General features: G+C 68.4%; 54 protein-coding genes and 2 riboswitches (2 of these 56 only partly in view). Of the genes, 19 read left to right on the plus strand and 35 right to left on the minus strand.

The window, feature by feature from the left end:
• The 3 genes in view from rpe to KO490_RS00765 are tightly spaced (at most 58 nt apart) and all read right to left on the minus strand, a layout consistent with a single transcriptional unit that may run on beyond the window.
• On the minus strand, positions 1 to 583 hold the 5' portion of the coding sequence (gene rpe / locus KO490_RS00755; protein ID WP_368500150.1) for a ribulose-phosphate 3-epimerase. 95 nt of this gene lie to the left of the window's left edge; the window shows 583 of its 678 coding nt (coding positions 1–583); its start codon is at positions 581 to 583; the stop codon falls past the left edge of the window.
• Between the two features lie 58 nt (positions 584 to 641).
• Positions 642 to 1,304 carry a flagellar hook capping FlgD N-terminal domain-containing protein gene (locus tag KO490_RS00760; protein ID WP_216017495.1) on the minus strand — a complete coding sequence of 221 codons (663 nt, stop codon included), beginning with the start codon at positions 1,302 to 1,304 and terminating at the stop codon, positions 642 to 644.
• A 10-nt stretch (positions 1,305 to 1,314) separates the two neighbouring features.
• On the minus strand, positions 1,315 to 2,625 hold the full coding sequence (locus KO490_RS00765) for a flagellar hook-length control protein FliK (protein WP_216017496.1): 1,311 nt from the start codon (positions 2,623 to 2,625) through the stop codon (positions 1,315 to 1,317).
• A gap of 99 nt (positions 2,626 to 2,724) precedes the next feature.
• On the opposite strand from KO490_RS00765, the gene KO490_RS00770 reads away from it, so the two are divergent.
• The 7 genes from KO490_RS00770 (at position 2,725) to carB (ending at position 9,361) form a co-directional block, all read left to right on the plus strand.
• Complete coding sequence (locus KO490_RS00770) at positions 2,725 to 2,967, plus strand: hypothetical protein (RefSeq protein WP_252726926.1); 243 nt, start codon at positions 2,725 to 2,727, stop codon at positions 2,965 to 2,967.
• Positions 2,968 to 2,987: 20 nt separating this feature from the next.
• On the plus strand, positions 2,988 to 3,281 hold the full coding sequence (locus tag KO490_RS00775; protein ID WP_216017497.1) for a hypothetical protein: 294 nt from the start codon (positions 2,988 to 2,990) through the stop codon (positions 3,279 to 3,281).
• Positions 3,282 to 3,452: 171 nt separating this feature from the next.
• Entirely contained in the window at positions 3,453 to 4,295 is an 843-nt protein-coding gene (locus KO490_RS00780) for a flagellin (RefSeq protein ID WP_216017498.1), read from the plus strand.
• A 114-nt stretch (positions 4,296 to 4,409) separates the two neighbouring features.
• A complete protein-coding gene (flaF, locus tag KO490_RS00785; protein ID WP_216017499.1) occupies positions 4,410 to 4,727 on the plus strand; it encodes a flagellar biosynthesis regulator FlaF in 318 nt (105 codons plus the stop codon).
• Positions 4,724 to 5,140 (plus strand): flagellar biosynthesis repressor FlbT, encoded by a 417-nt coding sequence (gene flbT, locus KO490_RS00790; RefSeq protein ID WP_216017500.1) that lies wholly within the window; start codon positions 4,724 to 4,726, stop codon positions 5,138 to 5,140. Before flaF ends, flbT begins: the two co-directional genes overlap by 4 nt.
• Complete coding sequence (locus KO490_RS00795; protein ID WP_216017501.1) at positions 5,137 to 5,916, plus strand: DUF1217 domain-containing protein; 780 nt, start codon at positions 5,137 to 5,139, stop codon at positions 5,914 to 5,916. Before flbT ends, KO490_RS00795 begins: the two co-directional genes overlap by 4 nt.
• Positions 5,917 to 6,022: 106 nt before the next feature.
• Positions 6,023 to 9,361: a carbamoyl-phosphate synthase large subunit gene (gene carB / locus KO490_RS00800; protein WP_216017793.1), complete on the plus strand. Its 3,339-nt coding sequence runs from the start codon at positions 6,023 to 6,025 to the stop codon at positions 9,359 to 9,361.
• Between the two features lie 51 nt (positions 9,362 to 9,412).
• On the opposite strand, the gene cobF is transcribed toward carB, so the two are convergent.
• From cobF to cbiE, 6 genes are all read right to left on the minus strand, one after another.
• Complete coding sequence (gene cobF / locus KO490_RS00805) at positions 9,413 to 10,153, minus strand: precorrin-6A synthase (deacetylating) (protein WP_216017502.1); 741 nt, start codon at positions 10,151 to 10,153, stop codon at positions 9,413 to 9,415.
• The gene (locus KO490_RS00810; RefSeq protein WP_216017503.1) at positions 10,150 to 10,815 is read right to left on the minus strand and encodes an energy-coupling factor ABC transporter permease; all 666 of its coding nucleotides are present in this window, start codon (positions 10,813 to 10,815) and stop codon (positions 10,150 to 10,152) included. The genes cobF and KO490_RS00810 overlap by 4 nt, the downstream gene beginning before the upstream one ends.
• Positions 10,816 to 10,851: 36 nt before the next feature.
• Positions 10,852 to 11,071: riboswitch (cobalamin riboswitch) on the minus strand.
• A gap of 18 nt (positions 11,072 to 11,089) precedes the next feature.
• Positions 11,090 to 12,415, minus strand: coding sequence for a cobyrinate a,c-diamide synthase (locus tag KO490_RS00815; protein ID WP_252726927.1), 1,326 nt, complete (start codon positions 12,413 to 12,415; stop codon positions 11,090 to 11,092).
• The gene (cobM, locus tag KO490_RS00820) at positions 12,412 to 13,185 is read right to left on the minus strand and encodes a precorrin-4 C(11)-methyltransferase (RefSeq protein WP_216017504.1); all 774 of its coding nucleotides are present in this window, start codon (positions 13,183 to 13,185) and stop codon (positions 12,412 to 12,414) included. Before cobM ends, KO490_RS00815 begins: the two co-directional genes overlap by 4 nt.
• Complete coding sequence (locus KO490_RS00825; RefSeq protein ID WP_216017505.1) at positions 13,182 to 13,505, minus strand: cobalamin biosynthesis protein; 324 nt, start codon at positions 13,503 to 13,505, stop codon at positions 13,182 to 13,184. The genes cobM and KO490_RS00825 overlap by 4 nt, the downstream gene beginning before the upstream one ends.
• Complete coding sequence (cbiE, locus tag KO490_RS00830; RefSeq protein ID WP_216017506.1) at positions 13,502 to 14,665, minus strand: precorrin-6y C5,15-methyltransferase (decarboxylating) subunit CbiE; 1,164 nt, start codon at positions 14,663 to 14,665, stop codon at positions 13,502 to 13,504. The genes KO490_RS00825 and cbiE overlap by 4 nt, the downstream gene beginning before the upstream one ends.
• Here cbiE and KO490_RS00835 point away from each other — a divergent pair.
• Positions 14,664 to 15,395, plus strand: coding sequence for a cobalt-precorrin-6A reductase (locus KO490_RS00835; RefSeq protein WP_216017507.1), 732 nt, complete (start codon positions 14,664 to 14,666; stop codon positions 15,393 to 15,395). The two genes, cbiE and KO490_RS00835, sit on opposite strands and share 2 nt — an antisense overlap.
• On the opposite strand, the gene cobJ is transcribed toward KO490_RS00835, so the two are convergent.
• From cobJ to KO490_RS00870, 7 genes are read right to left on the minus strand one after another with little or no spacing between them, the layout of a single operon-like run.
• Entirely contained in the window at positions 15,368 to 16,099 is a 732-nt protein-coding gene (cobJ, locus tag KO490_RS00840) for a precorrin-3B C(17)-methyltransferase (RefSeq protein WP_216017508.1), read from the minus strand. The two genes, KO490_RS00835 and cobJ, sit on opposite strands and share 28 nt — an antisense overlap.
• Positions 16,096 to 16,833 (minus strand): precorrin-2 C(20)-methyltransferase, encoded by a 738-nt coding sequence (locus tag KO490_RS00845; RefSeq protein WP_216017509.1) that lies wholly within the window; start codon positions 16,831 to 16,833, stop codon positions 16,096 to 16,098. The genes cobJ and KO490_RS00845 overlap by 4 nt, the downstream gene beginning before the upstream one ends.
• A gap of 4 nt (positions 16,834 to 16,837) precedes the next feature.
• Positions 16,838 to 17,467 (minus strand): precorrin-8X methylmutase, encoded by a 630-nt coding sequence (locus KO490_RS00850; RefSeq protein WP_216017510.1) that lies wholly within the window; start codon positions 17,465 to 17,467, stop codon positions 16,838 to 16,840.
• Positions 17,467 to 18,555 (minus strand): precorrin-3B synthase, encoded by a 1,089-nt coding sequence (locus KO490_RS00855; protein ID WP_216017511.1) that lies wholly within the window; start codon positions 18,553 to 18,555, stop codon positions 17,467 to 17,469. Before KO490_RS00855 ends, KO490_RS00850 begins: the two co-directional genes overlap by 1 nt.
• Positions 18,552 to 21,734, minus strand: a complete 3,183-nt coding sequence (gene cobN, locus KO490_RS00860) for a cobaltochelatase subunit CobN (RefSeq protein WP_216017512.1) — start codon at positions 21,732 to 21,734, stop codon at positions 18,552 to 18,554. The genes KO490_RS00855 and cobN overlap by 4 nt, the downstream gene beginning before the upstream one ends.
• On the minus strand, positions 21,734 to 22,777 hold the full coding sequence (gene cobW / locus KO490_RS00865; protein WP_216017513.1) for a cobalamin biosynthesis protein CobW: 1,044 nt from the start codon (positions 22,775 to 22,777) through the stop codon (positions 21,734 to 21,736). The genes cobN and cobW overlap by 1 nt, the downstream gene beginning before the upstream one ends.
• A gap of 3 nt (positions 22,778 to 22,780) precedes the next feature.
• The gene (locus KO490_RS00870; protein WP_216017514.1) at positions 22,781 to 23,134 is read right to left on the minus strand and encodes a DUF1636 domain-containing protein; all 354 of its coding nucleotides are present in this window, start codon (positions 23,132 to 23,134) and stop codon (positions 22,781 to 22,783) included.
• Between the two features lie 94 nt (positions 23,135 to 23,228).
• Positions 23,229 to 23,420: riboswitch (cobalamin riboswitch) on the minus strand.
• 40 nt (positions 23,421 to 23,460) lie between these two features.
• Between KO490_RS00870 and cobO the strand changes: the two genes are divergently transcribed.
• From cobO to KO490_RS00885, 3 genes are all read left to right on the plus strand, one after another.
• On the plus strand, positions 23,461 to 24,081 hold the full coding sequence (gene cobO, locus KO490_RS00875) for a cob(I)yrinic acid a,c-diamide adenosyltransferase (RefSeq protein WP_371822253.1): 621 nt from the start codon (positions 23,461 to 23,463) through the stop codon (positions 24,079 to 24,081).
• Positions 24,082 to 24,195: 114 nt separating this feature from the next.
• Complete coding sequence (otsB, locus tag KO490_RS00880; RefSeq protein WP_216017516.1) at positions 24,196 to 24,921, plus strand: trehalose-phosphatase; 726 nt, start codon at positions 24,196 to 24,198, stop codon at positions 24,919 to 24,921.
• A 9-nt stretch (positions 24,922 to 24,930) separates the two neighbouring features.
• Complete coding sequence (locus tag KO490_RS00885) at positions 24,931 to 26,304, plus strand: trehalose-6-phosphate synthase (protein ID WP_216017517.1); 1,374 nt, start codon at positions 24,931 to 24,933, stop codon at positions 26,302 to 26,304.
• Between the two features lie 235 nt (positions 26,305 to 26,539).
• On the opposite strand, the gene KO490_RS00890 is transcribed toward KO490_RS00885, so the two are convergent.
• The 5 genes from KO490_RS00890 to KO490_RS00910 form a co-directional block, all read right to left on the minus strand.
• Positions 26,540 to 26,968: a type II 3-dehydroquinate dehydratase gene (locus KO490_RS00890; protein WP_216017518.1), complete on the minus strand. Its 429-nt coding sequence runs from the start codon at positions 26,966 to 26,968 to the stop codon at positions 26,540 to 26,542.
• Between the two features lie 48 nt (positions 26,969 to 27,016).
• Positions 27,017 to 28,453, minus strand: a complete 1,437-nt coding sequence (locus KO490_RS00895; protein ID WP_216017519.1) for an asparaginase domain-containing protein — start codon at positions 28,451 to 28,453, stop codon at positions 27,017 to 27,019.
• A 28-nt stretch (positions 28,454 to 28,481) separates the two neighbouring features.
• A complete protein-coding gene (locus tag KO490_RS00900; RefSeq protein ID WP_252726928.1) occupies positions 28,482 to 29,525 on the minus strand; it encodes a histone deacetylase family protein in 1,044 nt (347 codons plus the stop codon).
• Positions 29,526 to 29,562: 37 nt separating this feature from the next.
• A complete protein-coding gene (locus KO490_RS00905) occupies positions 29,563 to 30,105 on the minus strand; it encodes a DUF924 family protein (protein WP_216017520.1) in 543 nt (180 codons plus the stop codon).
• Positions 30,106 to 30,268: 163 nt separating this feature from the next.
• Positions 30,269 to 31,192, minus strand: a complete 924-nt coding sequence (locus KO490_RS00910) for a ring-cleaving dioxygenase (protein WP_216017521.1) — start codon at positions 31,190 to 31,192, stop codon at positions 30,269 to 30,271.
• Positions 31,193 to 31,322: 130 nt separating this feature from the next.
• Here KO490_RS00910 and KO490_RS00915 point away from each other — a divergent pair, with 130 nt between their 5' ends.
• On the plus strand, positions 31,323 to 32,264 hold the full coding sequence (locus tag KO490_RS00915) for a LysR family transcriptional regulator (RefSeq protein WP_216017522.1): 942 nt from the start codon (positions 31,323 to 31,325) through the stop codon (positions 32,262 to 32,264).
• Here the strand turns inward: KO490_RS00915 and KO490_RS00920 are convergent.
• Positions 32,243 to 33,838 (minus strand): alpha-amylase family glycosyl hydrolase, encoded by a 1,596-nt coding sequence (locus KO490_RS00920; protein WP_216017796.1) that lies wholly within the window; start codon positions 33,836 to 33,838, stop codon positions 32,243 to 32,245. The two genes, KO490_RS00915 and KO490_RS00920, sit on opposite strands and share 22 nt — an antisense overlap.
• Before the next feature lie 131 nt (positions 33,839 to 33,969).
• Between KO490_RS00920 and glgB the strand changes: the two genes are divergently transcribed.
• The 4 genes from glgB to glgX are packed head-to-tail and all read left to right on the plus strand — an operon-like array spanning position 33,970 to position 40,937.
• Positions 33,970 to 36,141 (plus strand): 1,4-alpha-glucan branching protein GlgB, encoded by a 2,172-nt coding sequence (gene glgB, locus KO490_RS00925; RefSeq protein WP_216017523.1) that lies wholly within the window; start codon positions 33,970 to 33,972, stop codon positions 36,139 to 36,141.
• A 25-nt stretch (positions 36,142 to 36,166) separates the two neighbouring features.
• Positions 36,167 to 37,426: a glucose-1-phosphate adenylyltransferase gene (gene glgC / locus KO490_RS00930; RefSeq protein WP_216017524.1), complete on the plus strand. Its 1,260-nt coding sequence runs from the start codon at positions 36,167 to 36,169 to the stop codon at positions 37,424 to 37,426.
• Positions 37,423 to 38,853 carry a glycogen synthase GlgA gene (glgA, locus tag KO490_RS00935; RefSeq protein ID WP_216017525.1) on the plus strand — a complete coding sequence of 477 codons (1,431 nt, stop codon included), beginning with the start codon at positions 37,423 to 37,425 and terminating at the stop codon, positions 38,851 to 38,853. The genes glgC and glgA overlap by 4 nt, the downstream gene beginning before the upstream one ends.
• Positions 38,854 to 38,867: 14 nt before the next feature.
• Positions 38,868 to 40,937 (plus strand): glycogen debranching protein GlgX, encoded by a 2,070-nt coding sequence (glgX, locus tag KO490_RS00940; RefSeq protein WP_371822254.1) that lies wholly within the window; start codon positions 38,868 to 38,870, stop codon positions 40,935 to 40,937.
• On the opposite strand, the gene KO490_RS00945 is transcribed toward glgX, so the two are convergent.
• The 8 genes from KO490_RS00945 to KO490_RS00980 form a co-directional block, all read right to left on the minus strand.
• Entirely contained in the window at positions 40,934 to 41,668 is a 735-nt protein-coding gene (locus KO490_RS00945) for an ABC transporter permease (RefSeq protein WP_216017527.1), read from the minus strand. The genes glgX and KO490_RS00945 overlap by 4 nt on opposite strands.
• Complete coding sequence (locus KO490_RS00950; protein ID WP_216017528.1) at positions 41,665 to 42,582, minus strand: ABC transporter ATP-binding protein; 918 nt, start codon at positions 42,580 to 42,582, stop codon at positions 41,665 to 41,667. The genes KO490_RS00945 and KO490_RS00950 overlap by 4 nt, the downstream gene beginning before the upstream one ends.
• The gene (locus tag KO490_RS00955; protein ID WP_216017529.1) at positions 42,579 to 43,721 is read right to left on the minus strand and encodes an ABC transporter permease; all 1,143 of its coding nucleotides are present in this window, start codon (positions 43,719 to 43,721) and stop codon (positions 42,579 to 42,581) included. The genes KO490_RS00950 and KO490_RS00955 overlap by 4 nt, the downstream gene beginning before the upstream one ends.
• Positions 43,718 to 44,629, minus strand: coding sequence for an ABC transporter substrate-binding protein (locus KO490_RS00960; protein ID WP_216017530.1), 912 nt, complete (start codon positions 44,627 to 44,629; stop codon positions 43,718 to 43,720). Before KO490_RS00960 ends, KO490_RS00955 begins: the two co-directional genes overlap by 4 nt.
• Before the next feature lie 141 nt (positions 44,630 to 44,770).
• Positions 44,771 to 46,087: a TRAP transporter large permease subunit gene (locus KO490_RS00965; protein WP_216017531.1), complete on the minus strand. Its 1,317-nt coding sequence runs from the start codon at positions 46,085 to 46,087 to the stop codon at positions 44,771 to 44,773.
• Entirely contained in the window at positions 46,087 to 46,653 is a 567-nt protein-coding gene (locus tag KO490_RS00970; RefSeq protein ID WP_216017532.1) for a TRAP transporter small permease subunit, read from the minus strand. Before KO490_RS00970 ends, KO490_RS00965 begins: the two co-directional genes overlap by 1 nt.
• A gap of 56 nt (positions 46,654 to 46,709) precedes the next feature.
• Entirely contained in the window at positions 46,710 to 47,729 is a 1,020-nt protein-coding gene (locus tag KO490_RS00975) for a TRAP transporter substrate-binding protein (RefSeq protein WP_216017533.1), read from the minus strand.
• Complete coding sequence (locus KO490_RS00980) at positions 47,726 to 48,313, minus strand: gluconokinase (RefSeq protein ID WP_216017534.1); 588 nt, start codon at positions 48,311 to 48,313, stop codon at positions 47,726 to 47,728. Before KO490_RS00980 ends, KO490_RS00975 begins: the two co-directional genes overlap by 4 nt.
• A 41-nt stretch (positions 48,314 to 48,354) precedes the next feature.
• Between KO490_RS00980 and KO490_RS00985 the strand changes: the two genes are divergently transcribed.
• A complete protein-coding gene (locus KO490_RS00985) occupies positions 48,355 to 49,374 on the plus strand; it encodes a LacI family DNA-binding transcriptional regulator (protein ID WP_216017535.1) in 1,020 nt (339 codons plus the stop codon).
• Here KO490_RS00985 and KO490_RS00990 read toward each other — a convergent pair whose 3' ends face one another.
• The 4 genes from KO490_RS00990 to KO490_RS01005 all read right to left on the minus strand — a co-directional run bounded on the left by KO490_RS00990 (position 49,375) and on the right by KO490_RS01005 (position 53,261).
• Positions 49,375 to 49,950, minus strand: a complete 576-nt coding sequence (locus KO490_RS00990) for a DUF1190 domain-containing protein (protein WP_216017536.1) — start codon at positions 49,948 to 49,950, stop codon at positions 49,375 to 49,377.
• Positions 49,951 to 49,958: 8 nt separating this feature from the next.
• Entirely contained in the window at positions 49,959 to 51,194 is a 1,236-nt protein-coding gene (locus tag KO490_RS00995; RefSeq protein WP_216017537.1) for a glutathionylspermidine synthase family protein, read from the minus strand.
• 73 nt (positions 51,195 to 51,267) lie between these two features.
• Positions 51,268 to 52,422 carry an N-acetylglucosamine-6-phosphate deacetylase gene (locus KO490_RS01000; RefSeq protein ID WP_216017538.1) on the minus strand — a complete coding sequence of 385 codons (1,155 nt, stop codon included), beginning with the start codon at positions 52,420 to 52,422 and terminating at the stop codon, positions 51,268 to 51,270.
• Positions 52,419 to 53,261, minus strand: a complete 843-nt coding sequence (locus KO490_RS01005) for a BadF/BadG/BcrA/BcrD ATPase family protein (protein ID WP_216017539.1) — start codon at positions 53,259 to 53,261, stop codon at positions 52,419 to 52,421. Before KO490_RS01005 ends, KO490_RS01000 begins: the two co-directional genes overlap by 4 nt.
• A gap of 109 nt (positions 53,262 to 53,370) precedes the next feature.
• On the opposite strand from KO490_RS01005, the gene KO490_RS01010 reads away from it, so the two are divergent.
• Positions 53,371 to 53,910 (plus strand): ImuA family protein, encoded by a 540-nt coding sequence (locus tag KO490_RS01010; protein ID WP_216017540.1) that lies wholly within the window; start codon positions 53,371 to 53,373, stop codon positions 53,908 to 53,910.
• Here the strand turns inward: KO490_RS01010 and KO490_RS01015 are convergent.
• Positions 53,900 to 54,190 (minus strand): DUF2218 domain-containing protein, encoded by a 291-nt coding sequence (locus KO490_RS01015; protein WP_216017541.1) that lies wholly within the window; start codon positions 54,188 to 54,190, stop codon positions 53,900 to 53,902. The genes KO490_RS01010 and KO490_RS01015 overlap by 11 nt on opposite strands.
• Before the next feature lie 210 nt (positions 54,191 to 54,400).
• On the opposite strand from KO490_RS01015, the gene KO490_RS01020 reads away from it, so the two are divergent.
• A protein-coding gene (locus KO490_RS01020; protein ID WP_216017542.1) for a siderophore ABC transporter substrate-binding protein crosses the window boundary here: on the plus strand, positions 54,401 to 55,096 show its 5' portion. 204 nt of this gene lie beyond the right edge of the window; the window shows 696 of its 900 coding nt (coding positions 1–696); its start codon is at positions 54,401 to 54,403; its stop codon lies beyond the right edge, outside the window.

Genomic DNA, 55,096 nt, shown 5'->3' on the forward strand with positions numbered 1-55,096 from the left:
CCACCAGCACATCCGCGCCCGCCCGCGTCACCAGCGGCGCGGTGTCCGCATCGACGCCGCCATCCACCTGGATATGGATCGGGCGATCGCCGATCATGGCGCGGATCTTCGCGATCTTGGTGATCTGGCTGTGGATGAATTTCTGCCCGCCGAAGCCGGGGTTCACGGTCATCACCAGCACCATGTCGCACAGGTCCAGCAGATATTCGACCGCCTCGGCAGGCGTGCCGGGGTTCAGCGCGATGCCCGCCTTGGCACCCGTCGCGCGGATCGCCTGCAGGGTGCGGTGGGGGTGGGGGCCGGCCTCGACATGGGCGGTGATCATGTCGGCGCCCGCATCGGCATAGGCCTGGATGAAGGGATCGACCGGGGCGATCATCAGGTGCACGTCCATGAAGGTCTTCACATGCGGGCGGAAGGCCTTCACGGCGGGCGGGCCGAAGGTCAGGTTCGGCACGAAATGCCCGTCCATGACATCGACATGGACCCAATCGGCGCCCTGCGTCTCGATCGCGCGGATCTCGTTGCCGAAATCGGCAAAGTCGGCGGACAGGATCGACGGGGCGATCAGGATCTTGGACATCTGGGGCATCCTCCGGGTGTTCGGTCAACCGGGGCTTATGCCCGCAAGGCGCACAGGGTCAAGCATCGGGCGCCTCGCGCAGGCCCGTCACCTGATCGACCGAGGCCGTGGCCCCGCCTTCCAGCACGATCATCGTGCCGTCCGGACCGACCTGCGCCTCGGTCACGCGGGCATATGTCTCGACCTCGGACGTGTCGATCACCTGCCCGTCGCGACTGCTGACGATCTGGAACGCATAGAGCCCGTCCGGCAGCTTGTTGCCCAGATCGTCGCGGCCGTACCAGTCGATCTGCCCCTCGCCCGGGCCGATCTCCTCGCGCATCAGCTCCTGGCCCGTGGCGGTGGTCGTGATCAGCGTCACGCTGTCGGCCAGGGCATGGGGCGCGACCTCCAGCGTCAGGGGGGTGTCGCCGAAATGGACGGGGCCGGTGGTGCGGGCCTCCTTGCCGATCCAGTCGGCCACACCGCCGATGCCGCCCGTGCCGGACTGTCCGACCAGCTGCTCCAGCAGCTGATTGCTCAGCGCCTGCTGTTCGACCCCCGCGAAGGTCGCAAGCTGGACCGCGAAATCCGTGCTCTCCATCGGGTTCAGGGGGTCCTGGTTCTGAAGCTGCGCGGTCAGCATCTTGAGAAAGGTCTCGAAATCACCGCCGGTCCCCGAGCTGGTGAAGCTGCTTGCGCTGATGGTGCTTGTCGTCGTCGCGGTGATGGCATCGACCATGTTCGCTCTCCTAGATCCTGATATCCAAGCGCCGGTCGCTCAGCGCGCGGGGCGTTATGGCGACGTGGCGGACGGTATCGTCCGCCGGGCCGTTACCGCTGGCCTGCCGTCCCTCGGGCAGGGGCGGCCGGCGTTCCTCGCGAAACTCGAAAGAGCCCTGCTCGATCCCCGCATCCGCCAGGGTCTGGGTCAGCAGATCGGCATTGCGGCGGACCAGGTCCAGCGTTTCGGGGCGTTCGGCGAAGATGGTGACATGGCCGCGATCGGGGCCCGACATCACCAGGCGCAAGCGGCCCAGCTCTTCGGGGGCGAGGGCGATCTCGGTTTCGCCCTCGCGGGTGGTCACGACGGCCTCGGCGATCTGACGGGCGACGGGGCGTGCCTCGGGGGCCGTGGGGCTGCGCGGCTGGAACGCCGATTCGATCCGGGTTGCTTCGGATGGCGTGGGATCGGCGCGAAGGGCGGTTGCCGAGGGTTCCACGGACCGTTCCAGCAGCTCGGATTGCAGCGCTTCCTGGGCCTTCGCCACGGGTTGCGGCAATGCAGGGTCGGCGGTGTTCGCCTGCGGCGGGGCAACATCCGGCCGGGGCTGAGCCGTGGGGGCCGGTTGGGGCTGCAGCGCACCTTCGGGCTGCGACGCACCTTCGGGCTGGGGCATCGCGTCGACCGCCGCGCGGGTCGTGGGTGTGGCGGGGGCGGGCTGCTGCCCTGTGGGATCGGGCGTGGCCCGCGTCAGGCTGGCTGCCTCGCCTTCAGTCCTTGCGCCTGCCTGGGCGCGAAGCCCCCGAACCACTCGGGGCGCGGGCTCTGCCAGGCCGGTCATGTCGGACGCTGCGTATGAAATCGATGATTCGGAAGGGGGCGACATGCCCGCGGCGGTTGCCGCCATGGTGATATCCTGCGGGATTTCGGCCATCGGCGCCTTGTCGGCCGTCTTCATGGTCGGCGGAACAGCGGGATCGTTCATCGGCATCTGCGCAAGGATCGCATCCGCGGGTTCCGCATCGTCCGGCGGCATATCCTCTGTCTCGTCGGTCTCCGGCATCGGGCCATCGATGGGCAGCGCCGTCTCGATGGGCTGGGGTTCGGCCGTGGGGATCGGCGCATATTCCGCACTGACCCCGGACCATTCCGCCATGAGCGCCGCCAGCGGATCGCCAGCCTGCCTGGATTGGGCGGGTGCATCGACCCTTGGTTCCGGCAAGGCCTCCGTCCCGATGACGAAATCCGTCTGCCCGCCTGGAAGCACGCCCTCCATGCGGGCGGACGTGAGCGCCGCCTCGGACAGTCCTGAAAGAACCGGATTCGCAATCTCGACCATCTGCACCCTCCTGCGCTTTGGTCGGGATAGCAGCGACTGATTACCAATCCTTTACCGTTCACGGGCAAGAACAAGGGACCCCGTCCACAGGAGAGCAGCATGCAGATCGGTCCCATCATCACCGCCCAGTCCGCGCCGGAACGCGCCGCCGTGGCGCAACAGCTTGAACAGGCGTTCCTCGAGGAGATGCTGAAATACGCGGGCCCCGGCGCGCTGGAAGGGTCCTTTTCCGGCGGAGCGGGCGAGGAGCAGTTCACCAGCTTCCTGACGCGCGAACATGCCGCCGCCCTGTCCGAGAGGCTGGATCTGGGCTTCGGTCGCATGATCGGGGGTGGTGCATGACCCGCCAGCAGGCCCGGCAGATGGCCACGATTCGCGCAGCCATCCTGTCCGGCAACCCCACCGCGGCCCTTGCCGGGATCGAGGATTTCGCCCGCCAGGCCGCCCGGCATGGGCTGGACGATGCCACCCGGGCCGAGATTCACCCCCAGATGGCCCAGCTGCGCCGGCTGGCCGAGGCGTCGTTGCAGGGCGCCCGACAGGCCGCCGAGGAAGTGCGCGCCATCATCCGGGCAGCCCGCAGCCTGCAGACCTATGACGAGATCGGACGCCGCACGGCCACCACGGTCGTGGCCAGCGCCCCGCAGCGCTTTTAGTAAAATGCACCGTGAATGGCGTTTTGAGGAATCGGCGCCGTTCACTAGTTGTCAATCACCGCCGCCTAGAACGGTGACATGCCGATCACGGCAAAGGGGGCAGGACCCCGCCCAGGTCAGAAGGCCGCTCATGCAAACCCTGGTGCAAAGCACCTGATACCGGAGGATAACATGTCCAGCATTCTGACCAACAACAGCGCGATGGTGGCCCTTCAGACCCTGAAGAGCATCAACTCGCAACTGGATAAGACCCAATCCGACATCTCGACCGGCAAATCGGTCGCGACGGCCAAGGACAACGCGGCCGTCTGGGCGATCTCGAAGGTCATGGAAACGGACCAGACGGGCTTCAAGACCATCCAGTCGAACCTGAACGTCGCGGATGCCGTCGTCTCGACCGCCCGCAGCGGGGCTGAAGAAATCACCAACCTGCTGAACGAGATGAAGGAACTGGCCATCGGCGGCGCGAACGACGCGGCCGATCACGCCAAGATCCAGACGGACATCTCGAAGAAGGTCGAACAGATCACCTCGATCATCGGCGGCACGCAGATGAACGGCGTGAACCTGCTGAAGACCAACCCGACCGCCGGCAATACTAGCTTCACCGTGCTGGGCTCGCTGGATCGGACCAACGGCGCTGCGGCGACCTCGGCCAACAACATCTCGGTCGACTCGGTCGATTTCGAGGCCGGGCTGAACGTTGCGGGCCTGACCGCGATCACCGACCGTGCCTCGGCCCAGACCGCCATCGGCGAGATCGAGGCCCTGATCGACGTTGCGGTGCAGGGTGCCGCCGACCTGGGTTCGGCGGGCAAGCGCATCACCGACCAGTCGAGCTTCGTCGGCAAGCTGGCGGATTCGCTCAGCACCGGCATGGGTTCGCTGGTCGATGCCGACATGGAAGAAGCGTCCGCCCGCCTGCAGGCGCTGCAGACCCAGCAGCAGCTGGGCATCCAGGCGCTGTCGATCGCGAACCAGTCGCCGTCGGCCGTCATGTCGCTGTTCCGCTGATGAACAGGGCGGGCGCCATGACGGCGCCCGCCACCCCCACACTTCTCCAGAACGGGATGCACGATCTTGAACGCGGTAACGCCACTGGCCGAACACGGCTACAGGAACCCCGGGATGCGCAGCACGCGCGATGCGGAATACGACGTCTTTGCCCGCGTCACGCGCATGTTGCGACAGGCATCCGATCGCAGGGACAGGCGCGATATCATCGCCGCCGTCGCGAAGAATACCGAACTTTGGACTTTGCTTGCCTTCGATCTGGCCGAACCCGGCAACGGGCTGCCCGATGATGCCAAGGCCGGGCTGATCTCGTTGGCCGGTTTCCAGATCCGCCACGGGCAATCGGTCATGGCGGGCGAGGCTGTGACCCAGCCGCTGATCGACATCAACATGACCGTCATGCGCGGGTTGCGGGGCGAGGTGGGCGCATGAGCGGCCTGGTCCTGAAGCTGGCCCCGAATGAGCGGGTGCTGATCAATGGCGCGGTGATCGAGAATGGCGACCGGCGCAGCAAGATCGCGATCAAGACGCCGAACGTGAACGTCCTGCGCCTGCGCGATGCGATCCATCCCGACGATGCCAGCACCCCCGTGTCGCGGGCCTGCTATGTGGCCCAGCTGATCCTGTCGGGGGATGCCGAACCGGCCGAGGGGCGGCGCCAATTGCTTCTGGCCATCGAACAGCTGAGCCAGGTTTTCGAGGATCGCGACAGCCGCATCCTGCTGGGCCAGGCGACCGAGGCCGCCATCGACGACAACCCCTATCAAGCGATGCGCCGGCTTCGCGAATTGCTGCCGCGCGAAGCACGTCTCTTCGCCAGCGCGGCCGACCGGCAATCGGCATGACGGGGGTCATCTCGATCGGGGTCAGCGGGATCGCGGGCTGGAAGGTGGTCCAGCGGTCCGAAACCCGCCAGATCGCCGCGATCGAGGCCGACCCCGTGGTCCAGCGGTCGACCACCTATTTCAAGGACAAGATCGGCGGCATTTCCGAAGCGGCCGATCTGGTCAAGGATTATCGCCTGCTGAACACCGCGCTGTCGGCCTTCGGCCTGGAGGATGACATCGCCAACAAGGCGTTCATCCAGAAGGTTCTCGAATCCGATATCAGTGACAGCAGCTCGCTGGTCAATCGCTTGTCCGACAAACGCTATCTTCGCATGGCCGAGGCATTCGGCTTTGGCGGGGCGACCCCTGCGGCCGATCTGGGCGAGACGGTCGGTGCGGCCTTCGTCCAGCGCGAGTTCGAACGGCGCATCGGCGAAGGGGACGAAAATCTTCGCCTCGCCCTCAACGCCCGCCGGGAACTGGAGGCGATGGTCGGGCGCGATTCCAGCGACAAGACGCTCTGGTACGAGGTCATGGGCAACCCGCCGCTGCGCGAGGTGTTCGAAGGCGCCTTCGGCTTCAGCGACAACTATGCCCAGTTGGACGTGGATCGGCAGCTCGAGGAATTCATGGAGGCATCCGAGCGTTATCTGGGGACGTCCAGCTTTGCGGACCTGACCGAAAGCGGGATGATCGACAAGCTGATCATCAACTTCATGGCCCGAAGCCAGATCGAGACGGGCACGGTGCAGAACCGCTACAGCACGGCGCTGACCCTGCTGTCCGGCGGCTGAGGCGCGAAATCGGTCTTCATGGCGTCCGCGGCACCTTGCGTCCCGACCTGTCTTGGCTATAACCCCGGACGATTTGCGCCAATCCATGCCAGCCCCGGAGGCCATGATGCCGAAAAGAACCGATATCAAATCCATCCTGATCATCGGAGCCGGCCCCATCGTCATCGGTCAGGCCTGCGAATTCGACTACTCGGGGGCGCAGGCCTGCAAGGCCCTGCGCGAAGAGGGTTACCGCGTGATCCTGGTCAATTCGAACCCGGCCACGATCATGACCGACCCGGAGATGGCCGACGCCACTTATATCGAGCCGATCACCCCCGAGATGGTCGAGAAGATCATCGCCAAGGAACGCCCCGATGCGCTGCTGCCCACGATGGGCGGACAGACCGGCCTGAACACCGCGCTGGCGCTGGCCGATAACGGGGCGCTGAACCGCTACGGGGTCGAGCTGATCGGCGCGCAGCGCGGCGCGATCGAGATGGCCGAGGACCGCAAGCTGTTCCGCGAGGCGATGGACCGCATCGGGATCGAGAACCCCAAGGCGACCATCATCGCCGCCCCCAAGCTGGCCAATGGCAAGTACGACATCAATGCCGGGGTGGCCGAGGCCATGGACGCGCTGGAGGAGATCGGCCTGCCCGCCATCATCCGGCCCGCCTTCACCCTGGGCGGCACCGGCGGCGGCGTCGCCTACAACCGCGACGATTACGAACGCATCGTGCGCTCGGGGCTGGACGCCTCGCCCATGGCGCAGGTGCTGGTCGATGAAAGCCTGCTGGGCTGGAAGGAATACGAGATGGAAGTCGTGCGCGACCGCGCCGACAACGCCATCATCGTCTGCGCCATCGAGAACGTCGATCCGATGGGCGTCCATACCGGCGATTCCATCACCGTGGCCCCCGCGCTGACCCTGACCGACCGCGAATACCAGCGGATGCGGAACGGATCCATCGCGGTGCTGCGCGAAATCGGCGTCGAGACCGGCGGATCGAACGTGCAATGGGCGATCAACCCCGAGGACGGCCGCATGGTCGTGATCGAGATGAACCCGCGCGTTTCGCGCAGCTCGGCGCTGGCCTCGAAGGCAACCGGCTTCCCCATCGCCAAGATCGCCGCCAAGCTGGCCGTGGGTTACACCCTCGACGAGCTAGACAACGACATCACCAAGGTGACGCCCGCCAGCTTCGAGCCCTCGATCGACTATGTCGTCACCAAGATCCCGCGCTTCGCCTTCGAGAAATTCCCCGGCAGCAAGCCCGAACTGACCACCGCGATGAAATCGGTGGGCGAGGTCATGGCCATCGGCCGCAGCTTCCATGAATCGCTGCAGAAGGCGCTGACCTCGATGGAGAACGGGCTGACCGGCCTGGACGAGATCGCGATCGAGGGTGCCGCCGACCAGGGCAAGCCCGCCGTGATCGCCGCGCTGTCCAAGCAGACGCCCGACCGCATCCGCATCATTGCCGAGGCGATGCGCTTCGGCATGACCGATGACGAGATCCAGCGCGTCACCAGCTTCGACCCCTGGTTCCTGGCCCGCATCCGCGAAATCGTCGAGGCCGAGCATCGCATCCGCGAGGGTGGCCTGCCCGAGGATGCCGACGATCTGCGCGCCATCAAGATGATGGGCTTCACCGATGCCCGCCTTGCGCACCTGACCGGTCGGGACGAGGCCGATATCCGCCGTGCCCGCCGCGCGCTGGACATCAAGCCCGTCTTCAAGCGCATCGATACCTGCGCGGCCGAGTTCGAGGCCCAGACCCCCTACATGTACTCGACCTACGAAGCCCCCGCGATGGGCGAGGTCGAATGCGAATCGCGCCCCTCGGACGCCAAGAAGGTCGTCATCCTGGGCGGCGGTCCGAACCGGATCGGCCAGGGGATCGAGTTCGACTACTGCTGCTGCCATGCCTGCTTCGCGCTGACCGGCGCGGGCTACGAGACGATCATGGTCAACTGCAACCCCGAGACGGTCAGCACCGATTACGACACCAGCGACCGCCTGTATTTCGAGCCGCTGACGCTGGAGCATGTGCTGGAGATCCTGCGTACCGAGCAGGAGAACGGCACCCTGCACGGCGTGATCGTCCAGTTCGGCGGCCAGACGCCCCTGAAGCTGGCCAACGACCTCGAGGCCGAGGGCATCCCGATCCTGGGCACGACGCCCGATGCCATCGACCTGGCCGAGGACCGCGAGCGGTTCCAGAAGCTGCTGAACGACCTGGGCCTGAAGCAGCCGGTCAACGGCATCGCCAGCACCGACGAACAGGCGATCGAGATCGCGGGCCGCATCGGCTTCCCGCTGGTGATCCGCCCCTCGTACGTTCTTGGCGGCCGCGCGATGGAGATCGTGCGCGACATGGATCACCTGCGCCGCTATATCCGCGAGGCCGTGACGGTGTCGGGCAAGAACCCGGTCCTTCTGGACAGCTATCTTGCCGGCGCGATCGAGGTGGACGTGGATGCGCTGTCGGATGGCCAGAACGTGCATGTCGCGGGCATCATGGAACATATCGAGGAAGCCGGCGTCCATTCGGGCGACAGCGCCTGCTCGTTGCCGCCGCACACGCTGGACGCCCCCACGATCGAGGAACTGAAGCGCCAGACCGTCGAGATGGCGCGCGCGCTGAAGGTCGTCGGCCTGATGAACGTCCAGTTTGCGCTGAAGGGCGACGAGATCTATGTGCTGGAGGTGAACCCGCGCGCATCGCGCACGGTGCCCTTCGTCGCGAAGGCCACCGACAGCGCCATCGCCTCGATCGCCGCACGCCTGATGGCGGGCGAGCCGATGTCGAACTTCCCCGCCCGCGCGCCCTATCCCGAAGGCGTCGGCCCCGAGGACGACCTGCCCTTCGCCGATCCGATGACGCTGGCAGATCCGATCACGCCCTGGTTCTCGGTCAAGGAGGCCGTGCTGCCCTTCGCCCGCTTCCCGGGCGTGGACACGCTGCTGGGGCCGGAAATGCGCTCGACCGGCGAAGTGATGGGCTGGGACCGCAACTTCCCGCGCGCCTTCCTCAAGGCGCAGGTGGGCGCGGGCACGCATCTGCCGCATGAGGGGCGCGTCTTCATCTCGGTCAAGGATTCCGACAAGACCGAAGGACTGGCACAGGCCGCCCGCGACCTGACCGCGATGGGCTTCTCGCTGGTCTCGACCTCGGGGACGGCCGAATTCCTGGCGGGTCACGGTGTGGAAACGCAGCGCGTCAACAAGGTCTATGAAGGCCGCCCGAACATCGTGGACCGCCTGAAGAACGGCGATATCACGATGGTGCTGAACACGACCGAGGGTGCGCAGGCCATCGCCGACAGCCGCGAGATCCGGGCCGTCTCGCTCTATGACAAGATCCCGTATTTCACGACGGCCGCGGGCAGCATCGCCGCCGTCGCCGCGATCAAGTCGCGCGAGGAAGGCGAAGTGGGCGTGCGGTCGCTGCAGGCCTGATCTGACACGATACCGATGCAAAACGGCCCCGGTGACGGGGCCGTTTTCATGTCAGCAGGCCAGGTCGCGCGCCAGAAGGTAGCAGTCCATGATCCAGCCATGCCGCGCGCGGGCCTCGGCGCGCATGGCCTTGATGCGCGGCGCGACCTCGGGCAGCGGGCCCGCCGCGATGATCTCGTGGTCCATTCCCAGATAGGCGCCCCACCAGATGCGCAGCCCTTGGGGCGGCAGGTCGGCAAAGGCGCAGTGGCCGTCCAGCATGACCACGATCCGATCCACGCCCGGCGGCCAGCCTTCGTCGCGCAGGCGACGGCCGGTGGTGATCTGCACGGGCGCCGCAAGGTCGTTCAGCGGGATCGCATGGGCCGCGCACAGCGCCTGGATCGCGGTGATCCCCGGCACGATCCGCACCGGCAGCCCCAGCCGATCCGCGATCCGCAGGCTGCTGTCATAGAGCGACGGGTCCCCCCAGACCAGCACCGCGACGCTGCCGCCGCCCGGCAGATGCGCGTCGATCTGTGCGCGCCACGCATCGGCGATCGCGTCGTGCCAGTCGTTCACATGGGACAGGTAATCGCCCCCCGATGCCCGCTGCGGCAGGTCGAAGCGCACCACGCGGCCCTGGGGCGCATGGGCCGCCACGATCTGCGCGCGAAGCCCGGCCAGATCGGCCTTTTCCTCGCCCTTGAGGGGGATCAGGATCAGATCGGCCCGGGACAATGCCCGGGCCGCCTGGAAGGTCAGGTGATCGGGGTTTCCTGCCCCGATCCCGATCAGAAGAAGCTCGGTCACGCGAACAGGCGGTCCGTCACCAGCGGGCTGCCACGCAGGCCGCGCAGCGATTTCGCGCCGGCCAGCACGGCCAGATCGACCAGCGGCTCCAGTGCCACGACCAGCATGTAGGCCGCGCCGAAGGCCATCACGCCGTCCATCGCGGCGACGCCTTGGCCCCAGAACGCCCAGAAGGCGACCCATGCGACGATCCCGCCCTGATAGGCCGTCGACAGCGCCAGCGCCTGGCCATAGCGCAGATCGACATAGGCGGTGCCGGGCGCGATGATCCGGCCCGCGATCTCGCGCAGGGCGAACAGGGGGACCAGCAGCGTGGTGACGTTCATGCCGTATTGCGGCAGGTCGGCGGGGGCGAAGAACAGCCCCTGCAGCGCAAGGCCCGCAGCCAGCCCCAGTGCGGCGGGGGCGGCGCCCAGCAGCAGGAACAGGGTGGAACCCAGGATCAGGTGAACCTCGGACACGCCCACGGGGAATTTCGGCAGGACCTGGAAGAAGACGAAGGTCAGCGCCGTCGCGATCACCGCCCGCACCGCAAGCGAGGGCAGGCCGCGCAGCCCGTGTTCGGTCGCCGCCATCTTCAGCGCAAAGAGGCCGGCAGTCGCCGCGGTGGCATAGCTCAGCACGATCTTGGCGCCGTTCACGACGCCCGGTTCGATATGCATGGTCGTTCTCCTGTTGCCGTCACACCCGACGGCGTTTTCGGTGTTTCCCTGCATGGCCGGTCTCCTGGCTTGCGGGTCGCGGCGGGGCGTCGGCCTTCCCGGACGGGTCCAGTGGCGCGGATGACGTCCCGCTCTCCGCATACAGTCGCGGGGGCGGCTGGGGCTTCGGGCGCCGCGATTTGGTCCGCCCTTCCCCATTCCCGATGAAGCCCGACGCGTGTCGCGTCATCCGGGCACCATGCGTCCTCAGCCAGACACGACGATCACGGCTGCGTCAAGTCGTGGCCGGCGCGATCAGGTGAAAGAACGTGCCGCTGACCTGTCCGCCGCCATCCGTCGCGCGGTGGCTGCCGGTTTCGGGGACCTCGCGGCCATTGGCGTCGGTGACATGGGCCAGGGGCGCATCGGGTTCGGACAGGATCGAGGCATAGTGGAATTCATGCCCCCGCAGCGCCTTGCGCCCCAGCCCCGGAACGGGTGCCAGCGGCGTCGCGCGCCTGTATCCCAGATGCATCCGCCGCTTGTGATAGCTGGTTTCCAGCCCCAGCAGCCCCAGCATCGCATGGCGCTGCCCATCGGCATCGACCAGCCCCGCGCCAAGCGCCATGTAGCCGCCGCATTCGCCATGAACGGGCCGCGTCCGGGCAAAGCGGTGCGTGGATTGCCGGAACCCGTTCGCCGCGGCCAGCCGTCCGGCGTGCAGTTCCGGGTATCCGCCGGGCAGCCAGCAGCAATCCGCGCCGTCATCCGGCCCCTCGTCGGCCAGGGGCGAGAACGGCAGGATCGTCGCCCCCGCCCGCCGCCATGCGTCGATCACATGCGGATAGGTGAAGGAAAACGCCGCATCCCGCGCCAGCGCGATCCGTCCGCCGGGGGGCGTCATGGCGGTGGGCGCATCGGCGGGCGGCAGGGGACGCGCCGCGGCTGCACCCAGCATCGCGTCCAGATCGCAATGCGCGCCGATGAAATCGCCCGCATGGTCCAGGATGGCTTGCAGGCCCTCGGTCTCTTCGGCCTGGACAAGGCCCAGATGGCGTTCGGGCAGGGTGATGTTGCCCTGACGCGGCAGGGCGCCCAGCACGCGGATGCCCGCGCGGTCCATCCCCTCGCGGATCAGGGCTTCGTGCCGGGCCGAGGCCACGCGGTTCAGCACCACCCCCGCAAAGGGCAGGTCGGGCTGCAGCGTGGCGAAACCCCGCGCGACCGCCGCGGCCGATTGCGCCTGCCCCGACACGTCGATGATCAGCACCACCGGCCAGCCCATCAGCGTGGCGATCTCGGCACTGGCGCCGATGCCGGATTCGCCCGGATGGGCCACGCCGTCGAACAGACCCATCGACCCCTCGGCCAGGATCAGGTCGGCACCCGGCTGGGCGGTGACATGGGTCAGGATGCGCCCCCGCTCCATCGCCCAGGCATCCAAGTTGAAGGATGCCCGCCCCGATGCCGCCCGGTGGAAACCGGGGTCGATATAATCCGGCCCCGACTTGAAGGGCTGCACATCCATGCCGCGGCGGCGCAGCGCGTTCAGAAGGCCCAGCATCAGCACCGTCTTGCCGGTGCCCGATGCAGGGGCAGAGATCATCAGTCCGGGGGTCATTCGGGGAACCTGGGGTTGGGGCCGGTGGGGCGATACCGGCGGTCGTAATCGGCGGCATAGAGGCGGCTTTCCTGAAACCCTTCGGCGGCAAGGGCGGGGCCGACCAGGATCAGCGCGGTGCGGTCGATGCCTTGGGCTGCCTGCGCGATGGTCGCAAGCGTGGCGCGGATCACGCGCTGATCGGGCCAGCTGGCACGCCAGACGACCGCCACCGGGCAATCCGGCCCGTAATGGGGGGTCAGGTCGGCCACCACGCGGTCCAGCGCATGGATCGACAGATGGATCGCCAGTGTGGCGCCGGTGGCTGCAAAGGCGCCCAGGCTCTCGCCCTCGGGCATGGCCGAGGCGCGGCCGGGGGTGCGGGTCAGCACGACGGATTGCGCAAGGCCGGGCAGGGTCAGTTCGGTCTGCAGCGCTGCGGCGGCGGCGGCAAAGCTGGGCACGCCGGGCGTGATCTGCACGGGGATGTCCAGCGCCCGCAACCGGCGCAGCTGTTCGCCCATGGCGGACCAGACCGACAGATCGCCCGAATGCAGCCGCGCGACGTCATGGCCCGCGGCATGTGCGGAGGCGATTTCATCGATGATCGCGTCCAGGCTGAGGGGCGCGGTATTCACGATCCGCGCGCCTTCGGGGCAGTGATCCAGCAGCGCGGGCGGGATCAGGCTGCCCGCATAGAGACAGACGGGGCAGGACGCGATCAGATCGCGCCCGCGCAGGGTCAGCAGGTCTGCGGCGCCCGGTCCGGCGCCGATGAAATGGACGGTCATGGAACCTCGGCTATGGCAATGGTGACGGGGCCGCAGGCGATGCGCGGCCCCAGAAGGCGGCCCCCTGCGGCGATGGCGGCGGCCTCGGCCACCGATCCGGTGGCGAAGAGGTCCAGGATGCGGGGCGATTGCGTGGGCGTGGCGATGCCTGCGACCGCGACCAGCCGCAGGGGCAGGGACAGCGCCTGTGCGGCGGCCTGCAATTCGGGCGCGCGTTCCGCGATGCCCGCCAGCAGGTCGGCCCCGCCCGCGCGGTTCAGCGCGGTGGCGATGGCTGCGGGCGGCGTGCCCGGCCTGCATCCGATGCCCGCGATCCTCATGCGGGGCGGGTCCATTGGGTGACGGGGCGCGCGGGCTGCCAGCCGCGCATGCCGCCAAGGGGCGCGGCCTCGCTGATCGCGATGCGGGTCAGGCTGCCGCCATGGCGGGCGTGCAGCGTGGCCAGCAGGGATTCGGTCTCCAACGTGACGGCATTGGCGACGATGCGGACGGGCAGCGGCAGGATGGCGTCGAACAGCTCCGCGCCGCCGCCCCCGCCCACGAAGATCGCGTCGGGGCCGGGCAGATCGCGCAGCGCATCGGGGGCGGTGCCCTGCACCACCTCGATGCGATGCGCCACGCCGAAGCGGTCGCGGTTGCTGCGGATCAGGTCCAGCCGATCCTCGCGCGGTTCGATGCAGATGGCCCGGCCCCCGGCCAGCGCCCATTCGACCGAGATCGACCCCGACCCGCCGCCGATATCCCACAGCAGCTCCCCCGGGCGGGGGGCAAGCGCTGCCAGCGTCATCGCACGGATGGGCGATTTCGTGATCTGGCCGCGGTGGTCGAACAGGTCGTCCGACCGTCCCGCGGCCATCGTGAGGCCAAAGCCCGCGGGCAGGTCGCACCCGTCGATGGCGACCGCGACGGGGGCGCCATGGTCGTCCCGCAGCGGGCCTATACGTTCGCGCGGCCCGCCCAGACGTTCCAGCACCGTCAGCCGCGCGGCATTCGCGCCCATGTCGCGCAGCCATTCCGCCAATGCGGCGGGCGCGCCCCCGTCACGCAGGGTCGCGATGATGCGGCAGCCGCGATGCAGATGCGGACGGATCTGCGCGAAGGGCGCGGCATGCAGGCCAAGCGTCGCGCAATCCTCAAGCCGCCAGCCCATGCGCGCGGCTGCCAGCGAAAAGACCCCCGCCACCGGAAAGACCCGCCATTCCGACGGGTCCAGATGCGCCGCGATGCTGCCCCCCGCGCCGAACCAGAACGGATCGCCCGAGGTCAGCATCGCCACCCGTTCCCCCCGCAGCGCAAGGATCGGGGCCAGATCGAAGGGCACGGGCCATTCGCGGCCACGACCGCCCACCCCCGCCAGCGCAAGGTGACGCGGCCCGCCGAAGACGATGCGCGCGTCCTCCAGCGCCTTCCGGCTTGCGGCACCGAGGCCCGGCAGGCCATCCTCGTTCAGACCGATGATCGACAGCCAGGGTTCAGACATGACGCGCATCCTTCTTCTGGGCGGCACGACCGAGGCCCGCCGCATGGCCGATGCGCTGGCGGGGATGGACGCGATCTACAGCCTTGCGGGCCGGACGGTGCAGCCATTGGCGATGCCGATCCCCATGCGCATCGGCGGCTTCGGCGGCACCATGGGGCTGGCGGATTACCTGCGCAGCAACGGCGTTACCCATGTGATCGACGCGACCCATCCCTTTGCCGCGCGGATCAGCGCCAATGCCCATGCGGCCTGCGATGTGCTGGGTCTGCCGCTGATCCGGCTGGTCCGCCCGCCCTGGCAGGGCGATGGATGGCTGCATGTGCCCGACATGGCGGGTGCCGCCGCCGCGCTGCCCCGCGATCCGGCGCGGGTCTTCCTGGCGATCGGACGGATGCACCTGTCGGAATTCGCGCATCTGCCGCATCGCTGGCTGCTGCGGTTGGTGGATGCGCCGGACGCCCCGCCGCTGCCCGATGCGCAGGTGGTGATCGCGCGCGGCCCCTTTGCGGTCGAGGACGATCTGGACCTGATGCGCCGCCACGGCACCACCCATCTGGTGGCCAAGAACAGCGGCGGCGCAGGGGCCGAGGCCAAGCTGCATGCCGCGCGCGCGCTGGGCGTGCAGGTCGTGATGATCGACCGCCCCGTGCTGCCGCCGTGCCCGCAGGCGGCCCATCCGGCGCAGGTGCTGGATTGGCTGCATCACGCCCCCGCCGATCTGGGCGCATAGACCCACCGCCCCACGCGGCGCGTCGCGGAATTGCCGACGATCACCACCGTGCGCATGTCGGCCATGTCGGGGGTGGCCTCGGCCAGCGTGGCGATGCGCAGTTCCTCGTCCGGGGTCGAGACCGCGCGGGCGAAGATCAGCAGGCGCTCGGGCTCGCATTCCTCGCGCAGGATCTGCAGCACGCGGGCGAACCCCTCGGGGCGCGATTTCGAACGCGGGTTGTAGAAGGCCATCGCGAAATCGCCCATCGCGGCGTGACGCAGGCGTTTTTCGATCAGCGCGAAGGGCTTGAGGTTGTCCGACAGGTTGATCGCGCAGAAATCATGGCCCAGGGGCGCCCCCGCCCGCGCGGCGGCGGCCAGCATGGCGGTGATCCCCGGCAGGATACGGATGTCGGGATCGGTGCCGCGTTCCTCCAAGCCCTCGAACAGGGCGGCGGCCATGGCGAAGACCCCCGGATCCCCCGATGACACGATGACCACCCGCGCGCCGCCCTGCGCCAAGTCCAGCGCGTGGCGGGCGCGGTCCAGCTCGACCCGGTTGTCGGAGGGGTGCAGCCGCAGGCCGGGGCGCGGCGCGACCCGCGCGACATAGGGGATATAGCCGATGATGTCGGTCGCATCCGCCAGGGCCTGCGTCACCTCGGGGGTGACCAGCGCATCGGCACCGGGGCCCAGGCCCGCGACGGTGATCCGACCGGTCATTCCGGGCACCTGAATTCCGGGCGGCGGCCATGGCCGTGGACCATGACGATCGCGAAATAGGGGCAGTCGGTCGCGTCCACGTCGCGCAGACGCGCCAGCCGCTGATCGGGCATGGTGCCGCGTTCGATCAGCCAGGCATCGTCCAGCCGGCCCGTCGCCTGCAGCGCGGCGCGAATGCGGGGCAGGTTGCGGCCCGTCTTCATCACCACGATGGCATCCGACATCGCCATACGCCGTTCCAGCTCGGGCTGCGGCAGCGTTCCCGCCAGCACCGTCAGCACGTCGTCGCCCCAGGTGATGGGCGATCCGGTCGCGGTCCAGCAGCCCGACATGCCGGTGATGCCGGGGATCACCTGGGTTTCGACGCGGCCCTGCAGGCGGACGTACAGGTGCATGAACGATCCATAGAAGAAGGGGTCCCCCTCGCACAGGACCACAAGGTCGTCGGTCGCAGCCAAGGCCGCCAGCCGGTCGGCCCAATCGTCGTAGAACCGCGCCAGCGCGTCGTTATAGGCCGGGCTGTCGAAGGGAACCTCGGTCGTGATGGGGTATTCCATCGCGTGTTCGGGAATGCCTGCGGGCAGGATGCCCTCGACGATGCGGCGGGCCTGCCCCTGCCGCCCCGGCTTGCGGAAGAAGGCCACCTGCCTTGCGCCGCGCACCGCGCGATCGGCACGGACCGATATCAGGTCGGGGTCGCCCGGCCCCAGCCCTGCGCAGATGATGCGTCCCATCCGATCACTCCTTCCGACTGGCCAGCGCATTGACGGCGGCGACGGTGATGGCCGATCCGCCCAGCCGCCCCTGCACGATCAGCGAGGGCACGGGCGGCGCGGCCATCAGCGCATCCTTGGATTCCATCGCGCCGACGAAGCCCACCGGGCAGCCGATGATGGCGGCGGGGCGCGGGCAGTCGGGATCCTCCAGCATGTTCAGCAGGTGGAACAGCGCGGTGGGCGCATTGCCGATGGCGACGATCGCACCGGCCAGGTGGGGGCGCCACAGCTCCAGCGCGGCGGCGCTGCGGGTATTGCCCATCTGCTGCGCCAGTTCCGGCGTGCGCGGATCGTTCAGCGTGCAGATGACAGGGTTGTGCGCGGGCAGGCGGGGGCGGGTGATCCCCTCGCTGACCATGCGCGCATCGCAGAGGATCGGCGCGCCATCCGCAAGCGCCTGCCGCGCCGTTGCGGCCATGCCGGGGGTGAAGCGGATGTCGCGTTCCAGCCCGACCAGCCCCGCGGCGTGGATCATCCGCACGGCGACCGGTTCCTCGTCCGCGTCGAAGCGGGCCAGATCGGCCTCGGCCCGGATCGTGGCGAAGGACTGGCGATAGATCGCGGCCCCGTCGGTTTCATAGTGATGGGGCATCAGGGCACCTTGGTCAGTTGGTCGGGGTGAAGCCCGCGCAGCCCGGCCGGGTCCGAGGCGCGTCCGTGGCGGATCACGTCGAAGCCCTGCGGCGTCGCGGTCAGGGTCAGGTCGGCGGGGCGCGGACAGGCGCATCCCTTGGCGCAGCCCGAGACATGCAGCACCGCGCCTTGCGGCATCAGGGGCGCCAGGTCGCGGGCCAGCTGGCGGACGGGCGCATGGGCCGATGCGCAGGCGGGTGCGCCGGGGCAGGCATGGGTGCGCAGCAGCGGATCGTCGGCCCGCAGGATCAGCCCCGGCATGGCGGGCAGGCTGCGGGCCGCGCAGACCATGATCATGCGCCAGGGCGTCATCCGGAGGGGCGCAAGGCGCGACAGCCTGCGCAGCGTGTCGGGCGGGATCTGGCCTAATTCGAAGCCCGCCAGCATCCCGGCAGGTGTCGCGCCGGGGCTGGGTCGCGCGGCGGGGGGCAGTGCGGGAATTTCTGCGGCGGGACGGATGCCGGCGGCGATCAGCGCGGCCATGCGGCCCCGACCACCCGGCGCGCCGCCACGGTCCAGGAACCAGCGGGCCATCGCGACCACGTCGTCTGGCCCGCGCAGGGGGGAGGCAAGCTCCATGCCGTCGGCGCGGATCAGGTCGCCCTCGATCCGGATATCGGCGGGCGCATCGGTCAGGACGGGCTGGGCGTCGTCGATGGCGATGCCGAACTTGGGCGGAAGGGGCAGGCGGCTGTCGGTCAGGGCGTGGGCGACATCGGCGGCCAGCTGGTCGGTCGCGGGCGTGGCAAATGGCGTGACGATGATGTTGCGCAGCTGCTCGGTCGCAGGGTCGGGGTCCAGAAGGCCCGCATCCCGCAGCGCGTCCAGCAGGGGGGTGTGGGTGGCCTGCGTGACGCCGCGCAGTTGCAGGTTCGCGCGGCCCGTCAGCTCGATCGTGCCGTTGCCCCAGATCTCGGCGGCGTCGGCGATCGTTTCGGCCTGCGCGCGGGTCAGCCTGCCGCCGCGCGGACGGATCCGGACGATCAGCCCGTCGCCGGATTCCATCGGGCGCAGGGCACCGGGGCACCATCCTCGGATCCCGCTCATTCGGCGGCTCCCAGGGTTGCGGCGATGGAATTGCGGCGCGTCACCCACAGGCCCGCATCGTGCAGGCGGCGGAACAGGTCGCGCATGGCCTGAAGCGCCGCCGGGTTGGCATCCGCCATGAAGCCCTCGATCTCGGGGCGGCCAAGCGTCGCGTCGTGATAAAGATCGAAGAGATGCGGCGGCACGGCACCCGCCAGATGCGCGAAGGCCGCCATGTGGTCCAGCGTCGCCGCGATCTCGGCCGCGCCGCGAAAGCCGTGGCGGGTCATCGCATCGGCCCATGCGGGATCGGCGGCGCGGGCACGGACGGTGCGGGCAATCTCCTCGGGCAGGGTGCGGGCGCGGGGGCGGTCGGGCTGCGTCGCGTCCAGGTGATAGAGCGCGGGCGCAGCGCCCCGGATCCGCGCGACGGCGGCGGCGAAACCGGCCTCGTGCGCGGCATAGTCGGCGGCCAGCAGCAGGTCCGATTCCGGCAGGTCCTGCGCGTGGACGAAGCTGTCGGCCCCGGCCATGCGCAGATCCAGCGCATCGCGGTCGCGGCGCGATTGCCCGTCCGCGCCGATGGCCCATTCGGACGCGGCCAGCCATGCCTCGCCCGCGGCGGCACGGGCGGCGTCGGTAAAGCTGTCGGGCGCCGTCCCCATCCCCAGGCCATAGCTGCCAGGCGCGGGACCGAAGACGCGCGGCGCATCGGTGGCATAGGGGTTCTGGTCCGGTGCCTCATCGCGTTCGGCCAGCGCGCGGATGCCCGTCTGGAACATCTGCGCCAGCACCGGGAACACGTCGCGGAACAGCCCCGAGACCCGCAGCGTCACGTCAATGCGCGGGCGGCCCAGCAGCGCCAGCGGCACGACCTCGACCCCGTTCACGCGGCCTGATCCTTCGTCCCAGACGGGGCGCAGCCCGGCCAGGTGCAAGGCCATGGCGAATTCCTCGCCCGCGGTGCGCATCGTGGCGCTGCCCCACAGATCGACGACCAGCCCGCGCGGCCAGTCGCCATGGTCCTGCAGGTGGCGGCGCAGCAGCTCCTCGGCAAGTTTCACGCCCTGCGCATGGGCGGCGGGGGTCGGGACCGCGCGCGGATCGGTGGAAAACAGGTTCCGCCCCGTGGGCATCACGTCGGACCGGCCCCGTGCGGGCGATCCGGATGGTCCGGGGGCCACGAAGCGCCCCGCCAGCGCTGTCGCCAGCCCTGCGCGTTCGGCATCGCCGCAGGGGCCGCTGCCCCAGATATGCAGCCCCTCGCCGTACTGGCTTTCCTTGATGTCGCAGACGAAGCGGTCGATCCGGGTGATCGCCTCGGCGGCCGAGGCATCGGCGGGAATGCCCAGATCGGTTTCGACGCCCGATGCGCGGGCCTCGTCGCGGATATCTGCGATCAGGCGGTCGCGGCGGGCGGGGTCCAGCCCGTCGGCGGTCGAATATTCGTCCAGCAGCCGTTCCAGCGCGGCCATGCCGGCAGGCAGGCTGGCGGCGCGCATCGGCGGGGGCATGTGCCCCAGCGTGACCGCGCCCAGGCGGCGCTTGGCCTGCGCAGCCTCGCCCGGGTCGTTGACGATGAAGGGGTAGATCACCGGCAGCGCCCCGGTCAGCGCCTGCGGCCAGCATTCGCCCGACAGCGCGACCGATTTGCCCGGCAGCCATTCCAGCGTGCCATGCGCCCCCATGTGGATCATCGCGTCCGGTGCCTGCGCCCGCAGCCACAGGTAGAAGGCGACATAGGCATGGCGGGGCACGCGGGTCAGGTCGTGGTATTCGTCCTCGCGCCACTTTCGGTGGCTGCGCTCGGGTTGCAGCGCCAGGATCAGGTCGTCGCGGACCAGAGCGCGCAAGTGGAACGCGCCGTCGCGGCAATCGGGGTCGTCCGAGGGATCGCCCCATTCGGCCCGCAGCCGGTCCCGCAGCGCCTGCGGCAGCGTGGCGAGCGCGGCGCGGTAATCGTCCAGCGGCCAGCGGATCGTCGCCTCGGCCAGCCCCGCCGCGACAGGCGCATGCCCCAGCATCCCCGCCACCGCATCCGCGGATGCCAGCGCGTCCAGCCCCACCGCATGGGCCATCTGCCAGTCCCGCCCAGGATAGGTGGACAGCACCATCGCCACGCGCGGCCCATCGCGTTCCGACAGGCGCAGCCATGCCGCGATCCGGTTGCAGGCCGCGTCCACCATGGCCGGGTCGGGCCGATGGACGAAGCGCGAATACTGCAGCAGGGGGTCGCGCGGCGCGGGGGATTTGAAGCTGACGACTCCCGCGAAGACGCGCCCGTCCACCTCGGGCAGGACGACGTTCATGGCAAGATCAGACGGTGACAGCCCACGCTCGGCCTCGGCCCATTCGCGGCGGCGGTTGGTGGACAGTGCGATCTGGAAGACGGGGCAGGTCAGGTCGCCGAAGGGTGCTGCGGAAAAGCCTGTCGCGTTGACGATGGCGCGCGGGCGCAGGTCGGCCTCGCGCAGGAAATCGGCAAAGCCCTTGGCCTTGAGCGACGGGGTGAAGACTCCGATTGCCGGGATGCCGCGATCGCGCAGGGCGCGGATCACGGCGTCGATGGCTGCGGTATCGGCGGCGGCCAGCCAGCTGCGATAGAAGGTGACGAGGATGGCCCCCTGCGGCGGGGCCGGAACGACGCCCAGGTCGGGGTCGTGGAACCCCATCTGCGGCAGCGCGGTGCGGCCCGCGACCGGGGCGGCGTGCAGCCCCGCCGCGATGGCCAGCTGCGCCAATGCCGCCTGCGCGGCCACGGCACCGCCCTGGTCGCAATGGCGGCGCAGCACGCGCAGCACCGATGCGGGAACTGTGGACATCTCCTCCAGCCGGGGGTCGTCGCGCCCGTCGGCGGGCAGGACCGCCAGGGCGATCCCCCTGCGTCGCGCCAGGTCCTGAACGGATGCAAGGCCATAGGGCCAATAGGCCTCGCCGCCAATCAGGCGGATCAGGATGCCCCTGGCCCCCGACAGCGTCTGGTCGACATAGGTATCGACCGATACCGGGTGCCGCAGCGCCACGAGGTTGCACAGCCGCAGCGAAGGCAGCCCGCCATCCGCCCGGTGCCAGCCCGCCGCGAACGCGCCCAGGTCGCTGTCGGAGAAGGACAGCGCCACCAGGTCCCCCGGCGTCTGGCCGGGATCGAAGGGGGCGTCCGTTTCCTCGAGCCCCACGCGTTCGCGGAAGACCACATGCATCAGGCGGGCACGGCCTGCAGCATCGCGCGGATTGCGGGCGCGTCGATGCGGTCGTGTTCGGCGATCACCACCAGGCGCGAGGTGCGCGGCGCATCGCCCCAGGGGCGGTCGTACTGGTGACGGACGCGGGCGCCCACGGCCTGCACCAGCAGGCGCATCGGCTTGCCCGCGACGGCCACGTGCCCCTTGACGCGCAGGATGTCATGCGTCCGCGCCAGTTCCGCGATGCGGTCCGACAGCGCCTGCGGATCGTCGATCTCGGGGAGGCCCACGACGATGGTGTCGAAATCCTCGTGTTCGTGGTCGTCGGCGCCGTCATGGTGGCTGGGGCGGGCGTCGATATCGTCCTCGGCGGCGGCGTTCAGGCCCAGGATCAGGCGCGGATCGATCGCCCCTTCGGTCACGGCCAGCATGGGCAGCTTGCGCGGGGCCTCGGCCTCGATTGCGGCGCGGGCGCGGGCCAGGCCGTCCTCGCCCGCAAGGTCCGCCTTGGTCAGCAGGATGACGTCGGCACAGGCGATCTGATCCTCGAAGACCTCGCCCAGGGGGGTGTCGTGATCCAGGCTGTCATCGGCCAGGCGCTGGGCCTGCACGGCATCCTCGTCGGGGGCGAAGCGGCCTGCGGCCACGGCCTCGGCATCGGCCAGGGCGATCACCCCGTCCACGGTGATGCGCGACCGGATCGCGGGCCAGTCGAAGGCCTTGAGCAGGGGCTTGGGCAGCGCAAGGCCCGAGGTCTCGATCAGGATGTGGTCGGGCTTCTGCGGCAGGGCCATCAGCCGTTCCAGCGTCGGGATGAAGTCGTCGGCCACCGTGCAGCAGATGCAGCCGTTCGAAAGCTCCAGGATGGCATCGGCGGGGCAGTTGTCGTCGGCGCAGCCCTTCAGGATGTCGCCATCGACGCCCATCGTGCCGAATTCGTTGACCAGCACGGCCAGCCGCTTGCCCTGCGGGTTCTGCATCAGGTGACGGATCAGGGTCGTCTTGCCTGCGCCCAGAAAGCCCGTGATGACGGTGACGGGGGTCTTGGTGAGGTCGGTCATGGATCACTCCTGCGGGGGGATGCGCGCAAGGCTCTGCTTGCGGAAGATGACGGGGCGCTGGCGCCAGGGGACGATGCCGTCGGCGCTGGCGGCATAGGCTGCGGCGCCTTCGCGGATGTCGGCGGCGTCGTCGGGGCCGAGGCGGCCATAGACATAGGACCACTTGCCCGGCGCATGAAGCGCGACGGAACAGCCCTGCGAACAGGCGGACAGGCATTCGACGGGGCGCACCTGCACCCCCTCGGGCGGGGCGTCGGACAGGGCGGCGTGCAGGGTCGCGCCGGGGCGGGGTGCGTCGGGGTCTGCCGCCGGGTCGGTGCCCCGGCAGGTGGTGCAGACATGCAGAATGGCGCGCATCGCGGGCCCGTCCTTTCGCTTCGGCGGCAGGGCATGGCCAACAGGACGGCCCGGATGGCCGCCGACTGCCGGTTGCGGAAAACACCCCGTCCGCCCGTGATCATTCGGCGCTGGCAGGTCTCCCGGCTTGCGGATCAAACGGTCGGCCCGCCTTCCCGGCATCAGCCAGTGGCACGGGGCACGACCTCTCCGGTCACGGTCGCGGGGGCGGCTGCGTTCGGGCGGTGGCCCTTCGCATTCCCTCTTCGCCCGCCTTGCGGCGGGAACCAGCGCGGGTTTACCAAAGTCCGGACCGCCCCCGAATGTCAACCGAAAGGACCGATCCCGTGACGGAACCAAGCGATCAGATCGAGGCCCGCCACGCGGCCAAGATGGCCAAGAAGAAGGCCGCCCGCGACCGCATGATGGAAACCAAGACCGGCGAGAAGGGGCTGATCATCGTCCATACCGGCCCCGGCAAGGGCAAATCCAGCAGCGGCTTCGGCATGATCATGCGCTGCATCGCCCACAAGATGCCCTGCGCGGTGGTGCAGTTCATCAAGGGGGCATGGGACACGGGCGAACGCACGCTGCTGACCACGCATTTTGCCGATCTGTGCCAGTTCCACGCCATGGGCGAGGGCTTCACCTGGGAAACGCAGGACCGCGCCCGCGACATCGCCATGGCCGAGGCAGGCTGGCAGAAGGCGCAGGACCTGATCCGCGATCCCGAGATCCGCATGGTCCTGCTGGACGAGATCAACATCGCGCTGCGCTACGGTTATCTGGATGCCGCGCAGGTGGTGGATTTCCTGCTGACCGAGAAGCCCCCCATGACCCATGTCGTGCTGACCGGGCGCAGCGCCCCCGACGCGCTGATCGAAGCGGCCGACCTGGTGACCGAGATGGGGCAGGTGAAGCATCCGTTCCGCGCGGGCATCAAGGCGCAGGCGGGGGTCGAATACTGACGGCGCATCGGGGTTCTTTGACGGCGGTGCCGCGATGCGGCATGGTATTCACGACGGGGTGAACCCAAGGCAGGGGCTGCGTGTTCATCTTTCGCAAGAAACGAAAGGCCATCCATGACGCCCCCAGTCCTTCCTGCCGATGCCGCGCTGTTCCTCGATTTCGACGGCTGTCTCGTGGATATCGCGCCGCGCCCCGACGCGGTGGTGATATCCGATGCGCTGCGGCGCAGGCTTGCGCTGCTGAACGATCGGCAGGGCGGTGCCGTGGCGCTGATCTCGGGGCGGGATGTGGGCGATCTGCGCCGCATGCTGCCCGAATACCAGGGCTGGATCGCGGGCAGCCACGGGTCCGAACTGTCCACCGGCCCGGGCCATGTGGAGCCGCTGCACGATCATCCCTTCGACGCGGCGGCGCTTCATGCCCGCGCCCATGCGCTGGCCGCCCCCCATCCCGCCATCCTGGTCGAGGAAAAGCCCCACGGCGTCGCCCTGCATTACCGGGCCGATCCGTCCCTGCAGGGCTTCGTCGAGGATCAGATGGCAGCCCTTGCCGCCGAACACCCCCATCTGCAGTTGCAGCCCGCCAAGATGGCGGTCGAGCTGCGCCCGGGCGGCGTCGGCAAGGATACCGCCATGGCCCGCCTGATGCAGCATCCGCCCTTCGCGGGGCGCATGCCCGTCTTCGCGGGCGATGACACCACCGACGAACCCGCCATGGCCGAGGCCCAGTCCCGCGGCGGTTTCGCCATCAAGATCGGGGACGGCGCGACCGCCGCCCATCACCGTCTGCCCGACCCGTCCGCACTTGCCGACTGGTTGGACGAAGCATTGAAGAACTGAGAGAAAAACATGTCCCGGCTTGTCGTCGTCTCGAATCGTCTTCCCCTTGGTGAGAATCCGTCGGGGGGGCTTGTGGTGGCGCTGGACGATGCGCTGCGAAGTTCCGGCGGGTTGTGGATCGGGTTTTCCGGCGAACCGGTCGAGGACCCGGCCGAGGAACTGATCGACCATCCCGGCGCGGCCTTCGACCGCCTGTCCTTCGACCTCTCGCCCGAGGATCACCACAACTACTATCTGGGGTTCTCGAATTCGGTTCTCTGGCCCATCTGTCACGGGCGGGCCGATCTTGCGCATCTGGATCCGGTCTATCTGGACGGATACCGCAAGGTCAGCGCCCGCATCGCGCGGCTGATGGTGCCGCATCTGCGCCCCGACGACCGCATCTGGGTGCAGGACTATCAGCTGTTCGCATTGGGGGCGGAACTGCGCAAGCTGGGCGTCCGCAACCCGATCGGGCATTTCCTGCACATCCCCTTCCCGGCACCCGCCGAATGCGCGACCCTGCCCAACCCGGCCGAGCTGTTCGACTGGATGACGCATTACGATCTGGTCGGTTTCCAGGCCAGCCGCGACATGGACAATTTCGCGGCCAGCGGTTTCCACATGGCCGGGATGGAGCAGATCGGCCTGAACACCTTCCGGCTGGACGGCCGCACCCTCCGGGCAGAGGTCTTTCCCATCGGCATCGACGCGCAATCCTTCATCGAGGAGGCCCGCGATGCCCCCGATGCCGATCAGGTGCGCTTCCTGACCAATGCGCGGCTGATGATCGGCGTGGACCGGCTGGATTATTCCAAGGGCATCCCGCAGCGGTTCCGGGCCTTCCAGCAGCTGCTGGAAAGCATTCCGGACCTGCACGAGAAGATCTCGTTCCTGCAGATCGCGCCGCCGACACGCAGCGGGGTGCAGGCCTATGACGACATCCGCGAGGAAACCGAATACCTGGCGGGCCGCATCAACGGGCAGTTCGCGACGCTGAACTGGACGCCGATCCGCTTCATCAACCGCCCCTATCCCCGCGAGGTGCTGGCGGGCCTCTATCGGCAGGCGCGCATCGGGCTGGTGACACCGCTGGCGGACGGGATGAACCTGGTGGCCAAGGAATTCGTCGCGGCCCAGGACCCCGAGGATCCGGGCGTGCTGATCCTGTCGCGCTTCGCGGGCGCTGCCGAACAGATGCCCGAGGCGCTGATCATCAACCCCCACGACGCCCACGAGACCGCCGCCGCCATGGCCAGCGCGATGCGCATGTCCATCGAGGAACGCCGCGAACGTCACGCAGCGATGCTGCAGGTGGTGTTGGAAAAGGATGTGGGCTGGTGGTCCGCGGCCTATCTGGAGGCGTTGGAGCAGGAATCCACCAAGGAGCAGCCTGAAAATTAGGCAGATGGCGCCCCGGCCTGCCCTGCGCCCGCGCAACTTGCGATTGCATGCGCCGCTGGTGTCATCGCCTGGTGACGGAAGGGTCCGGGCGGGCGCAATCTGAACCTACGAGGTCGCGCCACCTCGTGCGTTCAACCCAACCGGTTCCGGGTCTTCGGCCCATGGATTGAACCCGCGAAGAAGGCCGCCGGATCCGACGCACCCTCCTCCCTGCGGACGGACCGGCGGCCGATCTTCAACCGATCAGCCGCACCGCATGGGCCACGCCCGCCGCATAGCCGTGGATGCCCATGCCCGCGATCACCGCATCCGCACGGTGCGAAACATAGGAATGGTGGCGGAACGCCTCTCGTCTATGGACCTGGCTGATATGGACCTCGATGACCGGGCCTTCGAAGCTGTTCAGCGCATCCAGAACCGCGACCGAGGTATGGCTGAGGGCTGCGGGGTTGATGACGATGGCGGCCGCCTCCAGCCGGGCCTCGTGGATCCAGTCGATCAACTGCCCTTCCCAGTTCGTCTGCAGAAAGCGGATCTCGTGCGCCTCGGCGGCCTCGCGGCAGAGCGCCTCGATATCGGCCAGCGTCTCGTGGCCATAGATTTCGGGCTGACGCTGCCCCAGCAGGTTCAGGTTCGGGCCGTTCAGGACATGGATCAGCGACATCGGGACCTCGTGCGTTTGCGCCATTGGTATCGCGTCGCGGCGCCGCTGTCAGCAGGGCAGGGCGGTGATCGTATCCGCAACCCCCGAGGGATCGACCAGCCGCAGCCCGCCCGCATCCAGCAGCGCGATGGTGCCGGGCGCGCTGTGCGGACCTTCCCATAGGATGCGTCCGTCGTGGGACAAAAGCCGCAACCGGTCGGTCAGCCGCAAGGTGCCGGGGCCGGGTGCCTGCCAGATCACCTGCCCGGTGCGCCGCAGGACGGGCCCGGTGACGGGGTCGTTCACCAGCTCTGCATCGCAATCGGCGGCCTGCAGCGACTGGCCCGGCGCCAGCGTCGCGCCGAAACGGTCCGCCGCGCGGCATTCCCCCGCCAGCGCGCGGCGCATGGCGGTGGCCAGCGCATCGCCCCGCAGCCCCGCGGCCTGAAGGATCGTCAGCTTGGCCAGTGCCGCCACCGCGGTGATGTCGCCGCCGAGGATCGCCCCCGTCGCCGTGATCCAGGTTCCCGCGGCGTAATGCAGCGTGCCGACGGCCCCCCCGATGGCGCGGCTGGTCAGCACCACGGGCACGGAGGCCTGCGCGGCACGCGACAATGCGGCCTTCAAGGTGCCGTCGCCCTCGGGCAGGTTGCCTTCGCCAAAGGCCTCGATGATCAGCCCGGTCGCGCCGCGTTCCAGCGCGTCGTCGATCATCCGGGCCAGGACCGGCATGCCCGCGGGAATGGCGGGCAGAAGGACGATCTGCTGCGCCTCGATTCGGGACTCGATCCGGTCCAGCCGGGCAATCGCGCGGTCCGGGTCAAGTGCGCGCTCGGGGCAGGCGGGGCCGGGCAGGGCCAGCGCATCGCGGCGGATGTCGATGCCGCCACGGGCCAGCGGGGGCAGATGCGGGCTGCCAAAGGCTGCGAAATCGTTGCTCGACACCTTCAGCGCGCGATTGCCCCGCAGCAGGCGGCCGTCGAAGAACAGCCCCACCTCGGGGATGCGCAGGGTCGCGGCGCGGATCGCACCCGCCACATTCCCAAGCGCATCCGAAAGTGCATTCAGGAACAGTCCGTCCGCCGTCTGCCGGAAGATCGGAACCTGCGATCCGGTCAGGATCACGGGTTTCGACAGCGCCGCGGTGGCGATGCCGTCGGCGTCCCAGTCGCCCAGCAGCATCGATAGCGCGGCGCCGGAATAATCCATCGTGTCGGTGCCGTGCAGGATGACGAAACCGTCGTGATCGTCCTGCAGCCGCAGCAGATGGCGCGCCATGCGGCACCAGTCGCGCGGGACCAGTCCCGAACTGTCCAGCGTGCCGTTCTCGCTGCCGGGAAAGCGCAGGCTGTCATCGACATGAAGGGTCACGCCGGGGATCGTCGCGCGGATCGCGGGTTCGATCAGGTCGCGCATCGCCTGCGCGAAATCGGCGGGGGGCATCGGGGCCAGCGGATCGCCCAGGCTGGTGATCGTTCCGCCGGTATTGATGATACAGATGCGCATGTGCCGCCCCCTGTTGCCGCAGCACCTTCTAGACCGGCTGGCGGACGCCGATCCAGCCCCGAAGAAAGGCCGAGAGGTTGTGCGTCAGATCCTCGGACAGATATCCGCCTTCCTGCACGATCACCGATGGCAGATGCAGCCCGGCGATGCGGCTGGCGGCTTCCGCAAAGCACGGCGTGGTGACGGCCAGCCCCTTGAAGGGATCGTTTTCATGCGCATCCAGCCCCAGGGCCACGACCAGCGCGCCGGGGGCATGATCGCGGATGCGCGCCAGCGCCAGGTCCAGCGCCGCAAGCCATGCGTCATCGCCCGATCCGATGGGCAAGGGCAGGTTCAGGTTCGCGCCCTTGCCCGCGCCCTGACCGACCTCGTGGGCGTGACCCTGGTAGAAGGGATAGAAGTTCATCGGATCGGCATGGATCGACAGCGTGAAGACATCCGCGCGATCATGGAAGATGGCCTGCGTCCCGTTGCCGTGATGCACGTCGATATCGAGGATCGCGACCCGGTCGTGATCCTGTCGCAGGGTCTGGGCCGCTATGGCCGAATTGTTGAGAAAGCAATGCCCCGCCGCCGTATCGGCATCCGCGTGATGACCCGGCGGACGGCACAGTGCATAGGCCGCGCGCGCGCCACGCCGCACCGCATCGGTCGCGGCCAGCGCCGTATCCACGCCGCGCAGCGCCGCATCGTATGTCCGGGGACCAAGGGGGCAGCCCGTATCGGCCATGTGCCATCCCGCGCGGCCCGTGATGCCTTGCGGATAGGTCTGCGTGGCCTTCTGCGGATGCAGGTTCGCGACCACCTCGGGGCCGGCACCGGGGGCCTTCTGCCATTCGGCCCAGCCGTCGCGCAGGAATTCCAGGTATCGGGCAGTATGGACCTGGTGCATCGCGGCGCGGTCCGTTTCGGGAACCGGATGCACCTTGAGGCCCGCATCCGCGATCCCGGCCAGAAGTCGCGTGGCCCGTTCCGCGCTTTCCTTGTTCTGCGAAGGCACGCCGCGCAGCATCCAGAACTGCGGGTCATGCGCGGCGGTTTCGGGTGCGTGGAAGCAGGGCAGATCGCTCATGTCCCGCACGCTATGGGGGGCCGATCCGGCGCGCAAGTCAGAAGCCCTTGTGATGTTCCAGGAAGGCGGCCTCCTGGGCCGTGGTTTCCCGGCCCAGGGATTCGTTGCGATGGGGGAAGCGACCGAAGCGCGCGACGATGTCGCGATGTTCCCGCGCGAAATGCAGGGAATGCGCATTGCCCAACCCCTCGTACAGCGCGACCGAGCGGTCCTGATCCTCCAGATCCTCGGAATGCATGAAGGGCAGGTAGAAGAACTGACGTTGAAGGGGATCGACCTGCATGTCGAAGCCCTGGTCCAGGGCCTCGCGGGCCACGGACAGCGCGTGGTCGTTCGATTCGAAGCTGCGCCAGCTGCCGCGGAACATGTTGCGCGGAAACTGGTCCAGCACGATGGCCAGGGCCAGCGCATCGTCGGGGGCCCGTCGCCAATGATCCAGATCGCCCGCGCGCGCGGCGTCGTAGGTGGGGCCGAAATCGGCGGCGATGCCCGCATCGACCGCATCGGATTTCTTGAACCACCACGGGCGCATCCGGTCCGAGAACCAGAAATCCCTGACCTGCTTGGCTGTTCTGGGCATCGTTTCCTCCCCCTTGATCGACGGCGCGACCCGGCCGGCGGGGCCGGGCCTTCATGGACCCAACGGCACCCGGCCCGTTCGCGTTTCGCATCCGCGACGCATTCGGGCGCGAAGACCATGGAAATCCGCGCGTCCCCCAGGCGGAAGCTGGGGGGCGGCGGGGTCAGGCGAGCGGCTTCAGACCGGCCTCGATCAGGCTGCGGCGACCCTCCAGGAAGGGCGGCAGGGACAGGGCCTCGCCCATCGTCTCGCGCGGTTCGTCCACGTCGAAGCCCGGCCCGTCGGTCGCCAGTTCGAACAGGTTGCCCCCCGGTTCGCGGAAATAGAACGAGCGGAAGTAGAAACGCTCGACCTCGCCGGAATTCGGGACGCGGAAGCTGCCGATGCGGCGTGCCCATTCGGTCAGGGCGACCTTGTCGGGCACGCGGAAGGCCACGTGATGCACGCCGCCCGCGCCCTGACGCGCCTTGGGCAGGTCGGGCTGCACGGCGACATGCAGTTCGGCCGCCGCCCCGCCTTCGCCCATCTCGAACACGCGGACATGCCCGCTGCCATCGGGGCTGGGATAGTCGCGAACCCTGCGCATGTTCATCACCTGAGTCAGGACCGCCTCGGTCGGGCCGGCATCGGGGACCGAAATGGTGATCGGCCCCAATCCGTGGATCTGGTGTTCCGCGGGAACCGGGCTGCGATCCCAGGGCTGGCCCGCGGGTTCGGGTGCCCCGACCAGCCGCAGGCGCTGGCCCTCGGGGTCCTCGGCATCCAGCGTCGGGCGGCCGTCCAGCGTGACGATGCTGCCGCCCAGCCGGTCGGCCCAGTAATCCAGGCTGTCTTCGGCGACGCGCAGGCCCGTGCGGGTGATGGCATTCGTGCCCCGCCGTTCGGGCGTGGCGGGCCAGTCGAAGAAGGTGATGTCGGTGCCGGGGCTGCCCGCCCCATCCGCGAAGAACAGGTGATAGGCCGAGGTGTCGTCCTGGTTCACGGTCTTCTTCACGCGCCGCAGCCCGAGCGTCCGGGTATAGAAGCGGTTGTTGGCGACGGCGTCTGCGGTGATGGCGGTCAGGTGGTGGATGCCGGTCAGTTGCATGATCTCTGTTCCTTCATCGGAATGCTGCCCGTCCCAATATGGCCGGGCGGGATGGGTCGCGGCACCCATGCGGGATGAAACGCGGTGTTCGGTATTGCCGAACGCGGGACGGGACGTGCATGTTTCACGGATGGACTGGGACATCACCGACATCCGCAGTTTTCTGGCCGTGATGGACGCGGGGTCGATCTCGGCCGCGGCGGCGCGGGCGGGCCTGTCGAAATCCGTGATCAGCAAGCGGATCAGCGATTTCGAGGCCGCGATAGGGGCGGCCCTGTTCACACGCCATGCGGGCCGGATCACGCCCACGGATGCGGGCCGGGACCTGGCGCTGCGCCTGCGTCCCGCCCTGGCCCAGCTGGTCGCCGCGACCGAGAGCGTGGCCGCCCCCGACACGCGGCTGCGCGGACGTCTTGCCATCGCGGCCCCCATGAGCTTCGGCATCCGTCATCTGGGGCCGGTCATCGCGGCCTTCGCGCGCGATCATCCGGGGCTGGAGATCCTGCTGGATTACGACGACCGCCATGTCGATCTGCGTGGCGCGGGCTTCGACCTGGGATTGCGGATCGGGCAGATGAAGGACAGCAGCCTGATGATGCGGAACCTCTGTCACGATCCGCGCGTGCTGGTGGCCAGCCCCGATTACCTGTCCCGGCATGGGCCCATCGCGGCCCCCGAGGATCTGCGGGGCCACGAAATGATCGGGTATCTGAATGCGCGGCTGGGCGATATCTGGCCCTTCGCGGGCATTCCCGCCCCCGTCCATGGTCGCATCACCGCCAATAACGGCGAGGCGATGCGCGATCTGGCCATCGGCGGCCTGGGTCTTGCGCTGCTGCCCCTGTTCATCTGTCACGATGCGATCCGCGACGGTCGGCTGCATGTGGTCCTGCCGCAGATGCGGCAGACCCCTCTGCCGATCGGGGTCGTCTGGCCGCCGATGCGGCCCATGCCGCACAAGACACGGGCCTTCATCGATCACATGGTCCGCGCATTCGCGCAGGACCCGCCCTGGCAGCGCGACCTTGCGCTGCCGGGGCAGGCGGGGGATCAGGCGCGCAGGGCGACCTGACCCGGAAGCCAGGCGAAGCCGTTGCCCGGCAGGTGCAGCTCGTCGTCCTTGCGGCTTGCATTCGAGGGACCAACCGGGTCCGACACCGCACCGCGAAGGATCGCGGGGTCGGGCGACAGATTGAAGACGCAGGTCAGCGCATCCTCGCCCTCGCCGCGTGCGAAGCCCAGGATCGGTTCGGGCAGATCGAGGAAGCGCGTCTCGCCATAGCGCAGCGCCTCGTTCGCCTTGCGGAAGGCGATGATCGCACGATAGGCCGCAAGGACGCCGTCATCCTTCTGCGCATCGACCGCGCGGGCGGCCTGCGGTTCCTTGACGGGCAGCCAAGGCCTGGCGGTGCTGAAGCCCGCATGGGGGGCGTCCGCTTCCCAGACCATCGGGGTGCGGCACCCGTCGCGGCCCTTCACTTCGGGCCAGAAGCGGATGGCGGGCGGATCGGTCAGTTCCTCGTAGACCAGCTGCGTCTCGGTCTGGCCCATCTCCTCGCCCTGGTAGATGCAGATCGTGCCGGGGAAGGACATGAGCATCGCCGAGGAGAGCCGCGCGATCTCGTCCGTGCCGACCGCGTGATCGGCCCAACGCGTGACGTGACGCACCACGTCGTGGTTCGAGAAGCTCCAGCAGCTGTGCCCGTCCGGGGCGCCCTGATGCACGCCCTCGATCACCTTGCGGAAATGTTCGGCGGTGAATTCGGGGCTGAGCATCTCGAAGCTGTAGCACATGTGCAGCCGGTCGTGGCCCGCGGTGTATTCCGCCATGATCCGGATCGAGGTCTCGCCCCCGTCGCCCACTTCGCCCACCATCATGCGGTCGGGGAATTCGTCCGTCAGCGCGCGCATCCGCTTCAGGAAGGGGATGTTCTGGGGCTGGTTCTTGGAATGGACATGCATCTGGCGCGGATAGGTTTCCGGCCCGTCGTAATCGGGGTTGGGCGGGTTGTCGCGAAGCTGCGCGTCGTGGAAGTAGTAGTTGACCGTATCCAGACGGAACCCGTCCACGCCGCGTTCCAGCCAGAACCGCATCGTGTCCAGCAGCGCGTCCTGCACCGCCGGGTTCCACATGTTCAGGTCGGGCTGCTCGGCCAGGAAGTTGTGCAGGTAATACTGACGCCGCTGCGGTTCCCATTCCCATGCAGGTCCGCCGAAGACCGAGGGCCAGTTGTTCGGGGGCGTGCCGTCGGGATTGGGATCGGCCCAGACATACCAGTCCGCCTTGGGTCCGCTGCGGGACTGGCGGCTTTCGGCGAACCAAGGGTGCTTGTCGCTGGAATGGCTGATGACCTGGTCGATGATCACCTTCAGGCCCAGGTCGTGCGCGCGGGCGACCATCGCGTCGAAATCGTCCATGCTGCCGAACAGCGGATCGATACCCACGTAATCCGAGACGTCGTAGCCCATGTCCTTCTGCGGAGAGGTGAAGATGGGCGACAGCCAGATCGCATCGACCCCGAGCGATGCCACGTGATCCAGCCTGCGGGTGATGCCCGCCAGGTCGCCGATGCCGTCGCCGTCGCTGTCCTGGAAGCTGCGGGGGTAGATCTGGTAGATGATCGCGTCTCGCCACCATTCCTTCATCGGTCTCACCTCTCTGCCGTTCGGATTCGTCAAAGTCATGCATGACTCTGGCAGGATCGAAAAGGACACATTAGCGTTGAGTCATGAGCTTGCGACGAATCCATGTCGAAGCAGTGAAAGGACGGGCAGCGATGGCAGATCGTATGGCAGCGGCGGATATCGATGCTCTGGCCGAAGCGCGTTGCGACCGGCCCTTCGACATCCTCGGCCCGCACGAGACGCCGGAAGGCCGCATCCTGCGAGTGTTCCACCCCGACCTCGCCTCGATCGCCGCGGTGATGGCGGATGGCACCGAAATCGATCTGCCGCGCGTGCGGGGCGATGCCTTCGCGGGCCCGATCCCCGAAGGCGATTACCGGCTGCGCGCCACCAGCGGCGGAGGTGTGACATGGGAATGCGAGGATCCCTATCGCTTCGGGCCGCTGCTGGGCGATATGGACCTGCATCTGCTGGGCGAGGGAACGCACCGCCATCTGTGGCGCGCGCTGGGGGCGCATCCGGTCACGCATCAGGGTGTCGCGGGCACGCGCTTCGCGGTCTGGGCGCCCAATGCGCGCCGCGTTTCGGTGGTCGGACAGTTCAACCGCTGGGACGGTCGCCGTCACCCGATGCGCCGCCGCGGTCAGGGCATCTGGGAAATCTTCCTGCCCGACGTGGCCGAGGGAGAACTGTACAAATACGAGATCCTGGATGCGCATGGCCATGTCGGCCACAAGGCCGACCCCGTGGGCTTCGGCAGCCAGCACCCGCCGGAAAAGGCCAGCATCGTCCGCGACATCGCGGGATTCGGCTGGAAGGACGACGACTGGATGCGCGCCCGTGCCAAGGCGCAGGACCGGCGCGCGCCCATCAGCGTCTACGAGGTGCATCTGGGCAGCTGGCGCAGGCGGTGGGACGATCACGGCAGGCCGCTGTCCTACAAGGAACTGGCCCGCGATCTGGTCGGCTATGCCAAGGATATGGGCTTCACCCATCTGGAACTGCTGCCCGTCAGCGAATTCCCCTTCGACGGGTCCTGGGGATACCAGCCCGTGGGCCTCTATGCGCCGACGATCCGCTTCGGGCCGCCGCATGAATTCCGCGACCTGATCGAGGCCGCCCACCAGGCGGGCCTGGGCGTGATCCTCGACTGGGTGCCGGGGCATTTTCCGACCGATGCGCATGGGCTGGCGCAGTTCGACGGCACCGCGCTCTATGAACATTCCGACCCGCGCGAGGGGTTCCACCAGGACTGGAACACGCTCATCTACAATTACGGCCGGACCGAGGTGCAGAACTTCCTGATCGCCAACGCGATCTACTGGCTGGACGAATACCATGTGGACGGGCTGCGCGTGGATGCGGTGGCCTCGATGCTTTATCGCGACTATTCCCGCAACGATGGCGAATGGGTCCCGAACCGCGATGGCGGCCGCGAGAATTACGAGGCCATCGATTTCCTGAAGAACATGAACATCGTCACCTATGGCGAACATCCGGGCGTGATGACGGTGGCCGAGGAGAGCACGTCCTTTCCCAAGGTCTCGGCCCCCGTCGATGCGGGGGGCTTGGGCTTCGGGTTCAAGTGGAACATGGGTTGGATGAACGACACGCTGCGCTACATGGCGCATGACCCGATCCATCGCAGCCACCACCACGACCTGATGACCTTCGGGCTGCATTACGCCTTCTCCGAGAACTTCATCCTGCCGATCAGCCATGACGAGGTGGTCCACGGCAAGGGCAGCATGCTGCGCAAGATGCCGGGCGACGAATGGCAGCAATTCGCGAATTTGCGGGCCTATTACGGCTTCATGTGGGGCCATCCGGGCAAGAAGCTGCTGTTCATGGGCTGCGAATGGGGCCAGCCCGAGGAATGGAACCATGACGGCGAACTGAACTGGCACGCGGCGGAACAGCCCATGCACCGGGGCGTCCAGTCGCTGGTGCGGGATCTGAACGCGCTCTATCGGGGGCAACCCGCGCTGCATGTGGCCGATGCCGTCCCCGAGGGGTTCCGCTGGATCGCGACGGATCCCGGCCAGTCTGTCTTTGCCTGGCTGCGCATGGGCGAGGCGGGCGATCCGCCTGTCGTCGTCGTGTCGAACATGACCCCCGTGCCGCGCCACGGATACCGGCTGGGCGTGCCGCAGGGCGGCCACTGGGCCGAGGCGCTGAACACCGATGCCGCCGCCTATGGCGGCAGCGACCGGGGGAACATGGGCGGGGTCACGGCCGAGGACGCGCCCCATGACGGGTTGCCCGCATCGATCACGATCACTTTGCCGCCGCTGTCCACGCTGTTCTTCGTGGCCGGTGAATGAATATCCACAGGGGGAGGATTTCGATATGGCCGACAATCAGAGACTTGCACGCAGGTCCATGGCATTCGTGCTGGCAGGCGGACGCGGCAGCCGATTGAAGGAACTGACGGACAGGCGCGTGAAGCCCGCCGTCTATTTCGGGGGCAAGGCACGTATCGTCGATTTCGCCCTGTCGAACGCGGTGAACAGCGGCATCCGCAAGATCGCGGTCGCCACCCAGTACAAGGCCCATAGCCTGATCCGCCACTGCCATCGCGGCTGGAATTTCTTTCGCGCCGAACGGAACGAGTTCCTGGACATCCTGCCCGCCAGCCAGCGCCTGTCCGAACAGCACTGGTATCGCGGCACCGCCGATGCGGTCACCCAGAACATCGATATCGTGGACGATTACGGCATCGATTACATCGTGATCCTGGCGGGCGACCACATCTACAAGATGGATTACGAGATCATGCTGCGCGAGCATGTGGACAGCGGTGCCGACGTGACCGTGGGCTGCCTGACCGTCCCGAGAGAGGAGGCCAGCGCCTTCGGCGTCATGGATGTGGATGCATCCGGGCGCATCGTCTCGTTCCTGGAAAAGCCCAGCCAGCCGCCCGGCACGCCCGATGATCCGACCAAGGCGCTGGCATCCATGGGGATCTACGTCTTCAGCTGGAAATACCTGCGCGAACTGCTGCAGAAGGATGCCGAGGATCCGAATTCCAGCCATGATTTCGGCCATGACCTGATCCCCGACATCGTCAAGAACGGCAAGGCGATGGCCCATCGCTTCGACGTGTCCTGCGTCCGCGATCCAGGCGCGCCGGCCTATTGGAAGGATGTGGGGACGGTCGATGCCTTCTGGCGCGCGAATATCGACCTGACGGATTTCACGCCCGAACTGAACCTCTGGGACCAGGAATGGCCGATCTGGACTTATTCCGAGGTGGTCCCGCCGGCCAAGTTCATCCATGACGAAAAGGACCGCCGGGGGATCGCGGTGTCGTCCATGGTCTCGGGGGGCTGCATCGTCTCGGGCACCGAAATCCGCAATTCGGTCCTGTTCACGGGGGTGCATACCAACAGTTACGCCATCCTGGAGAACGCGGTGGTCCTGCCATCGGTCGTGGTCCACCGCAGCGCGCGGCTGCGCAACGTGGTGGTCGATCGCGGCGTCGTCATCCCCGAGGGGCTGGTCGTGGGCGAGGATCCCAAGGACGACGCCAAGTGGTTCCGCGTCAGCGAGAAGGGCGTCGTGCTGATCACGCAGGACATGCTGGACAAGCGGGCGGCGGCGCTGTGAGGAGGGTCCTGTCGGTCGCATCGGAATGCGCGCCGCTGGTCAAGACCGGCGGTCTGGCGGATGTGGTGGGCGCGCTGCCCACCGCATTGGCCGCGGAAGGCGTGCAGATGCGCGTCCTGCTGCCGGGTTATCCGGCGGTGACCGCGGGTCTGGGCGATGCGCGGGCCGTCATGGCGATCGACGATCTGTTCGGCGGACCGGCGCAGATCCTGTCGGGGCAGGCGGCGGGCCTCGATCTGCTGGTGATCGAGGCGCCCCATCTCTATGCGCGGCCGGGCAATCCCTATCTGGGGCCGGACGGGCGCGACTGGGCGGACAATCCCGAACGCTTTGCGGCCTTGTCCTGGGTGGCGGCCCGGATCGCGGCCGACGGGGTCGAGGGCTGGCGCCCGCAGGTCCTGCACGGGCACGACTGGCAGGCGGGCTTCATGACCGAATACCTGCGCCGCGTGAATGCGGGCGATGTGCGCACGGTGATGACGATCCACAACATCGCATTCACCGGTCCCGCCGATCCCTGGCGGCTGAACGCGCTGCGGTTGGACCCTGCGCGGTTCCACAGCGAGGGTTACGAATACTGGGGTGCCATATCGGCGCTGAAGGCGGGGCTGATCGGGGCGGACATCCTGACGACCGTGTCGCCCACCTATGCCGAGGAACTGACCACGCCGGAATTCGGGATGGGCATGGACGGGCTGATCCGACATCGCCGCACCGATCTGCGGGGCATCCTGAACGGCATCGACACCGATGCCTGGGACCCCACCGCCGACCCCGCCATCACGCCCTTCAAGACAGGCGCGGGCAAGCGCGCGAACAAGGCCGCCCTGCGCGCCGAGATGGGCCTGCCCGAGGCGGAAGGACCGCTTTGCGTGATCGTGTCGCGCATGACCCATCAGAAGGGGCTGGACCTGATGCTCGAGGCGCTGCCCGCGCTTCGCGCCATCGGCGGTCAGCTTGCCCTGCTGGGGTCGGGCGATCCCGCGCTGGAGGCCGCGTTCCGCGATGCCGCCGCGCACGACCCCGACATCGCGGTCCGCATCGGTTACGACGAGGCGATGTCGCATCGGATGATCGCGGGGGGCGATGCGATCCTCGTGCCGTCCCGGTTCGAGCCTTGCGGCCTGACGCAGATGTACGGCCTGCGCTATGGGACCATCCCGGTCGTGGCGCTGACGGGGGGGCTGGCGGATACCGTCATCAACGCCTCGCCCGCCGCGCTGGCGGTCAGGGCCGCGACGGGCATCCAGTTCGCCCCCGTGACGACCGATGCGCTGTCTGGCGCGCTGATCCGGCTGGGTCAGCTGTGGCAGCAACCCAAGGTCTGGGCACGGATGCAGCGCAATGCCATGATGCAGCCTGTGGGATGGGGGGAATCCGCGCGGGCCTATGCCGCGCTCTATGCTGAACTGGGTGCCAAAGCCTGATGAAGAACCAAGCCGTGACGATCACCGCCGGGCGCCCGACGCCATTGGGTGCCAGCTTCGACGGGGCGGGGGTCAATTTCGCCGTCTTCAGCCAGCATGGGGAACGGGTGGTCCTGTGCCTGTTCGACAAGCGGGGCCGAGAGACGCGGGTGGACCTGCCCGAGCGCGAGGGGCATGTCTGGCACGGTTACGTTCCCGGAATGCGGCCCGGCCAGCGATACGGATTTCGCGTCCACGGCCCCTGGCGCCCGCAGGAAGGCCACCGGTTCAACGCCAACAAGCTGCTGATCGACCCCTATGCCAAGCAGCTGACCGGCAGCCCGCGCCCGCATGACGCGCTGTGCGCCTATCGCGTGGGGCATCGCGATGCGGATCTGTCCTTCGACCGCCGCGACAGCGCGCAATACATGCCGAAATCGGTCGTGGTCGATCCCAGCTTCGCATGGGGCGACGATTGCCCGCCCGATCGCAGCTGGTCCGATACGGTCATCTACGAAACGCATGTGAAGGGAATGACCGCGGGGCGCGACGACATCCCCGCGCGCGGCACCTATCTGGCGATGGCCTCGGATCCGATGCTGGACCACCTGACGAAACTGGGCATCACCGCGGTCGAGCTGCTGCCCGTCCATGCCTTCAACGATGACCGCTTCCTGCTGGAAAAGGGGCTGCGGAACTACTGGGGCTACATGTCCTACGGGTTCTTCGCGCCCGATCCGCGATACATGCAGGCAGGCGACATCGCGGAATTCCAGCAGATGGTCGCGCGGTTCCACAAGGCCGGGATCGAGGTGATCCTGGACGTGGTCTACAACCACACGGCCGAAGGGAACCAGATGGGGCCGACCCTGTCCTTCCGGGGTCTGGACAACGCGTCCTATTACCGCCTGGCCGAGGATCCGCGATATTACGTGGACGATGCGGGCACGGGGAACGTGCTGAACCTGGACAGCCCCTTCGCGCTGCGGCTGGTCATGGACAGCCTGCGATACTGGGTCCAGGTCATGCATGTGGACGGGTTCCGTTTCGATCTGTGCAGCGTGCTGGGGCGCACGCGCGGGGCCTTCGACCGCGACGGGCCGTTCTTCCGCGCGATCCGCCAGGACCCGGTGCTGAACCGCGTCAAGCTGATCGCCGAGCCGTGGGATGTCGGGCCGGGCGGGTATCAGCTGGGCGCCTATCCCGCGCCCTTCACGGAATGGAACGACCGCTTCCGCGACCAGATCCGGGCCTTCTGGCGGGGCGATCCGGGGCGCATCGGCAAGCTGGCCAAGCGCATCGCGGGGTCCGCGGCGCGGTTCGACCATGACGGGCGGCCCGCGACATCGTCGATCAACTTCGTCGCGGCCCATGACGGTTTCACGCTGATGGACACCGTCAGCTATGCCGACAAGCACAACGAGGCCAATGGAGAGGAAAACCGCGACGGCCACAACCACAACCTGTCCGACAACATGGGCGTCGAGGGGCCGACCGACGATCCCGCGATCCGTGCGCGGCGCGATCGCAGGCGGCGCAACCTGATGACGACGCTGCTGCTGTCGCAGGGCACGCCGATGATCCTGGGCGGGGACGAGCTGGGCAATTCGCAGGGCGGCAACAACAACGCCTATGCGCAGGACAATCCCATCGGCTGGATCGACTGGGCGAATGCCGATCCGGATTTCCTGGCCTTCGTCCGGCGGGTCGTGGCCTTCCGTCGTGCGCATCCGATCCTGCGGCAGAAGCGGTTCCTGCACAGCCGCCCGCGAAAAGAGGACGGCCTGCCCGACCTGTTCTGGCGCTGCGCCGATGGCCGCCCGATGACGCATGACGACTGGAACGATCCCGAACTGCGCCTGCTGACCGCCGAGATGCGCATGGCATCGGGCACGCCCGAATACGCGGCCCTGCCCGGTGCGGTGTTCCTGGTGTTCAACAACGGCCCCGAGGTGCGCGTCAGCCTGCCGGAAACCGTGCGGCGCGGAACGTGGCGGCGTCAGCTGGACAGCGCGATGGTGCATGATATCGACCGCCCGGCATCGGATCACGAACTGATCGCGGCCGAAAGCATCGTGGCCTTCACGCTGCAGCTGGACCCCTAGGCGCGGCCCGCTCGTCGGGCCGCCATCGCCTCGATCGCCTGGAAACCTTCGTGGATCATCACGGCGATGATGCCCACGACCGCGCCGCCCTGCAGGACGAAGGCGGTGTTCGATGACAGCAGGCCCGCGATGATCACCTCGCCCAATGTGCGGGCGGCGACGGTCGATCCGATGGTCGCGGTTCCAAGCGAGATGACCGCCGTCAGCCGCATCCCCGTCAGGATCACGGGCAGGGCAAGGGGCAGTTCGACCTGCCACAGACGCTGGCGCGGGGTCAGGCCCATGCCGCGCGCGGCCTCGGTCACGCGGGGGTCCTGATCGGCCAGCCCCGCCAGCGCGTTCTCGAACACGGGCAGCAGGCCATAGAGGAACAGCGCGACCAGCGTGGGCCCCGCCCCGAAGCCCATGACCGGCACGGCCAGCGCAAGAACCGCCACCGGTGGAAAGGTCTGCCCGACGGCGGTGACGGTGCGGGCCAGGGGCAGGAACTCTTGTCCGGCGGGGCGGGTCACGGCGATGGCCAGCGCCAGCGCGATGACGGTCGACAGAAGGACCGCGGCACCCACCAGCGCCAGATGCGACAGGGTCAGCGACAGGATCGGCGTCTGGACATAGATCGCGGGCGCCCCGTTGCGGGTGAAGGGCGCGAAGATCGGCGCGAAGCCGGCAGGGCTGATCAGGAAGGCCAGCAGCAGCGCGCCCGTCAGCGCAAGGATCGCCCGCCCGATCATGACCGCGCGGCCCGGCGCAGCGCATCCAGCGTGACGACGCCGCCGCCTGCGACAGGCAGCGCATCCCGCCCCGAGGTCAGGCATTGCGACAGCGCCTCGCGCAGGGTGGCATGGGGCGCGATGGGATCGCCCGCCGCCTGTCCCGGTTGCGCGACATCGGATACGGGGGTCAGCGACAGAAGCTGGAACGCCCTCTGGCCGCTGCCGATCAGGTTGCGGACGAACGGCGTGGCGGGGTTCGTCAGGATGCGCGCGGGCGTGTCGTACTGAACCAGCCGCCCGCCATCCATCACCGCGATCCGGTCGCCCAGGGTGATCGCCTCGTCCATGTCATGGGTGACCAGGATCAGCGTCGTGCCCAGCCCGCGCTGGATCTGGCGCAGATCGGCCTGGGCCTTGGCGCGGATCACCGGATCCAGCGCACCGAAGGGCTCGTCCATCAGCAGCAGGTCGGGTTGCGCGGCAAGGGCGCGGGCCACGCCCACGCGCTGCTGCTGCCCGCCCGACAATTCCGAGGGCATGCGGTCGCGGAAATCGGCGGGGTCCATCTGGAACAGGGTCAGCAGCTCGTCGACCCGTGCGCGGATGCGGTCGCGGTCCCATTTCAGCAGGCGGGGCACGGTGGCGATGTTCTGCGCGACGCTGCGATGCGGGAACAGCCCGTGCCCCTGGATGGCATAGCCAATGCGGCGGCGCAGCTGATGGGCGGGCATGTCGCGGCTGTCCCGCCCGTCGATCAGCACCCGCCCCGAGCTTGGTTCCACCAGGCGGTTGATCATGCGCAGAAGCGTCGTCTTGCCCGACCCCGAGGTGCCGACAAGGGCCGCGATCTGACCGCGTTCCACGGTCAGGGACACGTCCTGCACGGCGGGCTTGCCGTCGAAATCGCGGCTCAGATTTTCGATGCGGATCATGCGGCCCCCTTGCGGCTGGCCTCGACGGCCAGATCCATGGCGATGCCGGCGACCAGGGCCAGCGCGATGGTGGGCAGCGCGCCCAGAAGCACCAGGTCCATCGCCGTCTGGTTCAGGCCCTGGAACACGAAGGTGCCGAAGCCCCCGCCCCCGATCAGACCCGCGATCACCGCAAGGCCGATATTCTGGACCAGCACGATCCGAATGGCGGCCAGCAGGACCGGCAGCGCCAGCGGCACCAGCACGCGCGTCATCAGCTGCGGGCGGGTCATGCCCAGACCGCGCGCGGCCTCGACCGCGGCGGGATCGACGCCCGACAGGCCGGTCAGCGTGTTCGCGACCACCGGCAGTAGGGAATAGAGGAACAGCGCCACCAGCGCGGGAAAGATGCCGATGCCCGACACGCCCGCATTTGCGGCGGCGGGCCATGTCGCGGCGATCCAGCCGAAGATGGGGATCATGATGCCGAACAGGGCCAGCGACGGGATGGTCTGCAGCACGTTCAGCCCCGACAGGACGGGGCGGCGCAGCCCCGGCCGCTGATGGATGGCGATGCCGATGGGCAGGCCCGCCAGCAATGCCGCCGTCAGCGAACCGAATGCCAGAAGCAGATGGGTCGAGGCCTCTCGCAGGAACATGTCTTGCCGGGCCGCGTATTCCCGCATGACCGAGATCCCGTCCAGCATCCCCGAGCCCAGAACCCCCGCGACCGCCATGACCGCCGCCCCCAGCAGCAGCCAGCGCAGCGGCAAGGAGGGCCGCAGCCGCGTCAGCGCATCGGCCCCCATCAGCGCCATGGCCAGCCCCAGCAGCCAGAACCCCGCCGAGGGGGCCACCCGTGCAAGCGTATCGTCGGGGGGTGTCAGGGCCTGCGCCGCGGCCCCCAATGCGGCGACGACCAGCGCCAGCCCCGCGACGGCCATGGCAAGGCGAAGCGCCGCGCCCATGCGGAACAGGCCCGCCAGCAGCAAGGCGGCGATGGCCGCGACCGCGAACCAGCCCCATGGCAGGGCGGCGGGCATGCCCAGCCCCTCGCCCGCGACGATGCGGTTGGCCTTGAACTGCACCAGGGGCAGGGCCAGTCCGGCCCCGCCGACCAGGGCGAACAGGATGCCCGGACGGTCGACGTGCGGGATCATCCCGCGATGAAGCCCTGCGCGGTCAGGTAATCGCGCGCGACCGATGCTGCGGGCTCTCCGCCGATCTGGATGCGGCCGTTCAGCTCCTGCAGGGTCTCGAGGTCGAGCGATCGGAAGATCGGCTCCAGCACCTCGGCGATCTGGGGATAGCTTTCCAGCACCTCGGTCCGGATGATGGGGGCGGGCTGATAGACGGGCTGCACGGCCTTGTCATCCTCCATCACCACCAGCCCGGCAGGGGCGATGCCGCCATCGGTGCCATAGACCATGGCCGCGTTCACCCCCGATGTCTGCTGCGCGGCGGCGGCGATGGTGGCGGCGGTGTCGCCGCCCGACAGCTGCACCAGCTGGTCGGGGCGCAGCTGGAAGCCATAGGTTTCCTGGAAGGCCGGAAGCGCCGCGGGCGATGTCACGAACTCGGTCGAGGCGGCCAGCTTGACGTCGCCGCCCGAGGCGATCCATTCGCCCAGTTCGGACATGGTGGTCAGGCCGTTCTCATCGGCCAGGTCCCGCCGGGTCGCCACGGCCCAGGTGTTGTTCGCGGGGGACGGCGTCAGCCAGGTGATGTCGTTCTGTTCCAGGTCCAGCTGGGCGACGCGCTCGTAACCCGCCTGGGCGTCCTTCCAGACATCGCTGTCGCCCTCGTTGAAGAAGAAGGCCCCGTTCGCGGTATATTCGGGATAGATGTCCACCTGCCCCGAGGTGATCGCGTCGCGCAGGATGGGCGTGCCGCCCAGCTGCAGGCGGTCCTGCACGGGCATGTCGGCGGCCGACAGGGCCAGCAGGATCATGTTGCCCAGAAGCCCGCCCTCGGTGTCGATCTTGGACGAGACGCGGATGTCCTGCGCGCCCGCCGTGCCGGCAAGCGTCAGAAGGGCGGTGGCAAGGGCGGTCAGGCGTGCGGGCATGGGGATCATCCTTATCGCGCGGGGAACCGGACTGCTCATGCGCCGGTCATGTCATCGTGAACGAAGCGCCCACGATTGCCGCGGGTTCCCGCCGATCCCGTGAAAAAGGCCGGGACGTTGCGCCCCGGCCATTCCCCATTCTCAGTAGACCGCGATCTGCGGGAACAGGATCAGCAGCGCGACCGCGATGATCTGAAGCCCGATGAAGGGCAGCAGGGCGCGGAAGATCTCTCCCAACGAGATGTCGGGCGGCGTGACCGATTTCAGGTAGAACGCGGCGGGCCCGAAGGGCGGCGACAGGAAGCTGACCTGCATGTTCATCGCGAACAGCACCCCGAACCAGACCGGGTCGTAGCCAAGCTCGACCACGATGGGCACGAAGATCGGCATGGTCAGCAGCGCGATCCCCACCCAGTCGAGGAACATGCCCAGCACGAACAGGATCGCCATCATGAACAGGATGATGATCGTGGGGTTGTCGCTGATCCCGGTGATCAGGTCCGACACGAAGTTGATCCCGCCCATCAGGTTGAAGACGCCGACCAGTGCGGATGCCCCGATGCCGATCCAGACGATCATCCCGACGGTCTGCAGCGTCTGCATCGCCGCGCCCTTCAGCAGGCCCCAGCTGAATTCGCCGCGCAGGATGGTGGACAGCAGCACGCCCGCCACGCCCACGGCGCTGGCCTCGGTCACCGATGCGATCCCGCCATAGATCGAGCCCAGCACCATCACGACCACCAGGATCGGCAGGAACAGACCCTTCAGCAGGCGGATCTTCTCGGCCGTGGGCACGGGGTCGGTCACGGCAGGGGGCACGGCGCCCGGCGTCAGGAAGGCCCGCGCCAGAACATAGCCCACATACAGCAACGCCAGCATGAAGCCCGGCACGAAGGCTGCCGTGAACAGTTCCCCGATCGAGACGTTGGCCGTCAGCCCGTAGATGATCAGCACGATCGAGGGCGGCACCATGGTCCCCAGGCTGCCGCCCGCGCAGACGACGCCGATGGCCAGCTTGCGATCGTATCCCTGCGCCAGCATCTGCGGCAGCGCGATCAGGCCCAGCAGCACGACCTCTCCGCCGATGATGCCGGACATGGCGGCCAGGATCACGGCCACGAAGATGGTCTGGACGGCCACGCCGCCGCGGATGCGGCCCCCGATCAGGCGCATCGCCTCGAACAGGTCGCGCGCGATGCCGCTGCGATCCAGGATGGCCGCCATCAGCACGAACATCGGCACCGACACGAAGACGAAGCTGCTGACGAAGGAATAGACGCGGCTGGTGATCAGCGGGACCACCATCGGCCCGAACCAGCCCAGGGCGAAGACCAGCGTCACCAGCAGCGTGACGAAGGCCAGCGGGATGCCGGTGATCAGAAGACCCAGCAGCATCGCGAACAGGACCAGCGTCCCCGTCTCGATGCCCATGGATGAAAGCGAACCGAAGAACTCCATCAGCGGGCCCCCTTGGTGCCGCGCGCATAGTTCACGGTCAGGATCAGGAATTGGACGGCCATCACCCCAAGCGCCAACATCAGCAGGATCTTGAGAAGGCCGGGAAAGGCGGGGTTCCAGGCACTGCCCGAGGTTTCGAGGTGGAAGCTGCCATCGGGACGCCAAGCGGCGCGCTTGACCATCTGCCAGGCGGCCCAAGCGAAGGATGCCGATGCTGCCGCGCAGACGGCCGAGATCAGGATGTCGGCCACGCGGCGCGCGGCGGGCGGCAGCAGGTCGTAGACCAGCACCACGCGAATATGGCGGTCGCGCGCGGTGCACAGGATGCCGCCATAGATGAAGGCGATCGCACTGAGGAAGACCGTCGTCTCGTGCGCCCAGATGGTCGGGCGACCGAAGACGTAGCGCAGCACGACCTCCTGGATCAGGATCAGCATGGCCAGCACGAGGCCCATCGCGGGCAGTATCGCCAGCCGGTCGATCCAGCGACCGAGGCCGCCCGATTGCGAGATCGCCGCATGTTCCTCGACCGGTGCCGCATCCGGCACGGTGTCATGTTCGGCCATGTTTGAAATCCTCCCGGGGGTAGGGGGCCGGAGGCATGTCCGGCCCGCCCTGATGGTTACTGCAGCAGACCTTCGTCGCTCAGATAGGTGGTCAGGCTGTCATAGACGCGCTGCGCGGCGGGGGACTGGCTTGCGACCTTTTCCCATTCGCCCTGCGCGATGCCGCGGAACTTGGCGCGTTCCTCGTCCGACCAGTCGTGGATGGTGATCTCGCCGCTGGCCTCGGCCTCGGCCACGGCGGCCTCGTCGGCCTCGGCCAGCGACTGGATCAGGCGGCGGGCATAATCCTGCACCGACTGGGTCAGGATGTCCTGCAGATCGGCGGGCATGGCGTCCCACTTGGCCTTGTTCATCGAGATCTCGACCAGCGGCATCGAATGGAAGCCCGGATAGACGGGATGGGGCGCGATGTCGTTCAGGCCCTGCGCCTGGTTCGTCGAGAAGACGGTATAATCCGCGGCCTCGATCACCTTCTTGTCGAGCGAGGTGAAGACCTCGGAGCCCGGCAGGTTCACGGGCGATGCGCCCGCCGCGGCGAAGACGTTCTGCACCAGTCCTTCGGGCGCGCGGATCTTGACGCCCTTCAGGTCGTCCACGCCGTCCATCGGAACGGCGCTGACCAGCGCCTCCAGGCCCGGGGTGATCGCGCCGATGAAATGCAGCCCGTAGGGGTTCATGATCTCGTTCAGCAGCTCGTGACCGCCGCCTTCCTCGATGAAGCCCAGCATCTGTTCGGGGTCCGACCATGCGCCGACGGGGTTGCCCATCAGCCCGAAGGCCGGGTCCTTGCCCGAGAAATAGGACAGGTCGGTGATGTGGCCGTCCAGGATGCCGGTCGCGACGGCGTCCTGCGTCTCGTTGTGGGCGACGATGGATTCGACGGGCAGCAGCTCGATCTCGACACGGCCGTCGGTCAGCTCGGTCACCTCCTCGGCCCAGCTCTGGTGCAGGATGAAGTTCGGGTTCCCCGCCGGGTCCGAGGACTGGAAGCGGAAGCTGTAATCGGCCGCGAATGCGGGGGCGGTCAGCGCGATGGCCGCGGTGGCGGCCAGAAGGCCGCGGGTCAGGGTGGTCATTTCGGTTCTCCTCCGGTTGAAACAGGTCCCGCGCCAAGCGCCTTGGCGGCGGTGTCGATGATCGCATCGGGGGTCAGCGCGACGTCGATCCACAGCGCGCCCTCGTCCTCGGGCGAGGGGGGCTGCAATGCGGCAAGCTGGCTGTCGATCAGGCTGGTGGGCATGTAATGCCCCTGGCGCGCCGACATCCGTTCCTCGATCAGGGCGCGGTCGCCATGCAGGAACACGATGTCGAGGGGGCCCGCCCCGGCCCGCAGCCGGTCGCGATGCGCGCGCCCCAGGGCCGAGCATGCCAGCACCGCGCGGCCCGGTTCTGCGGCGATGGCCGCGCCCAGCCGGTCCAGCCAGCCCCACCGCATGTCGTCGGTCAGCGGCCTGCCCGCCCGCATATGCGCGACGCTGGCCTCGTCGTGGAACAGGTCGGCCTCGACATAGGTGCCGCCGATGCGTTCCGCGATGCCCTGCGCGATGGTCGTCTTGCCCACGCCGCAGATGCCCATGACCAGAATAGGCCGTGCCGCCATGCCGATGCCTCCCCCCTCGAACTCGGGTGCGATACTGATGACAGCGCTGTCATGCGTCAAGAGGCTTTTCTTTCCCGCATTCGCCGCTAATTTGCCAAACCATGAATAAATCGCGCAAAATCACGTTGTCCGAGGTCGCGTCCGCTGCCGGTGTTAGCCCTATCACGGTGTCCCGCGCGCTGCGCGATCCGGCCAAGGTGTCCCCCGAGGCCCGGGCCAGGATCGACGAGGCGATTCGCGAACTGGGCTATGTCCCGAACCCCGCTGCGCGTGCCCTGGCGTCGGGGCGGACGGATGTGGTGGGGGTGATCATCCCCTCGGTCAGCAACAACGTCTTCGGGGATGTGACGCGCGGCATCTACGACGCGCTGGAGGGCAGCGCGCTGAGCGTCCAGATGGGCAATACGCGCTATTCCCCGGTGATCGAGGAGAAGCTGATCCGGGTCTTCTTGTCGCAGCGGCCCGCGGGCCTGATCGTCGCGGGCCACGACCAGTCGCCCGCCGCCCGCGCGGCATTGGAATCGGCGGAATGCCCGGTGGTGCAGCTGATGGAGGTCGGGCCCGCGCCCATCGACATGGCGGTGGGGCTGTCCCATTACGACGCATCATGGGCAGGGGCCGCGCATCTGCTGGAACAGGGTTATCGTGCGCCGGCCTTTCTGGGGGCGCAGATGGATCCGCGCAGCCAGCGGCGTCTGCAGGCGTTCCGCGATTGCCTGGCGGGGGCGGGCATCGGCATCGACGATCCGGTCGTCACCACCCCCGAACCGTCATCGGTCAGCCTGGGCTGCCGCCTGTTCGCGGATCTGCTGTCGCGCAGCCCCGGCACGGATGCGGTGCTGTGCAACAATGACGATATCGCCCTGGGGGTTCTGTTCGAGGCGCGGCGGCGCAACCTGCGCGTTCCGCAGGATCTGGGGATCTGCGGGTTCAACGACCTCGAGATGATGGCCGCAGCCGAACCCGCCGTCAGCTCGGTCGCGACCGACCGGCTGGAGATGGGGCGCGCCGCGATCGGGCTGATCCGCGACCGGCTGGCCGGACGCGGCCAGCCGCGCGGCCATGCGCTGGATCTGGGCTTTCGCCTGATGGCGCGGGCCAGCACGCGTCGCGGGGGCTGATCAGCCCCCGAAGCCGCGCGTGCCGGTGCCGAAGCCGCCGCGCGATGCGGCGGTCGCCCGCGTCATCGGTGCCTTGCCGGCAGTTGCCGCGGGGCGGGTGAACTGCTGGCTGGCCATCGTCGCGCGGCCCGCATTCGATCCGAAATTGGTCGTCCGCGTGGCATTGGTAAAGCCGCCCTGGCCGTTGTTGTACATGGGCTGCGACGCGGCCATCCCGCGACCCGCCCCGCCCAGCATGTTCCCGATCAGATAGCCCGCCAGAAGCGGCATGAAGATGCTGCCGCCACCGCCCGCGTTCTGCTGCGCCTCGGACCCGCAATTGCCTTCGCCGTGCTGTTCCTCGCAGACGGCAAGGCTGTCATAGCGGGGGGCGGATTCGACATGCAGCTCCTCGGCCTCGGCAAAGGCCTGATCGCATTGGTCGGCCGTGAACAGCCCACCATTCGCGGCGGCCTGCTGGCAGCTGGCAAGGTCGGGATAGGCCTGGGCCTCGACCTGTTCGTCGCGGCAGCCTGCGACCGTGAAGGCGGCAGCGCCCAGAATGGTCAGGGCGACGGTTCTCGAACGTTTTCTCATCTCTCCTCCTATGCCGCCGGGTCGGCGATGAAATGCGGCTTGAAGCGCGACAGGTCCTGCGTGATGCGGCTTGCATCCTCGCGGATGCCCATGCCGACGCAGGTCTCGCCCACGATCCAGGCCCCGATCACGGGACGGAAGCCCCCCATGTCGGGCAGGGGCGCATAACCCTGCACGATGCGGGGGTGATCGTCGTATTCACGGTTCTGGGATTCTTCGGTCACCGCGCCATCCTCGACAATGCCGACGCCCGCACCCTCGCGGGAGAAGATCGGCTTGACCACGTGGGCGCGTGCGAAATCGCCCGCCACCGCGTCGAAGGCGCGGGCGACATGCGGCGCGGGGCGTCCGCCCGCGACCAGCGCATCGGCCACGTCATCGGCAAAGAAGGCCGGCAGCAGGTTCGGATGGCCGGGGAACATCTGCCACAGGACCGGCAGCAGCCCCTTGTTCGACACGACCGCCTTCCAGGCGGGTTCGATGAACAGGCAGCCCGCGCCCTTGATGTGGCGGGCGTAATCGTCGCGCAGCAGGTCTTCCCACGGGTACAGCTTGAACAGCGTGCCGATGATGCGGTCCTGGTCGTCCACGAACTGCCCGCGCTTGCTGACGCCGATCTTGTCCAGATCGAGGTAATGCGCGCCGAGGCCCGCCTCGCGCGCGGCCCAGCCCATCTGTTCCACCGTGGCGTAATCCTCGGGGTTGTCGGGGGCGCCGGTGAAATGCAGGTCGGTGCCTTCGGGGAACAGGTCGCGCAGCCGTTCGACCAGCGCCTCGTGGATGCCGTTGAACTGGTCGGCGCCCTGGGGCAGGTGTCCCGCGGCCAGCTGATCCTCCAGCCACTGCCACTGGAACGCCGCGCTTTCATAGAGCGAGGTCGGCGTGTCGGAATTGTATTCCAGCAGCTTGGCCGGCCCGCTGCCGTCATAGGCCAGGTCCATCCGGCCATAAAGCTCGGGCTCGGACCGGTTCCAGCTGTCGGCCACAAGGTCCATATGGGCCTCGGGGATGCCCACCTGCGCCATCAGCTTGTGATCGGTCACGATGCGGGCCACGGCCTCGCGCGTCATGGCGTGCAGCTCGGTCGCGGGGTCCTCGATGTCGTTCTCGACCTGGGCCAGCGTCAGGCGATACGCGCTGGTTTCGTCCCAGTAGGGTTCGCCATGCATGCTGGCAAAGGTGAAGCCCGCCTCATCGGCGATGCGTGCAAGGTCGGGGCGTTCGGGCAGGTCGATTTTTTGCATGCACCAGACATAAGCACCGCCCGCCCGAAGGGCCAGAGCATTCGGCCCGAAAGACCTGCGACAGGGCGACCCGTCAGACCGCCGCCCAGTCCTGTCCGTCGAAGGTCGCCCGCAGCCCCAGGTCGTGATCCAGCAGCACCAGATCCGCGCCCCGACCCGTGTCGAGGCGGCCCGCCGCATGGCCCGCGCCGATCAGGTCGGCGGGAATGCGGGTGGCCATGGCCAACGCCCTTTCGCGGCTGGCGCCCGCCTGCATCGCGACCTGCATGGCACGGTCCAGCCGCAGGTCCGCCCCCGCCAGCGTGCCATCGGCCAGCGTCAGCCGCCCGTCCCGGCGCAGGATGCGGCGCGATTGCAGCGTGAACTCGGTCGCGTCGGTGTCTGCGACCGCCATGCAGTCGCTGACGAGGAACAGCCCCTGGGCACGGGCCGCCAGCGCGATCCGCAATGCCGGGACCGAGACATGCACCCCGTCGGCGATCAGCCCCGCATGGATGTCCGAGGACAGCACCGCGCCGACAAGGCCCGGCTGGCGATGGCCCAGCTGGCTCATGGCGTTGAACAGATGCGTGGCGCAGCGCGCCCCTGCGGCAATGGCCTGCGCGGCGGCCTCGTGGGAACAGTCGCTGTGACCCAGGCTGACCACCGCCCCGGCGCGCGACAGGGCGTGGATCTGATCCGGCGTGACGGATTCGGGGGCCAGCGTGACCATCAGGGCGGGCAGATCGCGCGCGGCCCTGCACAGCATGGCCAGATCCTCGGGGGTCATGGGGCGGATCAGGGCGGGGTCGTGGGCACCTGCACGGCGCGGGTCCAGATGCGGGCCCTCAAGGTGCAGGCCCAGAAGGCCGGGGGTGCCCTCGGCCCGGATGGCGGCGTCGATCAGCCGGGCGGTGGTTTCGGGGCGGTCGGTGATCAGCGTGGGCAGGACGCCCGCGCAACCCAGGCGCCGGTGGGCCGCGCAGATACGGCGCAGCGCATCCGCATCGGTGTCGGGGCCGACCATCAGCCCCGCCCCGCCATTCACCTGCAGATCGACGAAGCCCGGCGCCACGATGCCCCGCAGGTGATCGGACAGCGGCGCGCGGTCGGTGCGCGGAACGGGACCGCGCGGCATCCGGTCCGCGGGTTTCAGCGCGGCGATGCGCCCGTTCTCGATGCCGATGGCCAGGTTGGCATGCAGCATCCGACCGTCGAAGACCAGATCCGCGGTGATCCAGCGGGTCATGCCGGGATCCCCAGTTCGCGGGCCATGGCGATGGCACCGTCGGTGGCGCTGCCCTGCGCGGGACGAACGGACCATCGCGCCGCAAGCCGTTCGGCATAGAAGGGGCCAAGGCCGCCGGTGCAGACGACCGGCAGGTCCGCACCCGCCTGCAGCACCGCGACCGCATGGTCGATCTGGCTGGCGGCGGCGTCCAGCACACGGCTGGCGGCGGGATCGTCGCGGTGATCGACCAGCCTGCGGGCCATCTGCGCGAATTCGGCGGGCGATGCCCGGTTGCCGAAGGCGATGATGCCCTGAAATCCGCCCATCCGGTGCCGGATATCCTGCAGCAGGGGGCTGTCGGGGGCGAAGCCGTCGCCCGCGCGCATCGCCTCGGACAGAAGGTTGCGCCCAAGAACCGCGCCGCTGCCTTCGTCCCCCATGAGGAAACCGCGCCCGCCGCGCTGTTCCAGCACCCCGCCGCGCTGGACCGCGAAGACCGACCCGGTCCCGACCGCCACGAGGATGCCGTCACCGGCCCCCAACGCCCCCCGCGCCGCCGTCACGGCATCGTTGACCACGCGGCTGCGGGCGAAGGGCAGGCGGGCCTCGGTCGCGCGGGCGGCTTCGGGCATGCCGCCCCCGGCAAGGCCCAGAACCGCGATCACGTCCTGCGGGGTGGCCCCCGCCTGCACCATCGCGGCCGTCGCGGTGGCCAGGATGGCGACCGTCGCGCCCTGAGGATCGGAATTGATGTTGGCGGGGCCGCCCTCGGCCCGCCCGAGGATGCGCCCCGTCGCGTCGGCAATGGCCGCGCGGCAGCCCGTGCCGCCCCCGTCGATGCCCAGATACAGAACCATGTCGCCCCCGTCTTGCGCCTACAGGGAACGCCAGTCGCGCGGAAATGAAAAGCCCCCTCGGGGTGGCGGACGGGCTGTCAACCGACGAATGTTCTGCTAATGTTCACGCATGGAATCAGCCCTGGACGACCCGTTGCGCCTGCGTCACGCCCGCATCCACGAGGTGCAGGGCCCGGGCCGGGATGCCTTCGCGATCTTTCAGGCCGCGCGGCATCCGGGGCCGGTCTTCTGGGCCTGCCCGTTCAACCAGCGCGGCATGCTCTATCCCCCCGGCATGCCCGAGGGGCTGGCGGGCCGCATCTACCTGATGCGCGCCAGATCCGAGGTCGATCTTCTTTGGGCGACCGAGGAGGCGCTGCGCGCCAGCGTGACGGGCCTCGTGGTGTCCGAACCGCAGCAGCCGCTGTCGCTGACGGCGGGTCGCCGCCTGCAGCTTGCCGCCGAGAAGGGCGGCACCACGGGGCTGATGCTGATCGCCCCCGGCCAGGGGTCGAACGCGACCGAGAGCAGGTGGCACTGCCGTCCGGTCGCGGGAATGGATGCGCGGGGCCATCATTGGGCCATGATCAAGAACAAGCATGGCCCGACGGGCGACTGGCACCTGCGCTGGATGCCGCAGGAAGGCGGCGACCCGGTCTTCAGTCGCTGACCTTGTCCCAGACCAGCGCGCGGGGGTTCTCGCGGTGGGCGAAGCGCATCAGGTGGCCTTCGACCACGTCGCGCATGCGTTCCATTTGCGCCTCGTCGGGGGCGTTCAGCGACAGGCGCAGCACGCGATCCTCGCAGGTCAGGGTCGTCACGCCCATCTCGAAATGCAGGATCGCGGCATCGTCGGTCTGCTCGACCTCGATCTTGTGGCCGAAATGCTTGACCATCGTGGCCATCAGCGAGGGCGCCCGATCCGAGGCGAAGGCGGCATCCATCTGCATTCTGTCTTCCTTTCGCAGGTTCCGAAGGCGCGTTTCGCGACCTTCATGCCACAGGAGCTAGGTCTCCTAAGCATTTTCGTCAAGAATTCGTGCGATGCGGCGGTTTATCCCGCTTCGTTTCCTTTACGTCCAACCGAGGGAAGGCTAATCCGCCATCATGCGTGAAGCCAGACGTCCAGCCACACGCGGTCAACCATGAAAGGATCTGCCATGCGCCATGTTGCGCTGTCCGGCCTGATGGCCATCGCCATGAGCACCGCCGCCCTCGCTCAGGACGTCACCATCGCGACCGCCCAGGGGGACGTCACCCTGCCCGCCAATCCCGAAACCGTCGCCGTCTACGACATGGGCGCGCTGGATTCGCTGACCGCACTGGGCGTCGTGCCCGCGGCCACCATCGACAACATCCTGGTCCCCGAACTGCGCGAGGCGGTGGGCGATGCGGCCCAGGTCGGCACGCTGTTCGAACCGGACCTCGAGGCGCTTGCGGGCGTGGGCCCGGACCTGACGATCGTCGGCGGGCGGTCCTCGACCCAGCTTGCCGCGGTGTCGCAGGTGGGCACGGCCATCGACATGACCTTCGGCGACGACCTGCTGGCCTCGGCCAGGGAACGCATCGCGGCCTATGGAACGCTTTTCGGCCACGAGGATCGCGCCGCCGAGATGATCGCCACCATCGACGCCAGGCTGGAGGCCACCCGGGCCGCGTCCGAGGGCAAGGGCGACATGCTGGTCGTGATGACCAACGGCCCCAAGATCGCGGCCTATGGCGCGGATTCGCGCTTTGGCTGGCTGCATGACGCCACCGGCCTGCCCGAAGCCGTCGAGGGCGTTGACCGCGCCGATCACGGGCAGGGCATCAGCCATGAATTCATCGCCGAGGCCGATCCCGACTGGCTGATCGTC

The sequence above is a fragment of the Paracoccus sp. C2R09 genome, from assembly GCF_018860625.1.
Lineage (GTDB): Bacteria > Pseudomonadota > Alphaproteobacteria > Rhodobacterales > Rhodobacteraceae > Paracoccus.

What these genes read in the sequence shown, in the direction of transcription:
- KO490_RS00760 (WP_216017495.1), bottom strand. Translation starts at nt 1,304, where the DNA reads ATGGTCGATGCCATCACCGCGACGACGACAAGCACCATCAGCGCAAGC.
- KO490_RS00765 (WP_216017496.1), bottom strand. Translation starts at nt 2,625, where the DNA reads ATGGTCGAGATTGCGAATCCGGTTCTTTCAGGACTGTCCGAGGCGGCG.
- KO490_RS00770 (WP_252726926.1), top strand. Translation starts at nt 2,725, where the DNA reads ATGCAGATCGGTCCCATCATCACCGCCCAGTCCGCGCCGGAACGCGCC.
- KO490_RS00775 (WP_216017497.1), top strand. Translation starts at nt 2,988, where the DNA reads ATGGCCACGATTCGCGCAGCCATCCTGTCCGGCAACCCCACCGCGGCC.
- KO490_RS00780 (WP_216017498.1), top strand. Translation starts at nt 3,453, where the DNA reads ATGTCCAGCATTCTGACCAACAACAGCGCGATGGTGGCCCTTCAGACC.
- flaF (WP_216017499.1), top strand. Translation starts at nt 4,410, where the DNA reads ATGCGCAGCACGCGCGATGCGGAATACGACGTCTTTGCCCGCGTCACG.
- flbT (WP_216017500.1), top strand. Translation starts at nt 4,724, where the DNA reads ATGAGCGGCCTGGTCCTGAAGCTGGCCCCGAATGAGCGGGTGCTGATC.
- KO490_RS00795 (WP_216017501.1), top strand. Translation starts at nt 5,137, where the DNA reads ATGACGGGGGTCATCTCGATCGGGGTCAGCGGGATCGCGGGCTGGAAG.
- carB (WP_216017793.1), top strand. Translation starts at nt 6,023, where the DNA reads ATGCCGAAAAGAACCGATATCAAATCCATCCTGATCATCGGAGCCGGC.
- KO490_RS00810 (WP_216017503.1), bottom strand. Translation starts at nt 10,815, where the DNA reads ATGCATATCGAACCGGGCGTCGTGAACGGCGCCAAGATCGTGCTGAGC.
- KO490_RS00815 (WP_252726927.1), bottom strand. Translation starts at nt 12,415, where the DNA reads ATGACCCCCGGACTGATGATCTCTGCCCCTGCATCGGGCACCGGCAAG.
- cobM (WP_216017504.1), bottom strand. Translation starts at nt 13,185, where the DNA reads ATGACCGTCCATTTCATCGGCGCCGGACCGGGCGCCGCAGACCTGCTG.
- KO490_RS00825 (WP_216017505.1), bottom strand. Translation starts at nt 13,505, where the DNA reads ATGAGGATCGCGGGCATCGGATGCAGGCCGGGCACGCCGCCCGCAGCC.
- KO490_RS00835 (WP_216017507.1), top strand. Translation starts at nt 14,664, where the DNA reads ATGACGCGCATCCTTCTTCTGGGCGGCACGACCGAGGCCCGCCGCATG.
- cbiE (WP_216017506.1), bottom strand. Translation starts at nt 14,665, where the DNA reads ATGTCTGAACCCTGGCTGTCGATCATCGGTCTGAACGAGGATGGCCTG.
- cobJ (WP_216017508.1), bottom strand. Translation starts at nt 16,099, where the DNA reads ATGACCGGTCGGATCACCGTCGCGGGCCTGGGCCCCGGTGCCGATGCG.
- KO490_RS00845 (WP_216017509.1), bottom strand. Translation starts at nt 16,833, where the DNA reads ATGGGACGCATCATCTGCGCAGGGCTGGGGCCGGGCGACCCCGACCTG.
- KO490_RS00850 (WP_216017510.1), bottom strand. Translation starts at nt 17,467, where the DNA reads ATGCCCCATCACTATGAAACCGACGGGGCCGCGATCTATCGCCAGTCC.
- KO490_RS00855 (WP_216017511.1), bottom strand. Translation starts at nt 18,555, where the DNA reads ATGAGCGGGATCCGAGGATGGTGCCCCGGTGCCCTGCGCCCGATGGAA.
- cobN (WP_216017512.1), bottom strand. Translation starts at nt 21,734, where the DNA reads ATGCATGTGGTCTTCCGCGAACGCGTGGGGCTCGAGGAAACGGACGCC.
- cobW (WP_216017513.1), bottom strand. Translation starts at nt 22,777, where the DNA reads ATGACCGACCTCACCAAGACCCCCGTCACCGTCATCACGGGCTTTCTG.
- KO490_RS00870 (WP_216017514.1), bottom strand. Translation starts at nt 23,134, where the DNA reads ATGCGCGCCATTCTGCATGTCTGCACCACCTGCCGGGGCACCGACCCG.
- otsB (WP_216017516.1), top strand. Translation starts at nt 24,196, where the DNA reads ATGACGCCCCCAGTCCTTCCTGCCGATGCCGCGCTGTTCCTCGATTTC.
- KO490_RS00885 (WP_216017517.1), top strand. Translation starts at nt 24,931, where the DNA reads ATGTCCCGGCTTGTCGTCGTCTCGAATCGTCTTCCCCTTGGTGAGAAT.
- KO490_RS00890 (WP_216017518.1), bottom strand. Translation starts at nt 26,968, where the DNA reads ATGTCGCTGATCCATGTCCTGAACGGCCCGAACCTGAACCTGCTGGGG.
- KO490_RS00895 (WP_216017519.1), bottom strand. Translation starts at nt 28,453, where the DNA reads ATGCGCATCTGTATCATCAATACCGGCGGAACGATCACCAGCCTGGGC.
- KO490_RS00900 (WP_252726928.1), bottom strand. Translation starts at nt 29,525, where the DNA reads ATGAGCGATCTGCCCTGCTTCCACGCACCCGAAACCGCCGCGCATGAC.
- KO490_RS00905 (WP_216017520.1), bottom strand. Translation starts at nt 30,105, where the DNA reads ATGCCCAGAACAGCCAAGCAGGTCAGGGATTTCTGGTTCTCGGACCGG.
- KO490_RS00910 (WP_216017521.1), bottom strand. Translation starts at nt 31,192, where the DNA reads ATGCAACTGACCGGCATCCACCACCTGACCGCCATCACCGCAGACGCC.
- KO490_RS00915 (WP_216017522.1), top strand. Translation starts at nt 31,323, where the DNA reads ATGGACTGGGACATCACCGACATCCGCAGTTTTCTGGCCGTGATGGAC.
- KO490_RS00920 (WP_216017796.1), bottom strand. Translation starts at nt 33,838, where the DNA reads ATGAAGGAATGGTGGCGAGACGCGATCATCTACCAGATCTACCCCCGC.
- glgB (WP_216017523.1), top strand. Translation starts at nt 33,970, where the DNA reads ATGGCAGATCGTATGGCAGCGGCGGATATCGATGCTCTGGCCGAAGCG.
- glgC (WP_216017524.1), top strand. Translation starts at nt 36,167, where the DNA reads ATGGCCGACAATCAGAGACTTGCACGCAGGTCCATGGCATTCGTGCTG.
- KO490_RS00945 (WP_216017527.1), bottom strand. Translation starts at nt 41,668, where the DNA reads ATGATCGGGCGGGCGATCCTTGCGCTGACGGGCGCGCTGCTGCTGGCC.
- KO490_RS00950 (WP_216017528.1), bottom strand. Translation starts at nt 42,582, where the DNA reads ATGATCCGCATCGAAAATCTGAGCCGCGATTTCGACGGCAAGCCCGCC.
- KO490_RS00955 (WP_216017529.1), bottom strand. Translation starts at nt 43,721, where the DNA reads ATGATCCCGCACGTCGACCGTCCGGGCATCCTGTTCGCCCTGGTCGGC.
- KO490_RS00960 (WP_216017530.1), bottom strand. Translation starts at nt 44,629, where the DNA reads ATGCCCGCACGCCTGACCGCCCTTGCCACCGCCCTTCTGACGCTTGCC.
- KO490_RS00965 (WP_216017531.1), bottom strand. Translation starts at nt 46,087, where the DNA reads ATGGAGTTCTTCGGTTCGCTTTCATCCATGGGCATCGAGACGGGGACG.
- KO490_RS00970 (WP_216017532.1), bottom strand. Translation starts at nt 46,653, where the DNA reads ATGGCCGAACATGACACCGTGCCGGATGCGGCACCGGTCGAGGAACAT.
- KO490_RS00975 (WP_216017533.1), bottom strand. Translation starts at nt 47,729, where the DNA reads ATGACCACCCTGACCCGCGGCCTTCTGGCCGCCACCGCGGCCATCGCG.
- KO490_RS00985 (WP_216017535.1), top strand. Translation starts at nt 48,355, where the DNA reads ATGAATAAATCGCGCAAAATCACGTTGTCCGAGGTCGCGTCCGCTGCC.
- KO490_RS00990 (WP_216017536.1), bottom strand. Translation starts at nt 49,950, where the DNA reads ATGAGAAAACGTTCGAGAACCGTCGCCCTGACCATTCTGGGCGCTGCC.
- KO490_RS00995 (WP_216017537.1), bottom strand. Translation starts at nt 51,194, where the DNA reads ATGCAAAAAATCGACCTGCCCGAACGCCCCGACCTTGCACGCATCGCC.
- KO490_RS01000 (WP_216017538.1), bottom strand. Translation starts at nt 52,422, where the DNA reads ATGACCCGCTGGATCACCGCGGATCTGGTCTTCGACGGTCGGATGCTG.
- KO490_RS01005 (WP_216017539.1), bottom strand. Translation starts at nt 53,261, where the DNA reads ATGGTTCTGTATCTGGGCATCGACGGGGGCGGCACGGGCTGCCGCGCG.
- KO490_RS01010 (WP_216017540.1), top strand. Translation starts at nt 53,371, where the DNA reads ATGGAATCAGCCCTGGACGACCCGTTGCGCCTGCGTCACGCCCGCATC.
- KO490_RS01015 (WP_216017541.1), bottom strand. Translation starts at nt 54,190, where the DNA reads ATGCAGATGGATGCCGCCTTCGCCTCGGATCGGGCGCCCTCGCTGATG.